Consider the following 57,671-nt stretch of genomic DNA (forward strand, 5'->3'; position numbering starts at 1 on the left):
CTTGTTCCCAGTAGGTTTCCCCGGATTTCTTGCGGTTGCGGAATTCGCCTTCCCATATTTGTTCCCTCTGCAGGGTGGTCATCAGATGACGCTGACCCGTGTCTTCAACGGGATGTTGCGCCAGGGACTGGACATTGGCCCCCAGCATTTCCTCCGGGGCGAAGCCGGTCACGTCGCAGAAACGATGATTGACGTACTGGATGGCGCCGTCGGGATCGGTGATGACGACAATGCTGGGACTCTGGTCCACGGCAAAGGCCAGCCGCTGCAAATGGCTCTCGGTGCGGCGGCGGTCGGTGATGTCCAGATGTGAGCCCACCATGCGTGCCGGCCGGCCGTCGGCGCCATGGATGACTGAGCCCTGGGCCAGCATCCAGCGGTAGGAGCCGTCCTTGTGGCGCATGCGAAATTCCATGATATAGCGCCCATCGGGTCTTTCCAGGTACGTGGTCACCTGTTTTTGCGTTGCCTCCCGGTCCTCGGGGTGCAGCAATGCCTGCCAGGCGGTGTAGTCATGGCCGATCTCTTCTTCAGCGTAGCCCAGTTGTGTTTTCCATTCCGGGGAGTAGTACACCTCGCCGGTCTGCAGATCCCAGTCAAACAGGCCGATGCGCCCACCCTTGATGGCCTCCTGAAGCCGCATTTGATCCCGAAGTTTTTCCTTGCGTTCTGTGATATCGCGAAGGTAGACCACGGATACTTCCCAACCTTCCATGCGCATGGGAACCGCCCGCAGATCGGCGGACAGAATGCCGCGGGAGGCATGGGCAATCTCGATTTCCATGGGTTCGTCGGGGCTTACCACGAAGCCGAAAATTTCTCCGCGGAGCTGCTCAACCGGAGTGCCGAACAGGTGGGCGGCCGCCTGATTGGCATATTGAATGATGCCCTGGGCGTTCAGCAGCAGGATGGCGTCGGAAGCCTGCTCGACCATCTGTTCAAAGTGACGGGCACAAGGTGTGTGGATAGTCATCACCGTACGCTCAGGCTTCTGGTCGGGGAGTGCCTTGTCAGGTGGCGGCTTGATGGGCTTGATCATGGAAGGAGGGGATGACTCTGAATAATCCGGTGTGGCTCGGGTCCTGAGTCAGGTCCTTTTCAGGCGGCCAAGGGTATGTTGGGAAGCGGAAGCTGTCGTTGGATGATCATAGCATGGGTCCGGGCTTGGTTCGTGGCGGGGCCGCGTCTGCGTCACTGCGGCTGGAAAATACTGTAGAATCCCGGCTGGTCGATTCATTCAGGACAAGGCGTTGTCTTGGGCGATATTTGCCGATCGTACCTCCTCTATCCCCCGGGGCTCAGGCCGCCGAGCCACTTTAAATAATCCGTTCCCGCCCGATGACTCATAACTCCTCGACCCTCATTCGCAATCGAAAGCGTCAGGCCGGCATTTTCAACGCGTTGAAACAGAGTCGCTCTCTGCTCATGATGTATGCCCCGGAGCGCAGGCAGCAAGGGCTCACCCAGATCATTGAACCGGATCTTGATGGTGAGGAAGTGCTGTTTGATATTCCCAACGATGAAGCTCTGGTGAAGGTGCTTGAAGAGGGGGTACGTCTGACGGTGAGCGGTTTGCTTCAGGGTGTGCCGGTGCGTTTTGATACCTGCGTCATTCGTCGTGATCAATACGATGGTGAAGAAGTGTTGGCCTGCCGGTGGCCCGACGCGCTGGATTATCAGCAACGTCGCAACGCTTTCAGGGTGCAGATTCCCCGCGGCATGGACGGCCATGTCCTGTGGTTTCGGGAGCGACGCAGGCATCACCCGCCTGCCGGGGAGGCTCAGGTAGACGTGGATGAGGACCTGCTCCATGAGAGTCGCCCTTCGGATCTTTCCATTCAGGGCATGTGTCTGGAATACGAGGCGGTGGAAGGTGATGATCCGCAGATCGGCGATGCCGTGTTGATCCGGGAGCTTCGCATCGGCAACCAGCTGTGGTCGGATCTTCGTGCCGAGGTGCGAAGCATCCAGGTGCTGGAGAGTCGGTCCCTGCTGAGACTGGGGGTGCTGTTTCTGGAACTCAGTCCCAGTACGGATCGCTCATTGAACCGCTTGTTGATGGAGCTTCAGCATGATGCCGCCCGGCGGCTATGAAGGCCTTGAGGCGATCGGCAGGCCCACCAGTTCTCCCCAGCTCATGGGCCGTCCGAACAGATAGCCCTGAAAGGCGCGGTAACCCAGGTCCTCCAGAAAGGCTTTTTGCTCCGGCGTTTCCACGCCTTCGGCCAGTACTTCCAGACCCAGCCCCTCGCCCAGAGACAGGGCTGCCCGCATCAGGGAAGCATCATCTTCGTGGTCCAGGGCCCGGTGCAGGAAGCTTTCATGGACCTTGATCTGATCCAGGGGTAGCCGTCGCAGATCTCCGACAGACAGTTTCCCGATTCCGAAATCATCCAGGGAAAAGCGCAGGCCGCAAGCCCTGAGTCGTTGCATCCTGGCAATGGCTTCTCCCATATCCCCATCAAGGCTCTCTTCATTGACTTCCAGGCGGATGCGATGAGGATCGACGCCGGTTTTTTCAATCGCTTCCGTCATCATCGCTTCCAGTCCCGGCTGGCGGAACTGCCTGGGGCTCAGGTTGATGGCCAGTACCACATTTGACCAGTCGCGATGCTCACACCAGCGTTTCATATCCTGAAACCCCTGTTCCATGATCCACTGCCCGATGGAGAGCATCAGCCCGGACTCCTCCGCCACCGAAATCACCTGAGCGGCACTGATGAGGCCTTGCCGGGGGTGTCGCCAGCGCAGCAAGGCTTCCGCCGCCCGGATGCGGCCATGGTGATCATATTGTGGCTGGTAATACAGGGTCAGATGTCGATTGATCATGGCCTGGTGCAGTTCATGGACCATGATGGAGCGGGTTTCCAGTGACGATTGCATGGAGGGTTCGAAGACGCGTATGCCGTTGCGCCCCTGACGTTTGATCTCATACATGGCCATGTCGGCCTGTTGCAGCACCTCTTCGGCACTGACGGCATGGCCGCTGAAGAGGCTGATGCCGATGCTGGGGGTTGCGACATGTTCCAGCGTGTTGAGGATGTAGGGCCTGCCCATGGCATTGAAGATCTTGTCGCCGATATCCCGCGCCATCTTCAGGGCCTCTTCTTCCTGCGAACCCAGGTTTTCCACCATTACGATGAATTCATCCCCGCCCAGCCGGGCCACCGTGTCCATCTCTCTGACGCAAGTCTTGAGCCGCTGCCCCACCTGTTGCAGCAGCAGGTCTCCAGTGCTGTGTCCGTAGGTATCGTTCAGGGCCTTGAATCGATCCAGATCCATGAACAGCAGGGCCCCGTACTGACCACTGCGCTTGCCGGAGACCACCGCCTTGTCGAGTCGGTCCAGCAGCATGCGTCGGTTGGGGAGCTGGGTCAGTGCGTCATAGAAGGCCATTTGTGCGATGCGCTCATTGGCCTGTTTCTGCTCGGTCACATCCCGGATGACCGACATGACCTCCCAGTCATTGAGCTTCACCAGCCGGGCCTCGAAGGTGCGCCGGTCGCCGGATACGTCCAGCGTGTATTCCACGAAATGCATGCGGTCCTCCGCCAGGACTCGCCGAATGGCGTCCAGAAGGCGAACGGCGATCTCCAGGGGCAGCACGTCGGACACGTTCTTGTGCAGGAAGGATTCGGGGGATTTGTAAAGGAGGCTTTTCTGACCGGCATGCCAGTCCAGATAACGCCCGTCATGGCTCATGCGGAACATCAGGTCGGGCATGGCCTCCAGCAGGGCGCGGTTATAGCGTTCGCTTTTTGCCAGCGCCGCCTCCACCTCCTTGATGCGGGTCTGGTCGAACAGATAGCCGCGCAGACGCCCCGTGGGTCCCGTGTCATTGCGTTCCGGGCGGGTGAAGTCGTAAAACCATCGGTAGTGCCCGGACTTGTGGCGCAGGCGGTAGGATTGCTCGAATTGAGTCGTGTCGGCTTCCATGTGCTCCCGGTGCTCTTTGAGTATCCGCGCACGATCCTCCGGATGGATCAGGTCATCAAAGCAGAATCCCGGGGTACGCAGCTCATCCGGTGCATATCCCAGCAGGTCAAGGGCATTGTCCGAGGCATAGAGGATGCGTCCGGTCTCGACCGACTCCCAGATGATGAGCATCACCGGGCCGGTGGCAAACAGCCGCCGCTCTTCCCGGAGCTGGCGCTCTGCTTCCTTGCGGCGATGGATGTCTTTGTTCACCCCGATCACCCGCGTGGGCCTGCCCTGCGAGTCCCGGCTGATCACCTGCCCCTGGTCCAGGATCCATAGATAACGGCCATCCTTGCAACGCAGTCGGTATTCCGACTCGTAGATCGGGGCAAGGCCGTCCAGGTGCCGTTGGAGATCCTTCAGTACCCTGTCCCGGTCGTCGGGATGCAGGCGCGCCTCCCAGGCATCAAGCGACGGGGATATCTCTTCGGGCGCATAACCCAGCATCAGTGCCCAGCGGGGAGAGTGATAGGTCTGCCCGGTGACGATATTCCAGTCCCACAGACCCTGATTGCTGCCCTCCAGGGCAAAGCGCCAGCGCAGCTCATTGTCCTGAATCGTGGTGTGCTGTGCCTCGGCCTGAACCCGTAGACGGATGTTCTCGTTGAAACTGGCCTGAATGCGCGAGGCGCTGACGAAGACGAACAACAGGAAGAGGCAGACGATCAATCCGGCCATCACGGACAGGGCCCCATCCTGTAGCAGCAGGGCAATGGCCAGCGGCACGAGCATCGGGGCGACCAGAAACAGGGTGGACAGCCGGTCGGTGGCCAGGGCGATGATGGCCCCGGCGGTGATGCCGGCGATGGCAAAGGCCAGGAAGGCCTGGAAGCTCAAGTCACCGGACTGGGTGAGCAAGGTGCAGCCGATGCCCCAGCCGATGCCGGCGGCCAGGGTGCTGGCCCTGAAACGCCACAGCCAGACAGGGTGCTCGGGGGTGTCGGTGCGCCGAAAGGCCAGCCACAGTCTGCCCCGGAGCAGAGCGACCAGCAGGACGAGGCAGAACCAGCCCAGCAGCGGGAGGGCCGGCAGCACGGGCAAATGAATCAGGCCCAGGATGGCGGCCGCGCCGATAGACACCGCCGTGGTGGCGGGCAACCCCTCGTAGAGGTAGCGTGTCTTTTCGGTTTCCATTTCCAACATCCCGTGACCTCCAGGCCCAGGTCGGGCCGCAACCCGAGCATGTCATCTCCGGCCGCAAACTTGCCGGACTCCTGTCGTACGCTGGTCCCGCCCGAGGCTCCCCCGGCCCTTACGTGGAGGCCGGGGACGGGACTTTGTCCTTGAAATCACAAAGATCGGCGATCAGGCATTGCCCGCACTTGGGGGCGCGAGCGGTACAAGTATAGCGGCCATGCAGGATCATCCAGTGATGGGCGTCCTGTCTGAATTCGGCGGGCACCACGCGCAGCAGTCGTGTTTCCACCGCCGACGGGGTCTTGCCCGGCGCGATCCCGGTGCGGTTGGCGACGCGGAAGATATGGGTATCGACGGCGATGGTGGGTTCGCCGAAGGCGGTGTTCAGCACCACGTTGGCGGTCTTGCGCCCGACCCCGGGCAGGGCTTCCAGGGCGGCCCGCTCACGGGGCACTTCACCTTGCCACTGATCCACCAGGATACGGCAGGTCCGGATGATGTTTTCCGCCTTGCTGTTGTACAGGCCGATGGTACGGATGTAGCCCTTGAGCCCTTCCAGCCCCAGGTCGAGGATGGCCTGGGGGGTGTCGGCCACGGGGAACAGCAGGGCCGTGGCCTTGTTGACACCCTTGTCGGTGGCCTGAGCCGAGAGGATCACGGCGATCAGCAGTTCAAACGGGGTGCGGTAGTTCAATTCCGTGGCGGGGTGGGGGTTGGCCGCCCGCCAGCGGGTGAATATCTCCCGGCGCTTGTCATTGTTCATCCGTCCGCCTCAGGCCCGGGCCTCCCTGAGGGCTTCGGCGCGACGGGCTGCTCGTTTCTCCAGTCGGTCATCCACCAGGTTCTTCATGGCCAGCAAGAGGCCCAGGCCGATGAAGGCCCCCGGTGGCAGGATGGCCAGCAAAAAGCCCCGGTAGTCTTCGATCAGGGTCACGGTGAGTCCCCGTGCCGCCTCGCCGAACATCAGGTGCGCCTGATCGAACAGGGTGCCCTGGCCGATGGCCTCGCGCATGGCACCCAGGGCCACCAGCACCAGGGTGAAGCCGATACCCATGATCAGCCCGTCGACAAAGGCCTTGGGGATGGTGTGCTTGGAGGCAAAGGCCTCGGCCCGACCGATGATGGCGCAGTTGGTCACGATCAGCGGGATGAAGATCCCCAGCACCAGGTAGAGTTCATGGAAGTAGGCATTCATGGCCAGTTCGATGGCGGTGACCACCGAGGCGATGATGAGCACATAGATGGGGATGCGGATCTCCGGTCGCACCCAGTTGCGGATGAAGGAGACGCTGACGTTGGAGGCGATCAGGGTCAGGGTGGTGGCCAGTCCCAGCCCCAGGGCATTGACCACCGTGCCGGAGATGGCCAGCAGGGGGCACAGGCCCAACAGCTGCACCAGGGCGGCGTTGTTGTACCAGAGGCCATCGGCGACGATCTTGCCGTAGGGGGTGTCATTCATCAGTGTGCGCCTCTTCATCCGTGTCATCGACGGGCATCGGCTCGAATACCTGTTCCCGATGGGTGTCGAAGTAGATCAGGGTATCGCGTACCGCACGCACCACCGCCCGAGGGGTGATGGTGGCCCCGGTGAACTGGTCGAAGATGCCGCCGTCCCGTTGCACCGCCCAGCGTTCCACCGGCGGATTGCCCAGTTCCAGGTCGTCAAAGCCCAGGATCCAGTCGGAGCGGTCGGCCTCGATGTCATCGCCCAGGCCCGGGGTCTCTCGGTGGCTGACCACCCGCACCCCGGCCACCCGGCCGTCTGCGCGCACGCCCACCAGCAGATGGATATCACCGGAGTAGCCGCCGCGGGCGGTCACGGAGAATACCGCAGCCACCGGTTCATCGGCCAGGCGCGCCCGGTAGACCAGATGGTTGCCGCCACCGAGCAGGGCGTGGCTGAGCACGGTGGTGTCGTTGATGATCTCGTTGTCGTATTCGCCGTCGGGGAGGATGTCATGCAGGCGCGCCAGGGTGGCCGCTTCCCGGTTGGCTTCGATGCGTTCCGCCGTGCCCATGTGGACCAGGGCCACCAGTCCGGCCCCCACCAGTCCGAAGGCGGCCAGCAGGGCCGTGGTGAGATAGATTTCCCGCAACACGTTCCTAGCCCTCCTTGCCGGCGGCAGTCTTGCCGAAGACCCGGGGCTGGGTGTAGTGATCGATCAGGGGCACCATCATGTTCATGAGCAGGACCGCGAAGGCCACTCCTTCCGCATAGCCCCCCCAGGTACGGATGACGAACACCAGCGCCCCCACCCCGGCACCGAAGATCAGGCGTCCCCGGGGCGTGGTGCTGGCGGAGACCGGGTCGGTGGCGATGAAGAAGGCACCGAGAATGGCGGCGCCGCTGAAGACATGGAACAGAGGGGAGGCGTAGATCTCCGGGTTGATGAGCCAGAACAGGCCGGAGAGCAGGGTGAGGGCGCCCAGCATGGCCACCGGGATCTGCCAGCCGATGACCCGGCGCTTGAGCAGCCACAGGCCGCCCACCAAGAACCACAGGCCGATCCACTCCCAGCCCACGCCGCCCAGATAGCCGAAGAAGGGCGAGGTCTGGATCTCGCTGATGGGGTGTGCCAGTCCCACCCCCGTCTGCATCCGGTCCAGCGGCGTGGCGGCGGTGATCATGTCCCAGGTCAGTCCGTCCGGCAGGCGCCCGGCAAAGATGGCGGTGAAGGCCTGGGGCAGGCTCAGGTTCAGCTCGGCGATGACGGAAGGACTCAGCCACAGGGTCATTTCCCGGGGGAAGGAGATCAGCACCACCACATAGCCCACCATGGCCGGATTGAAGGGGTTGTATCCCAGGCCGCCGTAGAGGTGTTTGGCCATCACCATGGCAAAGCCCACTCCCACCAGGGTGACCCACCAGGGGGTCAGCGGCGGCACGGCCAGGGCAAACAGCCAGCCGGCCAGTACCGCGCTCAGGTCGGTGATGTGGGGCGTCAGTGCGCGGCCGCGTACCAGCAGCATCAGGGCCTCGCAGGCCAGGGCGACGGTGACGGCCAGAGAGACGTTGATCAGCACGCCCCAGCCGAAATACCAGGTCATGGCCGCGGTGCCGGGGATGAGGGCCAGCAGTACCTGTCCCATGACCCGGTTGACACTGCGGGCGGGCGCCATGTGTGGCGAACTGAAGGTCTTGAAGCGCATCAGCGGGTTTCGTCGTCGTTATCGGAGACCGGAGCGGCGGCATTCGTGCCCTGTGCTTCCCGGTCGGCCTTGCGGGCCTGGGCCCGTGCCAGGGCGGCACGGATCACCGCCTGCTTGGGATCTTCCGCCCCATCGGTGGCGGTCGTCTGCTGGGTAGTGGCCTGCTTGCGCTTCATGCGCTCGGCCTTTTCCCGTTCTTCCCGTTCCAGGCGTTCCCGTCGCAGTTCATGGCGCTGCTTGGCGGCCTCGGCCTGGCGACGTTCCCGTTCCTGGGACCAGATTTCGTTCTTGGCAAAGCGGTAGTACTGCACCAGCGGGATGTTGCTGGGGCAGACGTGAGCGCAGCAGCCGCATTCGATGCAGTCGAACAGGCTGTATTCCTGGGCCTTTTCAAAGTCACGGGCACGGCTGAACCAGTACAGCTGTTGGGGCAGCAGGCCGGCAGGGCAGGCCTTGACGCATTCCCCGCAGCGGATGCAGGGCATCACCGGGCCTGGGCGCTCCACGTCGGCGGTGCGAGCGGCGATGACGCAGTTGCCGCCCTTGATGATGGGCACTGCGTCGCTGGCCAGGGCAAAGCCCATCATGGGGCCGCCCATGATGAGTCGTTCCACGTCGTCGGTGTAGCCCCCGGCCAGGGCAATCAGGTCTGCCACCGGGGTGCCCAGGTAGACCTGCAGGTTGCGGGGGCGGTTGACGCCGCTGCCGGTGACCGTCACCAGGCGGGAGATCAGGGGTTCACCCAGGACCACGGCCCGGTAGATGGCGGCGAGGGTACCCACGTTGTGGCAGACCACGCCCACGTCGGCGGGCAGGCCTTCGCTGGGCACTTCGCGACCGGTGAGTACGCGTACGAGCTGGCGTTCGCCGCCGGTGGGGTAGATGCTGGGGATGGCGACGATGCGGATATTGTCCCGTTCTTCGCCGCCCAGGGCCTCGGTCATGGCGCGGATGGCCTCGGGCTTGTTGTCCTCAATGCCGAACAGGCAGCGCTCCGGCTTCAAGGCGCGGCGTACCAGGTGCATGCCGGCGATCACTGCTTCCGCCTGGGTGCGCATGAGCATGTCGTCGCAGGTGATGTAAGGCTCGCACTCGGCGCCGTTGATCACCAGTGTGTCGATCTTCTGCTGGGGCCGGGGGTTGAGCTTCACCGCCGCGGGAAAGGCGGCCCCGCCCAGGCCCACGATCCCCGCATCACGTACCCGGTTGCGTAGCTTGACGGGGTCGATGTTGCGGTAGTCTTCGATGGGCGGCATCCGGCTGTCGCCCCAGTCATCTTCGCCGTCGGCTTCGATGACGATGCAGGGGGCGGACAGGCCGGAGGGGTGGGGCACCGGCTGATCACCAATGAGGACGATGCGGCCGGAGGTGGGGGCATGGATGTGGGCGCCCACGTAGGTGTCCGAACGGGCGATGAGTTGTCCCTTCCTGACCTGTTCACCGCGTTTGACCACCGGCACGGCGGCCTCGCCGATGTGCTGTCGCAACGGCAGGATCAGTCGCGGCGGCAGGGGGGCGACGGCCACCGGCTCGGTGGTGCTTTCCGCCTTGTGATCGGGCAGCTTGACGCCGCCGTGGAATCGCCAGAGTTTGTGGGAACTTGCAGTCATGGGGTGTCGTGGTCAGCGGGGGCTTTGGCGCCTCAGGCGCCGGAGCCCGCGGATGCCGGTCGGGCCAGATCCACCAGACAGAGGCGGTCAGCGGCGGTGTCCATGGGGAAAGGCCATTTCCAGGTATTGAGATCCTGGGCGATGGGTATCATGCGGATGCAGTCCACCGGGCAGGGCATCAGGCACAGTTCGCAGCCGGTGCACTGGGCTTCGACGACGGTGTGCAGCTGCTTGGCCGCGCCGATGATGGCATCCACCGGACAGGCCTGCACGCACAGGGTGCAGCCGATGCAGCTGTTTTCGTCGATGTGAGCCAGGGCCTTTTCCTTGACCTTGCCGGCGATGGGCTTGGCGTCGCGGCCCAGAAGATCGGCGAGGGCCGTGAGCAGGCCACTGCCCCCCGGAGGGCAGAGGTTGATGTCCGCCTTGCCCTCGGCGATGGCGGCGGCATAGGGGCGACAGCCCGCGAAGCCGCACTGACCGCATTGGGTCTGGGGCAGCATGTTGTCGATCCTTTCCACCACTGGATCGCTTTCCACGCGAAAACGGATGGCGGAATAGCCCAGGATCATGCCGAACAGGGCAGACAGGGAACTGATGACTAGAACGGCGGCAAGCATGGGCGGTTACATCTCCTGGCTCGTCGGTTACGGCATCCGGTTCAGGGGGCCAGCCCCAAAAAACCCATGAACGCCAGTGACATGAGGCCTGCGGTGACCAGCGCGATGGCACTGCCGCGGAACGGCGCCGGCACATCCGCAGCGGCGACCCGCTCGCGCATGGCGGCAAACAGGATCATGACCAGGGAGAAGCCGGCGGCGGCACCCAGGCCGTACATCACCGACTCCAGGAAGCCATGGCTTTCCTGCACGTTCAGCAGGGCCACTCCGAGCACCGCACAGTTAGTGGTGATCAGGGGCAAAAAGATCCCCAGTACGTTATAAAGCAGCGGGCTGGTCTTGTGTACCACCATCTCGGTGAACTGCACCACGGCGGCAATCACCAGGATGAAGGCGATGGTACGCAGATATTCCAGGCCGAAGGGGGCCAGCAGGTACTCGTTGACCAGATAACTGCAGACCGAGGACAGGGTCAGCACGAAGGTGGTGGCCAGGCTCATGCCGATGGCCGTCTCCACCTTCTTTGAAACCCCCATGAACGGGCACAGGCCCAGGAATTTCACCAGGACGAAGTTGTTGACCAGGACAGTGCTGACCAGGATCAGTGCGTACTCGGACATGGGACTCCCGCTCTCAGATGAGTATCCGCTACCCGGTGTGACGCCTGCAACCGGGCGGACATTGGGGAAATGACATGGTGCTCAATGCTCCAGCCGGATCTGGTGAAAATCCGTTACCACCGGATGGAGGCCATTGCAGTCGGCCGCGCCCTGTCGCTGTACCAGGGTGGTCCGCAGGCCAGCCGCGGCCGCGGCATCCAGCTCCCGCGTATCGTCGCAAAGGAACAGGGCTTCGCCGGGGGCGCACCGGATGCGTTCGGTGATGAGCTTGTAGGCCGCGATGTGGGTCTTGCCGCCGATACGGGTGTCGAAGTTGCCGCTGAACAGGGGGCGCAGATCGCCGGCCTCGCTGTGGGCCAGGAAGTCCTCCTGGGCACGCACCGAGCCGGAAGAGAATATGTGCAGCGTGATGCCCCGGTCATGCCAGGCCCGCAGGCAGGCCACGGCATCCGGGTAGATCTGTCCCTTGAAATCCCCCCGGCGGTAGCCTTCCTCCCAGATCAGGCCCTGCAGGGCCTTGAGGGGCGTGATCTTCTGATCCGCCGACATCCAGGCCACCATGCGTTGCATCAGGGCCTCGTCATCGAGAGAACCGCCGGCATAGGCTCGGATATCGGCCAGCAGGCGTTTCACCTCCGGCACATTGCGGTGGGTATGCACAAACTCAGGCAGGTGCTCCACCGCGTGGGGCAGCAGGACTTCCCGGGTGAAGGAGACCCCGGACAGGGTGCCTTCGATGTCGGTGATGATGGCCCTGATCATGGCCGCGGTTTCCGGGTCTGGATGGGTGTCATCATGGCTTGAGTCTGCGCAGCTGCAGTTCACAGTCAAAGAGGAATTCAAAGGCTTCCACATGATGTCGGGCTTCGGCCACATCATGACCCCAGGTATAGAAGCCGTGACCCTCGATGAGGTAGCCGGGGGTGTCCGGATGCCGGTTCATGTGATCATCCACCTGGGCCGCCAGCTGGGGGATCTCCTGGTCGTTGCCGAAGATGGGGAGCGTGATTGAGGCCTCATGGGCGGGGATGCCCGGCAGGGCCTTGAGGACTTCGCAGTCGGTGAGGGTCAGCTCAGCGCCTTCCACGATGCGGGACAGGACTGTGGCGCTGACGGAATGGGTATGCATCACGGCGCCGATTCGCGGGGAACGGCGATAGAGGATGATGTGCAGAAAAGTTTCTGCGGAGGGCTGCTTGCCGGGGGAAAGGACGTTGCCGTCCAGGTCCACCATCATCAGGCCGTCGCGTCCGAGTTCACCCTTGTGGCGGCCGGATTCGGTGATCACCATGCGGTGATCGTCCAGGCGCGCCGAGAGGTTGCCGGCAGCGGCCGGCATCCAGCCCCGATGATAGAAGAAGCTTCCTGCCGAAATGAGTTGGGCGGCACGTGCCTCAAGGTGCTCGTGTGTCTCTTCCATACCTGCCTGATCAAAGGGAAAAACAGCGGGTTAATGTACGCGACCCATGCGGCCGCGTCCATCCCGCCGCCCCCATCCGTTCAGGCGCAGTGAGAGATGCCCTCGGGGACCTTCATGTTGCGGCACAGGGCTTCCAGGTTTTCCGGATCCGGATTCTGGGCGGCCCGAGCCACATGCTCATGGGTGAGGTGGGGAGCCAGCAGAGTAATGAAATCATACATGTAGCCGCGCAGCCAGGCGCCCCGACGAAACCCGATGCGGGTGATGTTTTCCGACAGCCCGGGTTCAGTGTCCAGGGCTACCAGATCGTCATCATGACCCTTCTCCAGGGCGATACGGGCGATGATGCCCACCCCCATGCCGTGCCGTACGTAGGTCTTGATGACGTCCGCGTCCGCTGCCGTCAGCACCACGTCCGGGGTGAGTCCGGCACGTCGGAAGTCCGCATCCAGCTTGGTGCGACCGCTGAAACCGTCCAGATAGGTGACGATGGGGTAATCCGCCAGCCGTTCCAGGGGAATGGCGTCGGCTCCGGCCAGTTCATGCCCCTTGGGCACCACCACGCAGTGGGACCAGCGGTAGGCGGGCAACACGATCACCTGGCCGGAGGCCAGCATGGGCTCGGTGGCGACGATGAAGTCCACCTCGTCATGGGAGAGCATGTCGGCAATCTGCCGCGGCGTCCCCTGGTGAATCTGTACCCTGACCCGGGGAAACCGATGGCGGAAGGCGTCCACGATGGGGGGCAGGATGTAGCGGGCCTGGGCATGGGTGGTGGCAATGCGCAGATCGCCGGCCTGCTCGTCCCGGGCTTCTTCCGCCGCCGCACGGATGTTTTCCACCTCCCTGAGGATGACTTCGCTGTATTCCAGCACCCGGCGTCCGACGGCGGTCATGCCGGACAGATGCTTGCCGTTGCGCTGGAACAGGGGGACACCCAGTTCTTCCTCCAGCAGTCGGATCTGCTTGCTGATCCCCGGCTGCGAGGTGGCCAGGCGGTCCGCGGCTTCGGAGATGTTGAGGTTGTAGCGTGCAATGGCCTGCAGATAGCGGAGTTGCTGGAGTTTCATGTCGAGATTATCCTGTGATCAAGGCGGTCGAGCCCCGGATCAATCGGCCCCAAGATGGAGCGTTGCCTGTATCAGGTCAAGTATACATATATAATCTTGCGTTATGTATCCACTCCCTTGGGAAACAGCGAACAAGTCCTTTGCCGTCACTCCGAGCAAGCCCTTTGCCGCTATTCCGGACGAGGCCTCAGCCATTGTCCCGAACAAGCCCGTTGCCGTCACTCCCGCGAGTCCTTTGCCGTCACTCCCGCGAAAGTGGGAGTCCAGAATTCCCAGCCCGTGACCGGATTCCCGCCGGCGCGGCAATGGCCTGTACGCATCTCCCTCCCCGGGGGAGTCGGCCTGTCGGCAAATTCTAATGCTCGGGCAGGGTCATCCCCTCGAAGATCCGGTCCACGCTCTCCTGGGTCCGGGCATTCAAGGCCTCATGGATCGTGTCTTCTCCCGCATGGGGGGCGATCAGTTCCATGAAGTGGCACATGAAGCGGCGCAGGTAGACCCCTTTGCGGAAGCCTACCCGGGTGACATTGCCGGTGAACAGTGCCTTGGCATCCAGATAGGCCAGATCCGTATCCTGACCGGGCTCGTAGGCCATATGGGCAATGATGCCGATCCCCAGTCCCAGCCTGACGTAGGTCTTGATGACGTCCGAGTCCGCCGCGCTCAGCACGATCTCCGGCGCGACGCCTGCGTTGGCAAAATCCTGTTCCAGCCGGCCACGGCCGGAAAAACCGTGCACATAGGTGACGATGGGGTAGCCGGCCACGTCTTCCAGGGCGAGGGGTTTGACCCGGGTGAGCGGATGTCCCTTGTCAACCACCACGCAATGGTGCCAGCGATAGGCGGGAATCATGAGCAATTCCCGGTTCACGGCGATGGCCTCGGTGGCAATGGCAAAGTCCACTTCGCCGGAGGCGGCCATCTGGGAGATCTGTACCGGTGTGCCTTGATGGATGAGCAGGTGCACCCGGGGATAGCGGCGTCGGAATTGGGTGATCAGGGGCGGCAGGAAGTAGCGGGCCTGGGTATGGGTGGTGGCGATGCGCAGGGTGCCCCGTTCTTCATCCCTGAAGTCTTCCGCCAGGGCGCGGATGTTCTGCACTTCCCCAAGGATGTTTTCGGCCCGGGCCATGATCTGGCGGCCGGCCGGGGTGACGTGGGTGAAGTGCTTGCCGCTGCGGTGGAAGATCTCCAGCCCCAGTTCTTCTTCCAGCAGCTTCACCTGCTTGCTGACCCCGGGTTGGGAGGTGAACAGGCGCTCGGCAGCCTCCGTCACGTTGAGGTTGTTTTCGACGATGGCCTTCAGGTAGCGCAGCTGCTGGAGCTTCATAGGGGCTCGGGGTGTGTTGCTAATTCTCTTGAGTGATTACAACACAAATTTATATTCTTTCAACCCGTCAGTGGGGATTGCTAGATTTGATTTCAATCAAATGAGGAGATCCCGTCATGGCCCAGTCCAGCATTCATACCCCGGCCCAGGCCCATTATCGGGAAGTTGTGCTCAGACGCCGCATGGTGGCGCTGGAGCGTGAACTGCGTCACCTGGAAGAAGAATTGAATACGGTGCATCAGGGCGCCGGGCAGCGAGGCCTGCCAAGCCGGCAGGCCCACGCACCCGGTTTCAGTCACCACATCCCGGTCGCCGCCGGCTAGAGGCCGGCTATTTCACCCGCATGCCCGGCTGGGCGCCAGTATCCGGTGACAGGATGAACAGATCCTTGCCGCCGGGACCGGCGGCAAGCACCATGCCTTCGGACAGGCCGAACTTCATCTTGCGCGGTGCCAGGTTGGCCACCATCACCGTCAGGCGTCCTTCCAGGTCTGCCGGGTCATAGGCCGACTTGATCCCGGCGAAGACCTGTCGGGTCTCGCCACCCAGGTCCAGGGTCAGGCGCAGCAGCTTGTCGGCGCCTTCCACATGCTCGGCCCGACTGATGCGGGCGATGCGCAGATCCACTTTGGCGAAGTCGTCATAGGTGATCTCCTCCCGGATCGGATCCTGGGCCAGCGGCCCCTTGGGCTGGATCGGCGTGGGTGCCAGGCTTTCCTTCGAGGCCTCCAGCATGGTCTGCACTGCCTGTGGATCCACCCGGGTCATCAGGGGTTCGTAAGTGTTGATGCGGGTGCCCACCAGGGGCTGTTGCACCGCCGTCCAGGTGAGCGCGGGAACGCCCAGGAACCCTTCCGCTTTCTCCGCCATGGACGGCAGTACCGGCCGCAGATAGGTGAGAATGGCCCGGAACAGGTTGATGCCCTGGGTGCAGACGGCCTGGACATGGGCCTGACCGTCTTCCTGCTTGGCCAGGACCCAGGGTTTCTGTTCGTCCACGTACTGATTGGCCACGTCCGCCAAGGCCATGATCTCCCGCATGGCCTGGCCGAATTCCCGCCGTTCATAGAGTCCGGCAATCTCTTCCCCGGCCCGCACGTAGCGGTCATACAGATCCGGGTCCGGCAGGCTGTCGGCCAGGCGGCCGGCAAAGCCCTTGTGGATGAACCCGGCGCAACGGGAGGCGATGTTCACCGCCTTGCCCACCAGGTCGCTGTTCACCCGGGCGATGAAATCGTCCAGGGACAGGTCGATGTCGTCCACGCCGGGGCCGAGCTTGGCGGCAAAGTAGTAGCGCAGGTATTCCGGTTGCAGGTGGTCCAGATAGGTGCGGGCCTTGATGAAGGTGCCCCGGGACTTGGACATCTTCTGGCCGTTGACGGTGAGAAAGCCGTGGCAGTGCACCGCCGTGGGGGTACGAAAGCCCGCGCCGCTGAGCATGGCGGGCCAGAACAGGGTGTGGAAGTAGGCGATGTCCTTGCCGATGAAATGATGCAGCTCCGCCGTGCTGTCGGCGCGCCACCAAGCGTCGAAATCCAGGCCATGCTGCTCGCAGTAGTGCTTGAAGCTGGCCATGTAGCCGATGGGGGCATCCAGCCAGACGTAGAAGTATTTGCCCGGCGCATCGGGGATCTCGAAACCCCAGTAGGGGGCGTCGCGGGAGATGTCCCAATCGTTCAGGCCCGCCTCGAACCATTCCCGCAGCTTGTTGCGGATCTCCCCCTGCAGGCTGCCGGAGCCGGTCCATTCCCGCAGCATGGCGTGGAAGTCGCCCAACTTGAAGAAATAGTGCTCGGACTCCTTTTCCACCGGTGTGGCACCGGAGATGGCGGAGACCGGATTCTTCAGATCCGTGGGGGCGTAGGTGGCGCCGCAGGCCTCGCAGGAGTCTCCGTATTGGTCCGCCGCGCCGCAACGGGGGCATTCCCCCTTGATGAAGCGATCCGGCAGGAACATCTTCGCTTCCGGGTCATAGGCCTGGCGGATGGTGCGCCGGGCGATGTGTCCGGCATCCCGCAGTCGGGTGTAAATCAGTTCGGCAAAATGGCGGTTTTCTTCCGAATGGGTGCTGTGGTAGTGGTCGAAGTCCACCAGGAAGCCGGCAAAATCCGCCCGGTGCTCCCGGCCGATGCGTTCGATCAGGGCCTCCGGGGTGATGCCCTCGCTGCGGGCCTTGAGCATGATGGGGGTGCCGTGGGCATCATCGGCGCAGACATAGAGGCACGTGTTGCCGCGCATCTTCTGGAAACGCACCCAGATGTCAGTCTGGATGTATTCCACCAGATGACCCAAGTGGATGGGACCGTTGGCATAGGGCAGGGCGCTGGTGACCAGAATGTTGCGAGTGTCGGATGTCATGATCTTGGCGGGGGCAGGGAAAATGATTAAAGGTAGCAGGTCGGGCCGGTCGGGGCCAGTTTGTTGGCCCTCCATGAAGTTCTGAGCAAGTCATCTCCCTCCATCCCAGCTATTCCCGCATTTCCGTCATTTCCGCGCAAGCGGGAATCCAGTCGGTGCCGGCGCTCCTGGGGATTCCCCCATCGTCATTCCCGCGCAAGCGGGAATCCAGTCGGTGCCGGCGCTCCTGAGGATTTCCCCCATCGTCATTCCCGCGCAGGCGGGAATCCAGTCGGTGCCGGTGCTCCTGAGGATTTCCCCCATCGTCATTTCCGCGCAAGCGGGAATCCAGTCACGGGCTGAAAAACATGGGCTCCCGCTTTCGCGGGAGTGACGGAAGGTGGTGCAGGGGCGACGGAGGAATGCGCGGGAGTGACGAAGGTGGTGCAGGCGTGGTGGAAGAATGCGCAGGAATGACGGCAAACTGCTCGGGAAGTGACAAAAGAGCCTTTTTCAGCCTTCCCCTGTAGGGTTTTGATGTTTTTTCAGGTTAGATTGGACGCCGAACCGTTTGCTGTTCGCGGATGTCAACGAACCCAAGGATGCATTGCCATGACACGCCACTTCACTGCATTACCCCGACACCTGGCCTGGTTCGGCACCGTGCTGCTCCTGACCGCCTGTGTCACCATCAACATCTATTTCCCCGCGGCGGCCGCCGAGGATGCCGCCCGCACCATCGTGCGGGACGTGCTGGGTGAGACGGCCCAACCCGCCGAGGACAGCCCGTCGGCCGCGCCGACGGCGCCGGATGCCCGCCTGGAGGGCGGCGTTCAGCGTGTCCTGGCATTGATCCTGGATGCGATCATCCCCCCAGCTCAGGCTCAGCAGGCCAACATCAACATCCGTACCGCCGGCATCGATGCCCTGCGGGCCTCCATGCGGTCACGGACGCCGGCACTGCAGCCCCATTTTGCCTCCGGGGCCATCGGCTTCACCCGGGACGGACTGGTGACCCTGCGTGACCTCAATGCCGTGCCCCTGCGGGACCGGGCTGCGGTGCAACGCCTGGTGACGGAGGAAAACGCCGATCGCAACGCCCTGTACCGGGAGATTGCCCGGGCCAATGACCGGCCCGAGTGGGAGTCGGATATCCGCAGCACCTTCGCCCGCGTCTGGGTGCAGGAAGCCCCGCGAGGGTACTGGTACCAGGATGAGCGGGGGCAGTGGCGGCAGAAGTAGCCGGCCGGGTTGAATGGCTTCATCGGCTACAATCCCTACCATGTCGGTCCGATGCCAACCCTCAGCCCCACCCCCCTGGCGCCGTTTCCTGGTCACCCTGTCGGCCTGTCTGGCCCTGTGGTGGATCCTGACCGACGGTGATCCGGGTGGCTGGGTCATCGGCGTCCCCGTGGCCTTACTGGCTGCCGCCTCGGTCTTTACCCTGCCGCCGGGGCGGCGCTACCGTCTGTCCTTGCGCGGTCTGGTGGTGTTCATGGGGTTCTTCCTCTGGCAGTCCTTCGTCGGCGGGCTGGATGTCTCCCGCCGGGCCTTGTCGCCGCGCATGCCGCTGGCCCCCGGGTTCATCGACTACCCGGTCCGGCTACCGCCGGGACCGGCACTGACCTTTTTCATGAATGTGATCGGTCTGCTCCCGGGTACCTTGAGTGTGGGGCTGCATCAGCGCCGTATTCAGCTCCATGTGCTGGACGTGGGCATGCCCCTGCATCCCTCACTGCGCCGGCTGGAAAACCGGGTGGCGGCCCTTTTTAGTCTGCAGCTGGAGGCCTCGTGACATGACCGCATTCTGGCTTTTCGGCGCCCTGTTCCTGCTTCTCACCGTCGCCGTGGGCATGGTGCGGGTGCTGTCCGGTCCCACTCCGGGGGACCGGATGCTGGCAGCCCAACTCTTCGGCACCGCCGGGGTGGCCATCCTGTTGCTGCTGTCCCTGGCCATGGAACAGCCGGCCCTCGTGGACGTGGCCCTGGTCTTCGCCCTGCTGGCGGCGGTGGCCACGGTGGCCTTTGTCAGACAGAGGGGCTTGCCCCGGGAGGGGGGCGATCAGTCATGATGAATCTGGTCATGGATGTCATCAGCATGGGACTGGTCGTGATGGGGCTTGTGTTCTTTGCCGCCGGCAGTGTCGGCATGCTGCGATTCCCGGATGTGTACACCCGGCTGCACGCCTTGACCAAGGCCGATAATCTGGGGCTGGGGCTGGTGGCGGCAGGGGTGGCCCTGCAGGCGGGCAGCCTGCCTCAGGTGTTCAAACTGATCCTGATCTGGGCCCTGGTGCTGGCCGGCGGCGCGGCCGGCTGCCACCTGGTGGCCCAACGGGCGCGCCGCCGAGAATCCCACCGAGCCTGAGGCCCACTTTCATCCATCATGCAAAACCACGCGATGCCTGACGAGATCACCACCTGGCTTTTGATCGGTTTTGATGTCCTGCTGGCCCTCACCCTGCTGGGGGTGGCCTGGCGTCTGCTGGCGGGCCGGGATCTGTTCCGGTCCGTGGTCCTGTTCATCGCCTTCGGATTGCTGCTTTCCCTGGCCTGGGTGCGCCTTGCCGCCCCCGATGTGGCCTTGGCCGAGGCCGCTATCGGCGCCGGTGTCACCGGTGCCCTGCTGCTGGTGGCCCTGGGTCGTTTGCGACGGTTGGAAAACCGATCCCGTCGGGAAGGGAAGAACACTTGATCCGGCGGCGATTTGCTCTCTCCCCGGCGCTGCTGATGAGCCTGGCCCTGGCCGGCCTGCTCATCGTCGTCGTGCTGGATCTGCCGCCACAGCCGGGGCTGGCCGGACCGGTGGCTCAGGCCATGGATCAGGCCGGCGTCGGACATCCGGTCACGGCGGTACTGCTCAACTTTCGCGGCTATGACACCTTTCTGGAACTGGCGGTGCTGATGCTGGCGGTGCTGTCGATCTGGTCCCTGGGGCGCCGTGATCCGATTCCGGCCCGGCCGGTGCAGGGGCCGGTGATGCACGGCACCCTGCGTCACCTGATCCCGGTGGCGGTGGTCACCGGTGGCTACCTGGTCTGGGTGGGCAGCAGCGACAGCGGCGGTGCCTTTCAAGGCGGCGCCGTGCTGGGGGCCGCCGGGGTGATGCTGATGCTGTCTCTTCCTCGTGAAATGCCCATGCCGCCCGCGCTGCTGCAGCGCCTGGGGCTGTCCCTGGGGGTGTTTGCCTTCCTGGCGGTGGGTACCGCAGGTCTGCTGGCCGGCCATGGTTTCATGGGCTATCCCCCGGCCTGGGCCTATCACCTGATCCTGGGCATCGAATTGGCCGCCGCCGTGTCCATTGCCCTGACCCTGGTGCTGCTGTTTCTGGGGGGGCGGTCCCGCAAGGTGCGGCATGACCGTTGACGTCATCAGCCCCCAGATCTATCTGCTCTGCGGCGTGCTGCTGTTCGTGCTCGGGCTGCATGCCCTGGTGGTGCGCCGTCACCTGCTGTTGAAGATCCTCGCCGTCAACATCATGGGTTCCGGGGTCTTCATGCTCCTGCTGGGTGTGGCCGCCCGGGGGGAGGGGGGCATTGATCCGGTGCCCCACGCCCTGGTCATCACCGGCATCGTGGTGGCGGTCAGTGCCACCGCCGTGGCCCTGGTGCTCATGCTCAAGGTGAAAGCGGCCACCGGTCTGGCACGGCTACCCCTGTCCGGGCCGGAGGACTGAGATGCCCTGGATGGATGTCATGGCGGACATGGCCCTGGCGCCCTGGTTGGTGATCCTGCCCCTGGCGGGGGCTTTGCTGGCGGGACTGTGGCCCGCCGCGGCACGGTGGTGGGGCCTGCTGACGGGGCTGCTCACCCTGCCGATGGCCCTGTTGCTGGCGCTGCAGGTCCATGCCCATGGCCCCATGGTCCTTTATCTGGGGGGATGGGTGCCGCCGCTGGGTATCGCCCTGGTGGCGGACGGCCTGGCGAGTCTGATGCTGTTGATGACCGCGGGGGTGGGCCTGGCCATCAGTCTCTACGCCCTGGGCTACCTGACCGGGGAGACAGGGGGGCGCTGGTTCTGGATCCTCTGGCTGTGGCTGTGGGCGGCCATGAATGCCCTCTATCTGTCCGGGGATGTGTTCAACCTCTATGTCACCCTGGAGTTGGTGGTGCTGGCTTCGGTGGCCCTGGTGGCCCTGGCCGGTGGCGCCGCCCCCCTGGTGGCGGCCATGCGTTACCTGCTGGTGAGTCTGCTCGGCTCCATGGCCTATCTGATGGGGGTGGCCCTGCTCTACGGGTCTTACGGGGTGCTGGATCTGCAGGGGCTGGGCGCGCAGGTGGCCCTGTCGGCGGCCCCCATGCTGGCGGCGGCCCTGATGACCGTGGGTCTGATGGCCAAATCGGCCCTGTTTCCGCTGCATGTCTGGCTGCCCCCCGCCCACGGCAGTGCCCCGGCGCCGGTCAGCGCAGCCCTCTCGGCCCTGGTGGTCAAAGTGTCCTTCTACCTCATGCTGCGCCTGTGGCTGACGGTCTTCCCGGCGTTGCCCCTGCCGGGGCTGGACATGCTGATGGGAGCCCTGGCCATGGGTGCGGTGCTCTGGGGTGGCCTCATGGCCCTGCGGGCATCCCGGCTCAAGCAGGTGGTGGCCTATTCTACGGTGGCCCAGGTGGGCTATCTGTTTCTACTGTTTCCGTTTCTCCGGGCGTTCCCGGACGGCTGGAAGGCGGTGGTTTTCTTTGCGGTCGCTCATGGGGTGGCCAAGGCCGCCGTGTTCCTGGCCGCCGGGACCCTGCAACGGGCGGCTGGACATGACCGGTTGGCGGATCTGGGCGCTGTGATGCGCGGCCGCCTCAAAACCAGCTTTGCACTGGGGATCGCCGGGGCCAGCCTGGTGGGACTGCCTTTCACCGGTGGTTTCATCGCTAAATGGCTGCTGGTACAGACCGCCCTTGAAGCCGGTCTTTGGATCTGGGTCCTGATGGTCCTGGGCGGAGGCCTCCTGGCCGGTGCCTACGTGTTCCGGTTGCTGGGACCGGCCTTCCAGCCGGGTCCTGCGGACCCGGGGCAGCCCCTGCCCGCGGTGATGGAATGGGTGCCCCTGGCCCTGGCCCTGTTGACTATCGGCCTGGGCTTTGCCGGCACCCCGGTCCTGTCGTTGCTGACCCGGACCCTGACCGGGGGAGGGGGCTGAGATGGAGACGGGGGGACACATGCTGCTGCTGATTCTCCTGAGCTCCCTGCTGCCCGGGGTGGCCATCTTCTTCCTGAAGGAGCAGCAGTTCGCCCTGCGCACGGCCCTTAACCTGGGGGGCGCCAGCCTCAAATTCCTGCTGATCATCGCGTTGCTGGTGGGGGTATACCGGGACGGCAAGACCTACAGCCTGAGTGTGAATCTGTTGCCGGGAATCGACCTGGTGCTGGCGGCGGATGCCCTGTCCCTGCTGTTTGCCACCCTCTCGGCGGTGCTCTGGCTGGTCACCACCATCTATGCCATCGGCTACCTGGAGGACTCGCCCAACCGCAGCCGATTCTTCGGCTTCTTCAGTCTGTGCGTGAGTGCCACGGTGGGGATCGCCTTCTCCGGCAACCTCATCACCCTGCTGATTTTCTATGAAATCCTGACTTTGGCCACCTGGCCCCTGGTGGTACACCGGGGTACGGCGGAGTCCTTCCGGGCCGGGCGCGTCTATCTGGCCTACACCCTCCTCGGGGGGGCGGTGCTGCTGGGGGCCGTGGTCTGGCTGACCCTGCTGGCCGGTTCCGAGCCCTTTGCCGCCGGCGGTTACCTGCGGGACCTGAGTGCCGACCATGGTCCGGTCCTGATCATGATCTTTGCCATGCTGATGGCCGGGTTCGGAGTCAAGGCGGCCCTGCTGCCCCTGCATAGCTGGTTGCCCCGTGCCATGGTGGCGCCGGCGCCGGTGAGTGCCCTGCTGCACGCGGTGGCCGTGGTCAAGGCCGGGGCTTTCGGTATCGTGCGGGTACTCAACGACGTCTACGGGGTAGACCTGGCGGCGGATCTGGGGGTGACGTTGCCGTTGCTGCTGCTGGCCGTCCTGACCATCATTTACGGCTCGGTACGGGCGGTGTTCGCCGAGGATCTCAAGCAGCGACTGGCCTTTTCCACCATCAGCCAGGTGTCCTACATCATCCTCGGGGTAGCCCTGGCCGGACCCATCGGGGCCGTGGGCGGACTGGTGCATCTGGTCCATCAGGGGGTGATGAAGATCACCCTGTTCTTCTGCGCCGGTAATTTTGCCGAGACCCTGGGTATCCACCGAGTGGACGAGATGCGCGGGGTGGGTCGGCGCATGCCCTGGACCATGACCGCCTTCACCCTGGCGGCCCTGGGCATGATCGGCATTCCGCCGCTGGCTGGGTTCATCAGTAAATGGTACCTGGGCCTGGGTGCCCTGGAGGCGGGGCTGGCCTGGGTGACCGTCGTGCTGGTGGTCAGCAGTCTGCTCAATGCCCTGTATTTCCTGCCGCCGATCCTGCGGGGCTGGTTCAGTCGCCGGGAGGGTCCCTGGCCCGATGAGCGCCATGGGGGCGGGCGACTTGAGACGCACTGGATGTTGCTGCTGCCCACGGTGGCGGTGGCCACCATGGCGCTGGGTATGGGACTGCTGGCCTCCCTGACCATCAGCCCCCTGTACTGGGTGACCTTTATCGTGGAATTCGAGTACGGCTACGACCACATCTGGAGCGCCATCTTCGAATGGGAGACGCCATGACCCCGCAACTGTGGCTGATCCTGATCCCTGCAACCCCGCTGCTGCTGGTGCTGGCGATGGCCCTGCCGGGCCTGGGGCGGCATCTCTGGCGCCTGACCCCGCTGGCGGTGTTGCCGGCCCTGGCAGGCCTGGTATGGTTGCCGGATGGTGCCTGGGCCTTCTATCCCTGGCTGCTGGTGGGTACGGAGCTGGCCCTGGACCCGGTGGGGCGGGGCTTTTTGCTGCTCACCGCCCTGCTGTGGGGGGCGGCTGCCGTCTACGCCCAGGGGTATCTCGGGGCGGGTCCGGCCAGGGTGCGTTTCCATGCCTTCTTCCTGTTGGCCATGGCGGGCAACCTGGGGCTGGTGGTGGCGGCGGACGTGGTCTTTTTCTATACCAGCTTTGCCCTCATGAGCCTGGCCGCCATGGGGCTGGTGGTGCATGACCAGCGCTTCGAGTCCTGGCGGGCGGGTTGGGTCTATCTGGGCATGGCCGTGGCCGGCGAGGTGGCCCTGTTCACAGGACTGATCCTGTTGGTACACGATGCCGGCGGACATGGCATGGTGCGGGTCTGGGAGCAGCCGCCGGATGCGATGGCCGTGGCCCTGCTGGTGATCGGTCTGGGGGTGAAGGCCGGGCTGGTCCCCCTGCATGTCTGGCTGCCCCTGGCCCATCCGGCTGCGCCCACCCCCGCCAGTGCGGTACTTTCCGGGGCCATGATCAAGGCGGGCCTGCTGGGTTGGATGCGCCTGCTACCGCCGGGCAGTGCGCCGGAAGCCCTGGGTACGATCCTGGTAGTGTTGGGCCTGGTGGGGGCCGGCTACGGGGTAGCGGCGGGGGTTTTCCAGTATCGGGCGAAGACCGTGCTGGCTTATTCCAGTATCAGTCAGATGGGGCTGATGACGGCGGGACTGGGGGTGGCGATAGCCCACCCGGCTCTGGCGCCCGCGCTGATATCGGCACTGGTGATCTACGCCCTGCACCATGGCATCGCCAAGGCCGCTCTGTTCCTGGGGGTGGGTATTGCCCAGCGGGTGGGGCGACCGGCGGCACTGGCCTGGTTGCTGCTGCCGGGACTGGCGCTGGCGGGGATGCCCCTGACCAGTGGCGCCGTGGCCAAGATTCTGCTCAAGGCGCCCCTGTACGATGCGCCCGTGGATCTGTCCCTGGTGACCCTGTTGCTGTCCACGGCGGCGGCCGGCACCCTGCTGCTGATGCTGCGGTTCTGGGTGCTGGCCGCCGGTGGCGCGCGCGAGCCTCGTCCGGTGTCGGTATTCCTCTGGCTGCCCTGTCTGGTGCTGGTACTGGGCACGGTACTCCTGCCCTGGGCTCTGGCACCGGAAGGCGCGTTCAAGGCCCTGACCCCCGATCATGTGCTGGCGGTGGCCTGGCCCATGGGTTTGGGACTGTTGATCGGCGGCAGCGGTGTGCTGCTGGCTCGTCTCTGGGGCGGGACCATGCCCCGCTTGATACCCGAGGGGGATCTGTGGGTGCCGCTGGAGTGGGGCGGTCAGGCGGTGCTGCAGTGGATTCGCCGCACCTCGGTGTTCTGGCGGATGCCGGGCGGGAGACTGTCCCGCTGCCTGGTGGATGGATTGCCGCGGCTCTGGGCCGCCTGGCTGGACCGGGTGGCCCATGGGGAGCGGTTGCTGCTGCGCTGGGAGACCCTGGGGCTGATGTTTGTCGGATTGGTGCTGGCGGTGCTGGCGGTGCTCTATCTGGGGGCCGTCATGGTCTCGTCATGAATGGCCTTTAATCTGTCGGGGTTTTTGACAGTTTCCTCCGTCATGCTCAAGCCCCGTTCCTGGTGATCCATGAAAATCACGATCCGATTGATGGTCGGAGCCACCGTGCTCACCGGCCTGGCCGTGCTGTTGTCCGCCGTCACCACGAGCCATGTGGCCGACCGTAGTGCCACCGAGGTGATCGAGCATGCCATTGGTCAACAATTCCAGGCGGTGGCCGATGGCCGTCAGTCTCGGTTGCTGGACGAGATGCGGGGGCTGGAAAACTTACTGCAGACCCTGGCCCACGGGCGGCTGGTTCAGGATGCGGTCTATGGTTTTATCCGTCCCTTTGTCTCCTATCGATATGAGGTCGAGGGCGGATCCACGGACCAGCTACGACAGCAGGTGAATCAGTGGTATGAGACCCGGTATGCCCCCCTGTACGCGGCCCGCACCGGGGGGCATACCGCACCGCTGGGAGATTGGCTGGAGGCGATGCCCCACGAGGCCCTGCTGATTCAGCGTTACTATGTGGCGGACAATCCTCACGATCCGGAAGACCTGAAGGCCTTGGTGGATCGCCGTGACGGCAGCATCTATGGGCAGCAGCACATGCGCTACCACCAGACCCTGCGGGACACCCTCGAACGTCTGGGCTTTAATGATCTCATGCTCATCGACGCCCAGTCCTTGGCGGTGATCTATTCGGTGACCAAGGGACCCGTCTTCGGCACCTCTCTGCGGCAGGGGCCTTTTGCGGACAGCGCCCTGGGCGCGTTGGCCCGGGAGATGATGGAGAACCGGGGCGCGGACGGTTTTCGCATGAGCCCCTTCGAAGATTTCACGGGCCGCTTTAACGAACCGGTGGTCTTCATCGGCGTGCCGGTCTTCCATGCCATCTACAGTCCCGAGCGTCCCCTGGGCATGCTGGTGGCCGAGATCCCCGCGGAGCGCTTCACCCAGATCATGACCAATGCCGGCGGCTGGGTGCAGGCCGGGCTGGGGGCTACGGGGGAGTCCTATCTGGTGGATGACCGGCATCGCCTGGTGACCGAACTGCGGCCCATGCTGGAGGATCAATCAGGCTTCCTGCACCGGCTAAGTGCCGTTCGCCCCGCCGCACTGCCCGATTTCCAGCGGACGGCCGGACTGGGTCGCATCGCCGGTCATCTGACCCTCGACAATCAGTCGATCCGCGCCGCGCTTGCGGGGCAGAGCGGCATGGGCCTTGATAAGGATTATCTGGGACGGGACATGTTCATGGCCTGGACACCCCTGGAGATCGCGGGCCATCGCTTTGCCCTGGTGACCCAGCAGGCCCCCCTGGAAATCATGGCGCCACTGGCGCAAATGCGGCGGGACCTGACAGTCGGTGCGGTCACCGGGGTGATCCTTTTGTCCCTGTTGGCGGCATTGGCTTCCTGGTGGTTCGCCCGTCTCATCAGCCGCCCGCTGGGGGAACTGGCTCGCAACATCGGCGAAGCCGCCTCTCACCAGGATCTGACCCGGCGTTTCGCCAATGGTCGCCGGGATGAGATCGGCATGATCGCCACCGCCCTGGATGGTCTGTTCCGCGAATTGGAGTCATTCGTGGGCGGTATCGTCACCCGATCCGGGCGTACCGCCGCCCTGGCGGATGGCAATGCCGCCACCAGCGAGCAGTGTCTGTCCTCCGTGCACGATCAGCGGGGCGCCCTGGATGCGCTGGACGCGGAGGCCACCGCCATGGAATCCGCCACGGATCGCATCGTCGAGCAGATGCAACAGGTTGCCGAATCGGCCTCGTCGGCCACATGGCTGGCGGATGGTGGCCAGGCCCAGGTACGGGACGTGGCCGGACTGATGGATGAACTGGCCCGGCAGGTCACCGAGTCCAGCGCGCATCTTCAGTCACTGCAGGTGGCTGCCGGGGATATCGATTCCGTGCTTACCACCATCCGCAAGATTGCCGAACAGACCAATCTGCTGGCCCTGAACGCGGCCATCGAAGCGGCCCGGGCAGGAGATCAGGGGCGTGGCTTTGCCGTGGTGGCGGAACAGGTGCGCGGTCTGGCCGCCGATACCCGTGAGGCCACGGGGCGCATCCAGGGCATGGTGGAGCGTTTGCATGGCAACATGCGGGAAGTGGTGGATGCCATGGAAAACGAGCGGCAGACCGCCGAGCGCTGTGTGACCGAGACCGGCGAGGCGGTGACGGCGCTGGTATCCATCGGGCAGGCGGTGGAGGCCATCCGGCATGTGACCGAACAGGTATCCGGGGATACCGACGTCCAGCGCGGCAAGACCTTGAGCATGCGTCGGCGTCTGGAGGTTTTGCTGCGGGAGGCCAACCAGACCGAGCGGGCCATGGCGGAACAGGCTGTGGCGGCCCGGGAGCAGAAACAGGTGGCGGCGGAGCTGGATCAGGCGGCGGGATGCTTCAGAATTTCATCGCCCCACGGGGCGTCGCCCCAGGCATCGTCCGCCCCGCCGGTGGCGGCGCCGATCCATCAGTCCCGGCCGAGGGCCTTGAGGACGGCATCGGCGGCACTTTCCACCACCTGACGGGGCTTGTCCACGCCGATCCATTCCACCCGGCCGTTGTCCACGATCATGGCATAGCGTCGGGAGCGGACCCCCATCTGACTGCCGGTGGCATCGGATTCCAGCCCCACCGCCCGGGTGAAGTCCGCATTGCCGTCGGAGACCATCATGATCCGGTCGCCCACCGCATGAATATCGGCCCAGGCATCAAGGACAAAGATGTCGTTCACCGCCAGGCACAGCAGGCGCTCGATGCCGGCGGCACGCAGCTGCTCCGCCTTGTGGATGAATCCGGGCAGATGGACACCGGAGCAGGCGGGGGTGAAGGCGCCGGGGACGGCGAACAGGGCGCTACGGTAGCCGCTGAAGAGTTCCGTCGTGGTGATGGGATGATCGCCTGCCGGCGTCATCACGCGCAGGGTGATCTCGGGGATCTGATCGCCGACCTGGATGGGCATGACGGGGGCTCCTTGAATCGATCCGGGTGGGGCAGTGTAGCGGCTCGTTGCGCAAATGGATAAGTATTCATTGGATTGTGCTACAACCTGATCATGTCCAACGTATGTAAAGTTGTTCGGAATGGGCCGTTCCCTTGCCGGTGGAAATTCGGTTCCAGGCTGAAAGGTTCTTGACTCCCGCATTCGCGGGCGTGATGTCTGCTGCGGCTTACCGGCAAGATCCGCCAAATCTTGACTCCCGCGTTCGCGGGAGTGACGGTGGCGGTGTGTCGATGTCGCTCCGCATGAGTCATTCCAGTACGGGTGGGACCCCGGTTAGCACCTCCCGGCGTCTGTACCGGGAAAATGCCGTCATTCCCGCGCAGGCGGGAATCCAGGCCCGGATTTATACGCTTTTGACTCCCGCGCTCGCGAGAGTGACGCTGGACGACTTGTCGAGTATTTCCTTGAGGTCTGCAATGGCCCCTGTTGTTCCATGATCATGCGTGAGCGAGATGGTTTATGTCGGTAATGCGGCAGCAGATTGTCAGCCCGGTGGAACCGACCCTGTTCGGGCTCTGGGTGCTGATCACCTTTCTGCTCGGCCTGGCCGCATGGTTGCTTGAAGGCGGCGCCAGGGTAGTGATTCTGGACATACTCCATTGGACTTCCGCCTTTGCCCTGTCTCTGGCCCTGGCATGGCGGGGCATGCAACTGGCACCCGCAAACGATGCCGGTGTGCTGTTCTGGATCGTACTGGGGGCAGGACTGCTGCTGATCGGTCAGCTGGTCTGGAATCTGCAGGTGCTTGCCGGCTGGAATCCTTTCCCCTCCCCGGCCGATGCCCTGTTTCTGGCGGTAGGTCCCCTCTGGATGATCGGACTGATGCGCGCATTGAAACTGCATTTGCCCGCGGACCGTTTCCATTCCGCGATGCTGGACATCTGCGGAATGGTATTTGCCCTGCTGGCGCTGGTGCTTACGCTCTATGTCCCCCATGGAGAGGAAATTTCCCTGATTGCCCTGCTGGTGCTGGTCTTCTATCCGGTCAGCTTTCTCAGTGCCGCCTTCTTTGCCCTGTTGATGATCCCCGGCATGGCCCTACGCATGGCGCCGGCACATCTGCTGTTGATGGTCGGTATCACCGCCTATGGGATAACCTGGATGCAGTGGAATCTGATGGTTCTGGACGGTGAGCTGCAGGCAGGCATGATGTTCAACATTGCCTTTGGAGTCAGCGCCCTGTTGCTGGGCCTGGGTGCCCGTTTCTGGCGAATCGAGGTTCGACGGGAGCCGGGATATCTGAATGCCTGTGAAAGGGTCATGAATCATGTGCCCCTGCTTGCCATGTTGCTGGCCCTGGCGCTGCTGTTCCACTTCTTTTATGCCTTGACTGAGGCGGGATTTGAGCGAGGCATCATTTTCGTCTGCTGTTTGCTGACGCTGCTGCTGGTGGGGGTGCGCCAGACCCACATGCTGGAGGTGCTGGAGCGCCTGCGGCAGGCGGAAAAGGCCGTTTTGCAGAATCAGGAGCAGATGTTCCGGCTGGCTCATTATGATGCCCTGACCCATCTGCCCAACCGGCTGTTCTTCGAGAACCAGATGGAACACGCCTTGCAGATGGCGGCTCGACGCCATGATCGGATGGCCTTCATGTTGGTGGATCTGGATCATTTCAAGCAGATCAACGACATCTACGGTCACCGCACCGGGGACGCGCTATTGTGCGAGGCATCCGCCAGAATCTGTGGCGCGTTGGATAGTCGCTGTACCCTGGCCCGCATGGGGGGAGACGAGTTCATGATCCTGGTGGAACAGTGTCGCTCCAGAACGGAGGCCGCCCGACTGGCGGAGAAGATTCTGCAATCCTTTTCCCAACCATGGCTGGAAAGCGAGATTGATCCGCATTTTGCCACTGCAAGCATCGGCATCAGTCTGTATCCGGATGATGCGGCCACGGTGGTGGAACTGATTCGTAACGCGGATCTGGCGCTGAATCAGGTGAAGTCCAGCGGTCGCAACAGCTATCGTTTCTACCTGGAAGAGTACACGCTCATTGCCCGCAAGCGGCTGGAATTGGGTAGCCTGCTGCATCGTGCCCTGCCGGAAGGGCAGTTCCATGTCCTGTATCAGCCGCAGATGGACGCGTCCGGACGGCTTGTGGGCGCAGAGGCGTTGTTGCGCTGGACTGTGGATGATCAATCTGTCTCCCCGGAGGATTTCATTCCCTTGGCGGAATCCAATGGACTGATCGTGCCCATCGGGGAATGGGTGTTCCGTTCCGTCTGCCGTCAACTGGGGTGCTGGCGGCGGGGTGGCGTGGCAGTCAATGCCGTGTCCATCAATATTTCGGCAATACAGCTGCGAGGGCAGGATTTTACCCGGCAACTGGTGGCCATCGCCCGGGAGGAAGGTGTATCCCCGGATGTCATCATGCTGGAGGTGACTGAATCGGAAATGCTTGATGACGAGGTCATCCCCACCGTGGTGGCCTTGCGGGCGGCCGGCTTTGGTCTGTCCATTGATGATTTCGGCACCGGGCAGTCATCCCTGGTCAAGCTCAAGAAATTGCCGGTGAGCGAATTGAAGATTGACAAGGCCTTTGTGCGCGACATTGCCCAAAACGAGGGGGATCGTCAGATCTGCGCCATGATTCTGGCCCTGTCCCGCGCGCTGGGGTTGACGGTGGTGGCGGAAGGCGTGGAGACGTCGGAGCAGTTTCGCCTGCTCCGGGACATGGGCTGTCATCGTTTTCAGGGATGGCTGTTTTCACCCGCGGTCGAGGCCGATGAGCTGGTGATGGAAATGCTAGACCTGGTGGCCGGACTCCCCGCAAATGATGCTCGAAATACCCGGATCACCGACGGGTCGGCGCCTTGTGAGACGGTTTAAGGCTTATGGGACCTTATCGCGAATGTGACAGCCTGTTTCCGCAGGGCCTATCATGGCACCATGCGTACTCTGCAAAGGAGCCGATAGTTGAGAATCGCGGAATATCCCGAGCACCTGAGAAAACTGGTGGAACATGGCGATCTGCGGCGCATGCCCCGGCGCCAGGCCCGGGCAGTGGGTGCGGCGCGGGCGGCCATGAGTATCGGTCGGGAGGTCTCCGCCGGACAGCTCAACCTGCATGCCATGAGCCTGGTCTACACCAGCCTGCTGTCGGTGGTACCGTTGCTGGCCCTTTCATTTTCCGTGCTCAAGGCCTTCGGGGCTCACAACGCAGTGGAGCCGTTCCTGCTGACGGTCCTGGAGCCCCTGGGTGAGCAGGGGGAAGAAATCGTCACCAACATCGTGGTCTTTGTCGAGAACATGCGAGTGGGGGTGCTGGGATTCATCGGCCTGATCTTCCTCTTCTTTACCGTGATCGGTCTGGTCCAGAAGGTGGAGACGGCCTTCAACTACATCTGGCATGTGACCAGTCCACGCAATTTTACCCAGCGCTTTTCCAATTACCTGAGCGTGATCCTGGTGGGGCCGGTGCTGATCTTCTCTGCCCTAGGTATCACGGCCTCGGTGATGGCCGCCGATACGGTGCAGAAGGCCATGGACTATGGCCTGGTGGGGGAGTCGGTGGCGTTGTTCAGCCACTTGGTGCCTTACCTGCTGGTGACGATGGCCTTCGCCTTCATCTATGTCTTCGTGCCCAATACCCGCGTGAAACCGGTGCCGGCCCTGGTGGGGGCATTTGTGGCCGCGTTGCTGTGGCAGACCACCGGGTGGGGCTTTGCGGCCATGATGACCGGCTCCACCAACTACGATGCCATCTATTCCGGGTTTGCCATCGTCATCATGGCGCTGTTCTGGCTGTATCTGAACTGGCTGATCCTGTTGGTGGGTTCTCATGTGGCTTTCTACGTGCAGAATCCCGGGTATCTGCATCTGGCTCATGGTGCGTCGGTGAGGCTATCGGGAGATTTTCAGGAACGCCTGGCGCTACGGGTGATGCGTCTGACCGCAGAGCGGTTCTATCAGGGGGAGGGGCCGACGCCCACGACGGCGATGGCCCGGGCGTTCAACCTGCCGGAAGAGGGGCTGGAGCCGGTACTGGAGGCCTTGAAGCAGGGGGGGCTGCTGGTGGCGGCGGGGAGGGGAGCCGCCGCCTATGTGCCTGGACGGGATCTGGAACGCATCAATCTGAAGGAGATCCTGGATTCGGTGCGGGGCTACGGCAGCTCATTGCTGGACGAGGGGTCGCCCGGCGAGGACCGGCGTGTGGATCAGGTGCTGAGCCAGCGTGACGAAACGCTGCAGGCGCTTATGGGTGGGATGACCCTGAAGGCGCTGGTGACCGATGAGATGCCGGCCCCGGGAGAGACGCAGACCGGTTCAGGGCATTCGAAGCAGTAGAGGACCACGGGCCGCGAAGGGGGTGTCACCAAATTGTCACAATCCCTTCACAAGCCTGACACTGCAGGTTCCCATACTCACCCGTGTCAAGACTGCTTCTCCTTGTGGGATGCAGGACACACGCACACCCCTGTCCAGAGGAAATCAATGATGAACCTGAAGAAGGCCCTTGTCGCCGGCGTGGCCGCGGCCCTGATGGTTTCTGCGCCCGCCATGGCGGATCGCGTCGACCCCAACCTGCCCGACTACCAGCGCGTCTCCGGCATCTCGGGCAATCTGTCCTCCATCGGCTCCGATACCTTGAACAACCTCATGACCCTTTGGGCCGAGGAGTTCAGCCGCTTCTATCCCAACGTCAACATCCAGATCCAGGGCGCCGGCTCCGGCACCGCCCCGCCGGCCGTCACCCAGGGTACCGCCAACTTCGGTCCCATGAGCCGCGCCATGCGTTCCTCTGAGATCCAGGCCTTCGAACAGGCCCATGGCTATCCGCCCACGGAAGTGGGTGTGGCCATCGACATGGTGGCGGTGTTCGTGAACAAGGATAACCCCATTCAGGGCATGTCCATTCCCCAGGTGGATGCCGTGTTCTCCGCCACGCGCCGCTGCGGCCATCCCGAAGACATCACCCGCTGGGGCCAGCTGGGTCTGACCGGCGCCTGGGCCAACCGTGACTTTACCCTCTACAGCCGCAACGCCGTCTCCGGCACCTACGGTTTCTTCCGTGAGTTCGCCCTCTGTGGCGGTGACTTCAAGCCCAGCATCAACGAGCAACCCGGTTCCGCTTCCGTGGTCCAGGGCGTGACCGAGTCCATCAATGGCATCGGCTACTCCGGCATCGGTTATCAGACCGCCGGCGTGCGTGCCATTGCCATCGGCAAGGATGAAAGCGGGTTCTTCGAGCCCACCGCTGAAAATGCCGCTACCGGGGACTACCCGCTGGCCCGTCAGCTACTGGTCTATGTGAATTCCCACCCCAACCGTGGCATGGCCCCGCTGGAAAACGAGTTTGTGAAGCTTGTCCTGTCCAAGCAGGGCCAGGAAGTGGTGGTACGGGACGGCTTCATTCCCCTGCCGGCCACCGTGGCCGCCCAGGTGCGTGAGCGCGTCGGCGTGAAATAAGCAGTCCTTATGTCATGAGTTCAGCCGGCCCTGTCGACATATCGCCAGGGCCGGTTTTTTTTTGTGCCTCTCTGCCGTCACCCCCGCGCGCGGGAGTCCAGGCCTTTCAGTCCATGACTGGATTCCCGCTTTCGCGGGAATGACGACATGTGCTTCGCGGGAATGACGGCACGTGTTTCGCGGGGATGACGACATGCGCGCCTTTCATGAAATATGACAATCCGTAACCGTAATGTCACTTTCATGGGTTACCGTGCGCGCATCGAGCAATCCGGATCGGACCAGTCCATCCGCTCCCCAGAATCTCTTCGGACGGCGATTACCCCATGACTGACGCATTTATCACAGCCCCGGGCAAGGACGGCAGGTCGTCAGACTTGACCACGCTGCTCCCCAGCGGTGAAAAACGTGCACGCCTGCGCAAGTGGCGCTACTTCAAGGACGGTGTGTCCCGCTACGGCGTGGGTGCCGGCGGGATCGGGGTGGTGTTTGCCCTGGGCCTGATCTTCGTCTATCTCTTCTACGAGGTCTTTCCGTTGCTGGTGCCGGCGGATGTCTCCGTCGAGAGCTCCTACCAGCTTCCCGGCGATGCCGACGCCAACACCTTGTTTCTGACCTTGGAACGCTATCAGGAACTGGGGGTGCGCTTTTCCGACCGCGGTATTGCTACCTTCTTTGAAACCGGCGATGGCCGCATCCGCAATCAGGTGGCCATGCCCATCCCCGAAGGGGTGGCCGTCACCAGCTTTGCTCATGGCGAGGCCCGTCAGCGGCTGATCGCTTACGGCCTGTCCGACGGCAGCGCCATCGTCGGTCGCCATGCCTATGACCTGAGCTATCCGGATGATATGCGTTACATCGCTCCCAAGGTGGAGTTTCCCCTGGGGGATGAGCCTGTCATGGTGGACCCGCAGGGTCGAGCCCTGACCCAGATCGCCCTCCAGGATGGACCGCAGGGTTATGTGATTGCGGCCCTCACCGAAGATAACCGCCTGCTGATGAGCCGGGTACGTTCCACCACCAACCTCTTCACCGGCGCGGTGGATGTGCGTCGGGATTCCTTCCAGCTGCCATCGCCGCCCGGCAACACCCGGCAGATCCTGGTCTCCGGCGATCACCGCAGTGTGTTCGTGGCCGATGACCTGGGGCAGCTCCATTACTACGACATCTCCGTGCCGGCCAATGCCCGTTTGGCCGATTCCGGCCGGGTGGTTCCCGAAGGCCACCAGATCACCGCCATGGACTTCCTGGTGGGTACGCTGTCCATCATCGTCGGTGGCTCCGATGGTTCCGTCTCCCAGTGGTTCCTGGTGCGCGATGAACAGAACCGCCACCACCTGACCCTGGTGCGGGAGTTCGAGCCCCATGCCGCCCCCATTACTGCCATTGCCACCGAATTGGCTCGCAAGGGGTTCTACGTGGGGGATGCCTCCGGCGTGTTGGGCATCCACTACGCCACTTCCCACCGGACCCTGCTCAAGCGTCATTTGACCGATGGCCCCATCCGGGGCATCGGCCTGTCGCCGGTGAATCGGGCCATGCTCATTGAGGACGACAGCGGCCGGCTGTTGCACATGAACCTGCGCAACCCCCATCCCCAGGCTTCCCTGCAGGCCCTGTGGGGCAGGGTGTGGTACGAGGGACGCAGCGAAAAGGACTATATCTGGCAGTCTTCCGGCGCCACCGACGACTTCGAGCCCAAGTTCAGCCTCATCCCGGTGACCCTGGGCACCCTGAAGGCCGCCTTCTTCGCCATGTTGTTTGCCACCCCCCTGGCCATCATGGGCGCCATCTATACCGCCTACTTCATGCAGCGGCACCTGCGCACCGTGGTCAAGCCCACGGTGGAGATCATGGAGGCGCTGCCCACCGTGATCCTGGGTTTCCTGGCGGGCTTGTGGCTGGCGCCGTTCATCGAGTCCCATCTGCCGGCAGTGTTCAGCATCCTGATACTCATGCCCTTGGCCATGCTGGTGGCGGGATTTGCCTGGACCCGAATGCCCATGGTGGTACGCCAGTACGTGCCCCTGGGCATGGAGATCCTGGTGTTGGTGCCGGTGATCCTGCTGGTGGCTTGGCTGTCCATCGCCGCCAGCCCGCTGGTGGAGGTGATGTTCTTTGACGGCAGCATGCGCCAGTGGCTCACCGAGGTAGGCATTACCTACGACCAGCGCAATGCCTTGGTGGTGGGGATCGCCATGGGCTTTGCCGTCATCCCCACCATCTTCTCCATCGCCGAGGATGCGGTGTTCAACGTGCCCAAGCATCTGACCCAGGGTTCCCTGGCTCTGGGGGCCACCCCCTGGCAGACGGTGGTGGGCGTGGTCCTGCCCACCGCCAGCCCCGGTATCTTTGCTGCGGTGATGATGGGCTTCGGCCGGGCCGTGGGCGAGACCATGATCGTGCTGATGGCCACCGGCAACAGCCCGGTGATCAACTTCAACATCTTTGAAGGTATGCGCACCCTGTCGGCCAACATTGCCGTGGAGTTGACCGAGACAGCGGTGGGCAGCACCCACTACCGCATCCTGTTCTTCTCCGCCTTGGTGCTGCTGATCCTCACCTTCGTGGTGAACACGGCCGCCGAGATCATTCGTCAGCGCCTGCGGCAGCGCTACAGCAACCTGTAGGCCGGGGAGGGCATGACACGATGATTTTTCTGGAATTGGACCGGAACGTGCCGGGAACAAGCAAATGACTCTGAAGAACTGGTTCAAGAGCGGCAGCCCCTGGATCTGGCTCAATGCCGGCGCCATCGCCATCAGCATGATCATGGTGGTGGGCCTTTTGGCCCTCATCCTGGTGCGTGGCTTCTCTCACTTCTGGCCCTCGCCGATCCTGATGACGGATCTGACCACCCATGACGGTCGCCAGGTGCATATCGTCGGTGAACTGTCCCGCTCCCAAGTGCTGCCGGCCCAGGTGCTGCGGGATGCGGGAGTGCCCATCGACGACGACATCCAGTTGGTTACCCGCCACCTGATCAAGCAGGGCAACCGGGACGTCTGGGGTCGGGACTTTGTCTGGTATCCGGAAGTCGGCATGACCGAGTGGTCTTATCCCAGGGACGCCATGCGCCTGGAGCGGCGTGAATGGGGCGATTTCTACGGCTTCCCGGTGCGTATTCTGGAACAGGGCCGCACCGTGGCGGAGGGCGATCAGCTGTGGCCGGAACTGCAGCAGCGCATTCGCCGGGCCAATGAGATCTTCGATGAGATCCGCCGCATCGAGCGCGGGGAGATCGGCAACGTCAATCATCGCATGGAGCGGGTGCGCCTGAGCGAGCGACGCATGGATCTGCAATGGCGCGAAGGCCGCATCACCGTGGCCGAACGAGACCAGGGCATGGCGGCGCTGGCGGCCCAGCGGTTGGAACTGGATCAGGAGTATGCCGTGCTGCAGGAGCGCCTGGACGCCCTCTATCAGGATGTGCGCCGTGACACCCTGGTGGCCCGGGTGATGGATGGTCGGGAATGGCAGATCCCCATGGCCCAGATCATCCGCGCCGTGAAACCCAACGACATGTCCGTGTTCGGCAAGACCGGGCTGTATCTCAAGCAGTTCTGGGAGTTCATGAGCGGCTATCCCCGTGAGGCCAACACCGAGGGCGGGATCTTCCCGGCCATCTTCGGTACCGTGACCATGGTGTTCGTGATGTCCATCATCGTCACCCCCTTTGGTGTGCTGGCGGCCATTTACCTGCGGGAATACGCCCGCCAGGGACCCTTGCTGCGGGTGATCCGCATCTCCGTGTACAACCTGGCGGGGGTGCCGTCCATCGTCTTCGGGGTGTTCGGCCTGGGCTTTTTCGTCTATTTCATGGGGGGGGCGATTGATCGCAACTTCTACCCCGAAGCCTTGCCGTCGCCCACTTTCGGCACGCCGGGCCTGATGTGGGCCTCGTTCACCCTGGCCCTGCTGACCCTGCCGGTGGTGATCGTGGCCACGGAGGAAGGGCTGTCACGGATTCCCAGCACCATCCGTCACGGCAGTCTGGCCCTGGGGGCCACCAAGGCGGAGACTCTGTGGAAGGTGGTGGTGCCCCTGGCGACGCCGGCCATGATGACCGGTCTGATCCTGGCCATTGCCCGCGCCGCCGGGGAGGTGGCGCCGCTGATGCTGGTGGGGGTGGTGAAGCTGGCTCCCACCTTGCCCATCGACGGCAACTTCCCCTTCATCCACCTGGAGCGCAAGATCATGCACCTGGGCTTCCATATCTATGACGTGGGCTTTCAGAGCCCCAACGTGGAGGCGGCCCAGCCGCTGGTCTACGCCACGGCCCTGACCCTGGTGGCCCTGATCGTGATGCTCAACCTGACCGCCATCAGTATCCGTAACCACCTGCGTGAGAAATATCGGGGCGAGTCGGATTGATACCTGACCGAAGAGATTCAAGAGTATGGACGGTATGACAACCATGACAGAGCAGAACACCATGACCCACGGCGTCACCGCCGGTCTCTTCGAGAACAGCGAGCGCAAGCGTCTGCGCCTGGCCGACGAGACCATTGCCCTGGAAGTGCAGAACCTGAACCTCTACTACGGCGATGCTCAGGCCCTGAAGAGCATCTCCATGAAGGTGGCCGCGAAGCGGGTCACCGCCTTCATCGGCCCCAGCGGCTGCGGCAAGTCCACCCTGCTGCGCTGCTTCAACCGCATGAACGATCTGGTGGATGCCTGCCGCATTGACGGACGGATCCTGCTGGAGGGGGCGGACATCTACGAACGCAAGGTGGATGTAGCCGAACTGCGTCGCCGGGTGGGCATGGTGTTCCAGAAACCCAACCCCTTCCCTAAATCCATCTACGAGAACGTGGCCTATGGCCTGCGCCTGCAGGGTGTGCGTGACCGCAAGGTCCTGGACGAGGTGGTGGAGCGCTCCCTGCGCAGCGCCGCCCTCTGGGATGAGGTCAAGGACCGGCTCCATCAGAATGCCTTTGGCCTCTCCGGTGGTCAGCAGCAGCGTCTGGTCATCGCCCGGGCGATTGCCATCGAACCGGAGGTGATCCTGCTGGACGAACCCGCTTCGGCGCTGGATCCGATTTCCACGGCCAAGATCGAAGAGCTGATCTATGAACTGAAGGAGGATTACACCATCCTCATCGTCACCCATAACATGCAGCAGGCGGCCCGTGTATCCGATTACACCGCCTACATGTATCTTGGCGAGATGATCGAATACGGCGATACCATGACCCTCTTCACCAACCCCAAGAAGAAGGCCACGGAAGACTACATCACGGGTCGTTACGGTTAATCGGCCGGCAACATGTCTTGCGGGAGTGAGCCGTTGGGAGGGCACGCCTTGGGATGTTCCTGGCCGTCACTCCCGCGAAGGCGGGAGTCTAGGCTTTTCAGTCTGTGACTGGATTCCCGCTTTCGCGGGAATGACTTACTCAGATGCGCGAATGGCCTGCTCGGACGCCCACATGGCTTGCTCAGATGCGCGAATGGCTTGCTCAGAAGACCCCTCGTGGGAGCGGCCCTGGCCGCGAACAGCGGTGCGGATTCTTGCCGGCGGGGTTGTCAGCGGGCAGGTCCGCTCCCCCGGCAAGGCAGATGGTTCAATCATGAGTTCGGTTTCCGGGGCGCTGCTCTTCACCGACATTTTTCGAGGCAATAGCGATGGATCAGAATAAACTGGGTGGTCACTACCTGGAAAAATACAACGAGGAGTTGGAGACCCTGCGTAACCGCGTCCTGGCCATGGGCGGCCTGGTGGAATCCCAGGTGACCGATGCGGTGAGCGCACTGGTGACCGCCGATGTGCGCCTGGCCGATCAGGTCATCAAGAACGATGCCCGGGTCAACAGCCTGGAAGTCATCATCGACGAGCAGTGCGCCGAGATCCTGGCCCGCCATCAGCCGGCGGCCAGCGACCTGCGCTTCATCATCTCCATCGTCAAGACCATCACCGATCTGGAGCGCATCGGCGACCAGGCGGAGAAGGTGGCCCGCATGGCGGTCCATCTGGCAGAAAAGGACCGCCCCAAGAACCAGTACGCCGATGTGCAGTCCCTGGGTGACCGGGTGGCCCGTCTGGTTCACGATGCCCTGGATGCCTTTGCGCGCATGGATGTGGAGGCGGCCCTGGCCGTGGCCCGCGAGGATGCCCACGTGGACCGGGAATACGAGTCGGTGATGCGTCAGCACATCACCTACATGATGGAAGACCCGCGCACCATCACCCGCGCCCTGGATGTGATCTGGGCCCTGCGTGCCCTGGAGCGCATCGGTGATCATGCCCGCAACATGTGTGAATACGTCATCTACCTGGTAAAGGGCAAGGACGTGCGCCATGTGAGCCTGGAAGAGATGGAAAGGGCTGCCCGCGGCGAAACCCCCGGGGAAGAATAGGCCGCTCTGGAGGGCGTTCTTCCACATCGGCAGGTCCGGTTGCCTGTGTCGGACCTGCCGGAGACACCACCGGTATCGGTATCCGGTGCTTAACGTGAAAGAAACCAGGTTCAGGCACAGACACTCCCTTCTCCCCTCGGGGGAGAAGGGTCGGGGATGAGGGGTGAGTCTGGGAGAGGGGCTTGGTACAGCCCCCCCCCTCTTGTATCAAGGGTGCATCGCCATCAAGATGCATGAGAGTCAGATGCATGGGAGTCAGTAGAGCCGGCCGCCGGCCGCCAGATACTGATTGAGCACGGCCACGGCCTCTTCCCGCAGTACCCCGCCCGTCACCCGGATACCCCGCCGTTCCAGGGCCTGCTGCCAGGCTGCGGGCTTGTCCCCTTCGTCAAACCCGATGGCCCGCACATCCTCGTCCTGGGCCGCATAGACCAGTTCACGGATACCGGACCAGGGCAGGGCGCCCATGCACATGGCGCAGGGTTCCGCCGATACCGCCAGCCGGTAACGCCGTTGCCCGCCGTCGCTCAGGTCGTGACGTCCCAGCACCTGCTGGGCCATGGCCAGGGCCACCATCTCTCCATGCAGGATGGAACAGCCTCGGCTCACCACCATGTTCACCCCCGGGGCCAGCAAGGTGCCGACTTCGTCGAAGACGGCGGCTCCGAAAGGACCACCGGTACCGTGGATCACGTTCTGCCGGGACAGATCAATGGCGAAACGGGCTTGTTCCTCCAGTGTCTTCAGCACCGGAACCGGCCCCTGCAGTTGCGCTTGCAGCCAGTCGGGCAGGCGTAGGGTCAACGCGGGTAGCTCCATGATGTCTCCTGATGGTCATGCAACCGTGGGAGTCGGCCTGTCCCACCGCTTCATTGTAGGCCCTGCCAGCCATTCATGAGTCTGCCCATCAGCGTCCTTGATCTGCCTCATATTCTCCAAAAGAATCAATAGATGAATACAAATTCTTTTTTGATTGTTATCAATTGGAGTAACCTCCTGCAAAGCTCAAGCATGCGGGAGACGGCAGACAATGTACCAACAGGATGAATGGGATCAGGCCCTGCTGCGGGAGCGGGTGGCGGAGTTCCGCGACCAGACCCGGCGCTTTCTGGCCGGGCAGCTTTCAGAGGACGCCTACCGCCCTCTGCGCCTGATGAACGGCCTCTATGTGCAGCGTCACGCCCCCATGCTGCGCGTGGCCATTCCCTATGGCGCCCTGTCCTCGCATCAGTTGCGCGGTCTGGCCCATGTGGCCGAGCACCATGACCGCGGCTATGGACACTTCACCACCCGGCAGAATATCCAGTTCAACTGGCTCAAGCTGGAGTCGGTGCCCGATGTGCTGGCCGAGTTGGCCGAGGTGGGGCTGCACGCCATCCAGACCAGCGGCAACTGCATTCGCAACGTCACCACCGATCCGCTGGCGGGCCTGCTACCGGGCGAGGTGGATGATCCTCGTCCCTGGTGCGAGCTGATCCGGCAATGGGCCACGCTGAACCCCGAGTTCAGCTTCCTGCCTCGCAAGTTCAAGATCGCCGTCAGCGGTCGGCTGCATGACCGAGCCGCTTGCCGGATTCATGACCTGGGGCTGGAACTCAAGCAGGATGACCGGGGCCGCCCGGGTTTCCGGGTATGGATCGGCGGCGGCCTGGGTCGTGAACCCCATTTGGCCCAGTGCCTGCGGGAGTTCCTGCCCGCCGATGACCTCATCGACTATCTGACCGCGGTGCTGCGGGTCTATAACCAGGCCGGGCGCAGGGATCATCTCTATAAGTCCCGCATCAAGATCCTGGTCAAGAGTCTGGGTATCGAGGCCTTCTCGGCTCTGGTGGATGCGGCCTGGAAAGACATCATCGAGACCCGTTCGATCTCCGCACTGGCGGCCCTGGAGCGAATCAAGGCACGATTCGTCGAGCCGGCGCATGATCCCGCGCTGGCCGATGATCGGATCGAACCCGCGCCCACGGGGGCTTTTGCCCGCTGGCTCCGGTACAACACCCGTGAACACCGGGTGCCCGGGTACCGGGTGGTCTTCATCCTGCTCAAGGGGCTGGAGCGGGCGCCAGGTGATCTGACGGCAGTGGAAATGAGGGTGCTGGCCGACCTGGCCGATCAGCAGGGCTTCGGCCTGCTGCAGACCACCTACGATCAGAACCTGCTGCTGCCCCATATCCCGGTGCGGGCCTTGCGTGAAGTCTGGCAGACCCTGGACATCCTGGGCCTGGCCAACCCCGGCATCGGTACGGTGAATGACCTGATCGCCTGTCCGGGGCTGGATTACTGCAACCTGGCCAATGCCGCCACCCTGCCATTGGCGCAGCAGGTCCAGCAACGTTTTCAGGACCTGGACTATCTCCATGATCTGGGAGAAGTCCATCTGAGGATCTCCGGCTGCATGAATGGATGTGCCCATCACCATCTGGCGGACATTGGTCTGCTGGGCGTGGAAAAGCAGAACGGTTCCTGGTTTCAGTTGCTGCTGGGGGGCTGCGCCGGGTCGGAGAGCCGCCTGGGGCGCGTGCTCGGACCTGCCCTGCAGGCAGACCAGGTCCCGGACGCCATCGAAACAATACTTGCCCTCTATGCCGCCCGGCGGCTGCCGGGGGAGCCTTTTGCTGAGGCGGTGCAGCGCATCGGCCTCAAGACTTTCAAGGAAACGGTTTATGAACAACATGATCATTCTCGACGGGCAACTCACTACGGATCACTGGCGCACAGTGCAGGGTGACCAATCCCTGCCGCCGGAAGGCGACCTGCTGTTCGGCCACGATCGCTTCGTCGCCAACGCCCTGTTCTATTCCCAGCGCCCCGGTGGGCTGGGCGTGATCCTACAACCGGAAGACAGCCTGGAGCCGATCCTGCCGTGGCTCGATCGATTGGACCTGATCAGCCTGCACTTTCCCCGGGTGGCGGACGGCCGGCATTACAGCACGGCCCGGTTGCTGCGTACCCGGCACGGCTATCAGGGAGAGCTCAGGGCGACCGGCGAGGTCTATCGGGATCAGCTGGACTTCATGCGTCGGGTGGGTTTCAACGCCTTTCTCCTGCCCGAGACTGAAGATCTTCAGACCGTGTTGAACGGTGCGACGCCTCCGCGGGCCTATCCGGATCTGCAATACGACCTGCTCAGAACGGCGTAGGCCGGTTCCGTACTCCACAGGGTAATGCTGCGGCCGTGGACAGTCCTCCCGAGCCTGTATTTCAGGAACCTGGTGGGACAAGGATGTTCCAACGTGTATCGAGCCCTGGTCAGGTATCGTTCAGGTCATCTGGTCTATCCTCCTGCGGGAGCCTGAACCTATCTGGACAAGATCCCTGGAGCATCATCATGTCAACTCTGAGCAAGATCAGTATTGCCGCGATCATGGGCGCGGCTGTCCTCGTCAGCGGCTGCGCGACGGGACCGACCCAGGAGCAGACCGGTACCGTCGTGGGTGGTGCCCTGGGCGGTATTCTGGGCAGTCAGATCGGTGCCGGTAGCGGTCGTACTGCTGCCATCATCGCCGGTACGCTGGCGGGTGCGGTTATCGGTGGTTCCGTGGGGCGGACCATGGATGACGTGGACCGCATGAATGTTTCCCGAGCCCTGGAGAGCTCCCCTGACCATCGTCCGGTGGCCTGGCGAAACCCGAACACCGGCCATAGTTTCCAGGCCACCCCCACGCGCACCTACCAGGCCTCGGGCCAGGACTGCCGGGAATATACCGTCGTCGGCAATATCGAAGGTTCACGGGAAACCATTACCGGCGTGGCCTGCCGGGATGCCCAAGGGCGCTGGATCAATCAGTAATCCATTCAATCGATGACCGCGGCCGGTCTGGAGTTCAACCATGTATTCTGTCAGGGGTGTTCTGTCTGTCAGGGGTGTTCTGAATGAGTCATTCCCGCGCAGGCGGGAATCCAGTCGCGGATCGCAAACCCGGGACTCCCGCCTGCGTCGGCGCGGGAATGAACTAAGGGGACATGTTCCGTATTTTCTGAAGCGCGTTCTGACGTTGTCCCTGTTGACTGCCACCCTTGCCCTGGGTTGGGCCCAGGCGGAAGGGGTGGCCATTACCGTCTACAAGGACCCCGACTGCGGTTGCTGTACCCTGTGGGAACGGCACCTGGAGGCCAACGGCTTCAGAGTGGACAGCCGGGAGACCCGCGCCATGGGGCTGGTCAAGGCCCAGGTGGGGCTGCCGCGAGACATGGCCTCCTGCCACACCGCCATCGTGGATGGCGTGATCGTGGAGGGGCACGTCCCGGCCGAGGTGGTGCATCGTTTTCTGGCCGAGCGTCCGGCAGGGGCGGTGGGCATCGCCGCGCCGGGCATGCCGCTGGGCTCTCCGGGGATGGAAATGCCCGATGGCCGGACCCAGCCCTATGACGTCATGGCCTTCGACGCCTCGGGGCGCAGCTGGGTCTACAGTTCCCATAACGACGATCAGTAGTCGCCCCCCCCCCCAACTCATACATGCTCATGCAACCCGCACTCGCGCTTCAGGCCGAAGAACCGCATCTGTGACGGGTCATCGATCTCATGTACCGAGCGCGTGGTATGGACATCACCGATGGACAGATAGCCCTCGTGCCACAGCGGGTGATAGGGCAGTTCATGCCGGGTCAGATAGCGGTGCACATCCCGGTCGGTCCATTCGATGATGGGATGGATCTTCAGGCGTCCATTCTGTGATGCCGCCACGTCGAGCTGTGCCCGGGATGCCGACTGCTGCCGACGCAGCCCGGCGAACCAAGCCTGTGCCCCCAGTTCATTGAGCGCTCGCTGCATGGGCTCCACCTTGTTAATCCGGTTGTAGCGTTCAATCCCCTCCACACCCTGCTCCCACAGCTTGCCGTAGCGCGCCTCCTGCCAGTGCGGGGAAAGTGGGGAACGGTACACATGCAGGTTCAGGTTAAGGCGCGAAGACAACTCGTCCACAAACCGGTAGGTTTCCGGAAAGAGATGGCCGGTATCCACCAGGATCACCGGGATATCAGGTTGTTCACGGGTGACCAGATGCAGCATCACCGCAGCCTGTGCACCGAAACTGGAACTGAGCACGACCTGCTCTCCAAAGTGCTCCAGTCCCCAGCGTACCCGGGCCTGGGCATCCTGGGATGCCAGCTTGCGGTTGATGCTAGCCAGGGTTTCGTGGTCGTGCCGTTCAATGGCCTGTGGTGACATGCCGTATTCCTCCATTCGTCGTTGGAGGTACCTTAGCAAGGATTGCGGATGGTCAAAAAAGAATAAAATGTAACTTATCGATTCGTTTTTGATATTTATGGCGGTCTAGCCGGCCAGCCGCAGGGCCCGGAGTTGGGCTGTCTTCTTGTGTTGATGGGCCTGCATCCGCACCAGGATGCTGTCCAAGGTCTGAAGGGCGTCCAGGATATAGGGACCCTTGTTGAGCATGACGCATTCGGCCCGTCCCGCCATGGCGGCATCCGTCAGTTCCGGCCGCGAGATCAGGCCTTCCTTGGCCAAGCTCTCCAGTACCTGGGTGGCCCAGATCACCGGTACATGGGCCGCCTCACAGAGCCACAGGATCTCTTCTTGTATCTCCGCCAGGCGTTCACCACCGATCTCCACCGCCAGATCTCCCCGCGCGATCATGACCCCCAAGCGGTGACGCCCCAGGGTGGCCAGGATGATCTCCGGCAGGTTCTCCACCGCCCGGCAGGTCTCGATCTTGGCCACGATCCCCAGGTCCGAGCCTCCTCGCCGAGCCAGTTCATCCATGAGCAGGACCATGTCCTCCCGGGATTCGACGAAGGAATAGCCTACCAGGTCCGCGTGGGCCACCACGAAATCGAGATGTTCGAGATCCTGCGGACTCAAACCGGGCAGGTTCAGTGAGGCGCTGGGGAAATTGATGCCTCTGTCCGGCCGTAGACGGTGCCCCTGAGGACGGCAGTGGGTAATGCGGATCATGACACCATCGTCAGTGAGATGATCCACCGTGCCGCCGATCTTGCCGTCATCGATCCAGACTTTTTGCCCCGGCGCCAGGGCCGCCAGTGCCTTGGGCGTGGTACAGGCAATGTGTGCGGGCAGCAGGCATTGCCCGCTGTCGTCCACCGTTGCCGGTTGCCCCGGGGTCTGGCTGCGGGTCAGATACAACAGATCATCTTTGAACAGGCGGATCGTGACGGGTTCCAACTCAGGCCAGACCAGTTGCAGTGTCTGTATCTCCTGCCAATGTCCCATCTCATCCGGCCGTTCATGGATGAATCGGGTGCTGTTGGTGAAATAGGCGCTGCGGTCCAGGGTGGCCAGCCGGCCGCCGTGGTCCAGTGTTTCCATGATGTTCAGCCTGCGTCTCTTGCCCCGGGTATCCTCGAAGACCAGCCGATCGCCGACCTGCATGCGTTCCAGGCATGGGCTCGGTAGCAGATATTGGTAGACCCCCTCACCGGCAGCAGTCATGGGTGTCGCATTCGCGGGCGTCAGGATGACCTGCGCCGGCTGTACCATCCTGCCGAGCAGGTTGCGTCGTGGTTTGACATGGGAAACCGGCGGGCGGTGGGCCAGAGGGCCGGTGCGCAGTTTGTGGCCCGCCAGATCCATCAGGATCGTACAGCGGGTATTCAGCCTTTGCTCTGCGGACCGCAGGTGTCGAATCATGGCGGACCATGCCTCCGGATCATCATGGGCGCAGTTGATGCGAGCACAGTCCATGCCGGTTTCCATCAGCTTGAGTACCAGATCCTCATGCAAGGCAGCTTCCCTGGGCAATGTGACCATGATGCGCACATTCCTTCCGGTAGGTGGGGTCCCGAACAAATGGTCCGCATTCTCCTTCAGGGTGTATAGACCACGGTCGAAATCGATACCGGTGGGTTCCGGATCGGCTTCATGGCTGCGATGGGTAAGCCGGGTCAGTACCCGCAGCACCTGATTGATGCTGGCCATGACATGGGCCTCGGTGCGTCCCAGGGAAGAGAGTCCCTGTCTTGTCAGGCTCATCTGCAGGGGCCTCAGATCCATGGCCCTCAATGCCAGATACTGGGCCAGATTGCGGGCGGAAAATGGAATGATGTCCGGGCAGTCGGGATGAGATTTTTTCAGCCGCCGTTCGGCGCCGGAAACCACCTCGTTCCTGAGCTTGAGCATGGCATCCGTCAACGTATTCAGATCTGCCGGTGATGTATCCGGGGTTACCGGGGCAGGGTGCTGAGTCATGGGCAGGGAACCTGTATCGCACGCGGCCATTTCCACGCATCTCACCATGAATACCACGTAAGAGTGACAGGCCTGTGAACTTCCTCGGGACTGTTGCCCTGTCAGCAAATTGTCATCATGGATGCTTAGCATAAACGCGTTTTGCTCATTGAATTCCATGTAGACAACGGCTGATTTTGAGGAACGATTGCAATGAAACAAAAATTTCCCCTCCTGCTGGCGGGCCTTGTACTGGTGATGGGCGTTGCCGGTTGCCAGACCGCACCGGAAAAGTCTCCGACTGCTCAGGTCACGCTGCAACAGGCTGAAATGAATGGCCCGTTTGATCGTGCCGGATTCCGGGTTGAAGAGTCGGATGGCCGTCTGTGGGTGCTCAAGCCGGGTCAGGAAAAGAGCAGCAACCATGTGGCCTTGATCGGCGCAGGTCCTCAGGGGATGACGGTGCGTGCCGTGGACCGGGACACCGCATTGGAATATTTGGCCGCCAGGCCCGGATTCAATGTGGAAGTGCAGGATGGTCGTCTGTGGGTGCTCAAGCCGGGTCAGGAGAAGAGTGGCAATCATGTGGCCTTGATCGGTGCCGGCCCTCATGGGATGACTTTGCGCGCTCTGGACCGGGACACCGCGTTGGAATATCTGGGAACCAAGCCGGGTTTCCAGGCGAAGGCGAAGGATGGTCGTCTATGGGTGCTCAAGCCGGGTCAGGAGAAGAGTGGTAATCATGTAGCCCGTATTGGCGTTGGTCCATTGAGCAGTACTGTCCGTGCAGTTGATGCAGAAACCATGGAAGAGTACCTGTCCGTCCAGAATTGACTCAGAAGTTCAAGCAGGTAACGAGAAGCACTCTGAAATGAATTTCAGAGTGCTTCTTTTTTTGTGCTCCATTTCAGCTTTGTCGTTTTATGTGGAAGCCGGCCTGTCTGCTGAAGAAATTGATAAGGCATGCTCTGAATGCGTCCCGTCCATTCATAGACTGGAAATTCCGGACTCCCACTTGTGTGGGCGTGACGGCAGGGGAATTTCTTGATGTTTTATGCTTAGTGATAGTTTTATCCATTTCCTTTGCTCTTTGGTAGGCCATCAAAAAGGGTTTTCCGGATAACAGTTCCGGGGACAGTTCGCTCCCATCTGCCGTTTGGGTGGCGTATCCAGTTGGGTTTTTTGGGTAGTTTTGTAGTATCGAGCAGCAGAGGTAATCTATCTGTGGACCCGAATTGACTGTCCCCGTCTTCGCTTCGGTTCATGAAGCGTACTATATATCTATATATAGCCTCGGCTTCAGCTGATTCATAATGATGGATGGATGGTTCTGATAGCTGTTTGAGTTTTCTTCTTCCATACGGAGATGGTATTCGCTCACTGGCAGCATCGAACGGTGGAGGCATTATGGTGATTCTTGTGTGAGAGTACTCGTGTGGTCTGTAAACATAGTTTTCGTCATATATATAAAATGATGTGTCAGCCCACTTTATTGTGTCACATTTATTTCCAAGGCCTGCTGGGATATGTGTTATTTGGTTTTTTCTGTCAAAAATAATAAATCTATTTGCGGGGATTCTCCTTGATGTGATGAACAGGGCGATTGCAAGTGGCGTTAGCAGAATCCACTCGATATCTATGTTTGAGAAGCTCGATGCGATAAATCTGGCTGTATCTGCAATTGCCAGCACAATTATTGTAAATCCTATTGCTGCTGGTATTGTTGACAAGTTGAAGTAGCCATATATCAGCAGATCTTCAGTCTGTATTGCTGTTCCTTTCCAGTGTGTGATATGCGTGCCGCATGTGGTTTTTGTATTTCCAGTTAAGACGCTTTCATCATGATTTCTTGATATTTTTATGTGTGATGGTGTTTTTAATTCTACCACTGGTGATTTGATAAGGGTTCTTATTACGGGCATCGGAATACTTGGGAGCTAAGCCTGAAACCCAGGTTTGCTGAAGTCTGGGCAGGAGAATAGTGGTAACCACGTCGCGTGGATCAGTATCGATTTATTGAGTAGCGCCGTCGGTGCAGTGGATATACAAATCATGGGAGGCGGAAGTTAAAGTGGCTCGATGAGAAACACTCTTAAAAGAATTTCAGAGTGTTTCTTTTTTCTCTATTTTAACGCCATAATTTTATGTGGAAGCTGGCCTGACTGCTGAAAACATTGATCAGGTTTGTTCTGGATGCATCCCGTCCGTCATTCCCGCGGAAGCGGGAATCCATTCATGGACTGGAAATTCCGGACTCCCGCTTGTGTGGGCGTGACGGCAGGAGAATTTATTGGTGTTTTATGTTTGGTGATGGCTTTATCCATGCCCTTTGCTCTTTCGGAAGCCATCAAGAAGGGTTTTCCGGATAACAGTTCCAGGGCCAGTCCTCTCCCATCTGCCGTCTGGGTGCCGTATCCAGTTGGGTTTTTTCGGTAGTTTTTCAGTTTTTAGTAGTGACCATTGCCAGTCTTCAGAGTCGATGTTTTTAGGTGGGTTTTTGTTTTTTGTATGTGCCTCTTCCCGGAGGGTTGGGCTTTTTTTTTCCATGAACCTTAATATGTAGCAGTAAATTTCTTCTGCGTCTTCGTCTGTGTATTTATTTTCTAGGCAGTCTGATACATTTATTAATTTGTACCTCAAGTAGGCGCTTGGTGCCCCGTTAACAATTAGGTCATCTGGCGGCCTTATGATGCTCAGATGTGTTTCTTCGTATTTTGTTGGTTTTACTGGGTTATGGTGATCGTGAATTAAGAATGATGTGTCGCCCCAATTTATAGTGTCTTGCCTTTTTGATAGTAGTTTTGGGATGTGGACGACTTGGTTTTCTTTGTCGAATATGACAAATCTGTTATGTTTTGTTTTATCAGTTATTTTAAATAAAAGAATGCCTGTAGGTACTAGTAGGATAAGCCATATCATCCATAGATTTATATTGTAAAAAATGGCTGATATTGGCATAACTAATCCAGCTAGTAACATCGTCGTGGCGATCGTGTCAACAGTCGGGCTCCAGTAGTTGTCTCCATATATTAATAAATTTTTATCATGTCTTGCCGGGGCTGGGCTTTGTATTTCGTTGCTCCTTATTTTTTCGATAATTTTTTCTGAAAGTAGCGAGGTATTTTTTTCTTTTGATATCCTTATATCCGATCTTTTGAAGGTTTCAATTAGTGGAGATTTTACGGTTGATCTTGCGACGCCCATGTTTTCTTTTTCCTTGCTAGTGTTGTTTATTTATTCGCTTCTATTTTTTCGTGATGACTTTTTATGAAAATGGTGCTGTTCGGCCATTTTTGCTCAAATTTTTTAATGATATCATCTTCTATTCCGGGTAGTTTTATCTCTATTTTTGTTCTAATCCCATGTGTTATTTCCTTTCTTTTTGCCTCTAAATAGAAGTGAGTTTTTTGGTTTTTTTCTGATTTCTTTGTCTTTGACTTGGTTTCTTCTGTAATTTTTCTATTAATTTTTTGGTGATTGAATTCTATGCTTCCATTTATGTTTTTACTTCCGATTAGGTTGGGTGGGGTGGATATTATTATTTCAATGATGACCGGATCTTCAGGTCCTAGCTCATTTATTTTTCTATGAATTTTAAGTAGGTCTTCTTGGGTTTTGTTGGCTTTTCTTTTGTAGCTTTTTATTCGGTTTGATTTTATGTCGTGAATTATTGTTTTTAGTTCTATTTTGACTGTAGAGATTATGATCTTTTCTATTTCTTTCTTTATGTCTTTTGGGTTTTCTGTTTTTGGTGTTTTTCCAAAGTAGCTATTTATTATTTCTTTTTGTGTTTTGCTCCTTGTGTTAGCCATTGTTGCTGTCTGGCCTAATGCGCCAATGGCTAACGCTGTTAGTATTACTAGCCCTGGTCCTGCTGGGATAAGAAAAGTTATCGCTCCCGAAATGAATATTAGTGAGCCTCCAAAGACTTGACCCATGTTTTTATGTTTTATCCCATTTTTTATGGCTATTATGCCAGTGGCAGACTCTATTAGTCCGACCCCACGATTCAGTAATCTACTTGTTTTACGTAGCAGACCTTCATAAAAGGCTCTTCTATTAGTGTTCTTTATTGCTTTTTCTATTTGCAATTCATTTATTGAGAATATTGCAAGCGCCGATAGTGCTGAGACTAGGTCTAGCTGCTCTTCGAGTGTGGCATTTTTTGGGTTTTTTGCGGCGCTGAAGATGTTTGCTGTAATTATTGGTATTTTTACGCAGTTTAAGCTTGCTCTATAGTTTGGGTTGGACGTGATTTTTTGGCTGATCTGGATGTAATGTATTGGGCTTATTATTTTTGGTAATTCAATGTGTTTTATTTTTGTATTTTCGGTATTATTTCTTGTCTTTCCGCTTATGTTTGTTCTATTTATTTCTTCTGAATATATTTTTATTCTATCCAGTTTTACTTTTGTTATCCGCTCGAGTAGTTCTGCCGTTTTTTGTATTCCTGTCTCTGGGGTTTCTAGGTTTTTACTTAGTGTTGCTTCTGTCAGTGCTTGTAATATTGCTTCAATGGCGTCCGCAGAAAATGTGATTAGCTTTAAACGGTCGCTTTCTTTGATGCTAGCTAGATTAATGTTTGTTGTTTTTAATTTCTCTACGCTCTCAAACCAGGCGAATAGTATTTTTCTTGCTTCGCTGTCCCTGCCGTTAATGACCGGGATTTTTACTATTTCTCCCAGTGCTATTTTATATAAGTAATCCAGGGATTCTTGAGATTCGTTTTCAAATATTGCATATCCCCAATGCAGTATTCCGATGCCTCTTGTCTCTGGGTTTTCGCTACTGGTGAAGTCTTCTATTGATCTGTCGAAATCCTTTGAATTTATTATCTTTGCCAATTTTCTTTCTGTTAAGTTTTTTATCTTATTGGATTTGAGGGTTATTTTATCCCATTTATCAAGCCTTCTTTTTATTCTTATGGTGTCTGCTACTTTAGTTAGTTCTGGGTTTTGCTCTATCATTTTCTGAATCAGTCTTCCAAGTGCTATTTCTCCTTTTGTGGCGGATTCTTCAATTTTTTCTAGTGTGGTTAGTTGCTCGTCTAGTTGATTTTTTAAATCTCTTGTCATCTGCAAGGGGTCTTGAAATATTGCTATAAGACAGCTGGAGACGTCTCGTAATGTGAGCATGTCATTTCTGTCGTCTTGCAGCTGAAAATGTTTACGTGGTTGCCCTCCATGTTCTGCGTTATATCCAAGGCGCCCCGACCTTGCGCTATCTCTGCCTAAACATAGAGGTTGAAACCTTTCTGCCACAATCGAATCATTACGGTTAGGCTTATTTGTGTTCATTGATATTGATGAGGATTGATTCCTCAAATCCCCCCACGCCATCCCCCCAAAACCCTCAATCCGCTCCCAATGCCAGGGAATCTCGCTCATGGCCAGGTGATATTCATGGAGATGTCCTGCCACGTAGTGGGGCAGGAGTAGTTTTGCGCCCAGAGGGCAATGTGCCGGGCGCTCGTCCTGGCCCTGCCATTGAGCCAGGTTGACTTCAAACCAACAGCCTTCGGGGCCGGCTTCCAGTTCGCGCCACAGATGTCCGTCACGAAAGATGTAAACCCGGCACCCAGGGCGTATTGGGGCAGTTTCCCGCTGGTCCAGATCCAGCGCCCGGTGCAGGACGACGGCGACGAACTGATGGCGGTGGCGATGCACCCTGAGTTCCGGGTCACCTGCAAAGTTCCTTTTCTGCGGCATGACTCCACTGGCCAGCGGGACCCGATAGATACCGTAAAAGGGATCTTCCAGCCGCAATGCAAGGTCGACAGGTGCTTCTTCGAGCCCTGTGAAGATCATCCGATGGTGGCCCCGGTGACCTGGCTCCGGTTCGGGATAGGCTTCCACGGGTTGCTGGGTAGTGCCATGAGTCGTCAGCTCGATCAGCAGTCCTTTCCCTTCGGCGCGATCCAGATCAATGTCCAGGCGCAGGGCATAAGGAGGCTCTGCGAGAGGCGGCGCCTCCAGCATCTCGGGATCGATTTCAGGCGGAGGTGTGCAGCCTGGCTGCATCAAGGGTGCCGGTGGCGTGTTGCGACAGTTGGAAACCATCTGGTCGAATTGCCTGACCGCCGGTCGTCCCTCGAAGAAGACATTGCCGGAGGCGGTCAGAAACTCCGCATGACCCTGTCGGGTACCGGAGCGAAGGCCACCGCAGTTGCCGGCTTCGTCTCCTCGACTTCTGGAGAATCGTGAATCCAGGTGACAGGCGGGGTGGCCGTTGATGCGGATGCTGTCGGCGGTGCCGACGGCATCCATGCTCTCCGCCACGTTCATGTACGGGATGGGCTTGCACTTTTTGCCGATGCGGGTACGGCAGACGTCGATGGTGGTGAGGATGCCTTCCGAGCCGGCATGGACCGCGCTGCGACCGTTGATGGCGATGTTTCGGTTGCCGGAAGTCCGGGGTGAGTTGCCTCCCACGTGACCGGACTCAGGTTCTCCCGAAGTGAGTGGGCGGGTGAGGATGGTGCCGGGAATCAGGCCGATGCGTGCCTCGATCGTGTCGGCGATCGCCCGAATGTCCCCCGGGTTGAGTCTGCCCAGCAGGACATCACCATCCAGGCCGGTCCGGGGGCAGCGGCTTATCCGTCTTCCATCCGGCGCGGATGTTTCCGGTAGCGTCCAGTCGGGATCAATGCGGCGATAGAGACCGGCCAGCGTCTGATGCGCTGTCTCCTGACCGCCGAGCCAGGCCCTGAGTGCTCGCCGGCCCTGGTCCGGGGAAGGGAAAACGGGCAGGCCCTGGGCAATGCCGATACTGCCATTGTCCAGGGCCGCCATGCCCAGGCCCAGGAGCCCCGGGTTCTGGGTGCGCCAGGAAAGGCTGCCACCCCGAAAGATGGTGAGAACATCCGTGTCATCAAAGTAGTGGACCTCCTGATCGGAGGCGCCGCCGGCAGCCGTGAACATGGGGGGCGTCCTTGCCTCTGGGATTCGCTGGAATCATTTCCCGGCGCTGTTCAAGGATCAAGTCTTTAGCCTGATTTTTTGGGGGGAGTTCTCATTTTTTCGGTTTGGTATGGAAACTTCAGGTTGTTGCAGCCGTCGGTCAGCCCCGGGTCACCCAGGCATTACACCATCCACCAGCCGCGACCAGCTTGCCCGGGAATACGGCGCAAGGCCCCCATTCCGCCTGGGACGGATCACTGAACATCAGACAGTTGGCGCAGTTATGGCCTGCCTGATAGGCGCTGTGGGTGGAGTCCGACGCATTTTCCACATAGCTCATGGCCCTTGCCTGGGCACTGCTCGGGTCCAGGCGTTCCGCTGCCAGGGCCGCGTGCCACGACACGGGCAGGATGGTGATCGCGGCACCGGCCGCGCCCATTTTCAGGAATCGGCGACGCTGCATGGAAGCGTTCTTGTCACTCATGGTGCTGTTCTCCTCTATCTCATTTTGTAATGTGCTGACAGCGCCGAGATCTTTGCAGAGAGCGTGCCATCCTGGCCGGAGCACTGCATGGATAACGCTGCTCGAAATCCCGTTGTTGGTTTATGTGTACATAAAAGCTTGTGATCTCAATGGCTTTTAGTGATCGGACCTAGGGATTGTCGAGGTCCCAGGCGCTGATTCCCGTTGTGCAACTCCGGGCAAATACCGGGTTTGCAACCGCACCGGCGCTGTTCATTCTCTGCGCAAGATGGTCATAACCTGCTCACGCCTCATCCACGAATATCCCCGGTGATGGTTTGAGCCCGCTGGGCTTAACGGGACGGCGTGCTGGAAGATTTTTTACCAGCCCACCGCCGATCGGTCTGTTTTTAACCACCGGTCATGGTTGTTCCTGCCCCCGGGTCGACATAAGAATCAACGATTTACATATGGTTTTTTGTTGGCCCGCATCCTGCATCAGCAGGCTGGCGAACCTTGCCCCACCATCCAGCGGTCGATGTTGACCACCAGGCCTGTTGCAGGGCCTGCGCAATAACAAACAGGGGCAAACCAGAGGGGGTTGTGATGAGGCATTGGTTACTCGTATTCGGCATTGCACTGGCGATGGTGCTGGTGCCCGTGGCGCCCGCCTGGGCGGTGGGCGGTGATCCGGAACGGCCCATACGTGGGGTGGACAAGGTACCCAAGCTGGAGGTGGACCGCTCCGCCCGTATCCAGGAACACGTGCAGCGCATCTTCAGGACACCCCATGCCAATTTCGCCGATGAGCGCACGCCGTTTGCCCAGGGCATGTGCAATCGCTGTCACGGACCCGGGATGGAGATCTTCTTCAACCCCGAGAAGGAATCCGCCGAGCGCATGAACCAGCCCTGTCTGAGCTGTCACGAGGAGGGCGCGCGCCGCCACTGGCATGGCAGCACCCATGAATTCTCCGGCCTGGCCTGCGTCAACTGCCATGCTATGCACAATGAGCGCCCGAGACTGCTCAAGGCCGATACCCAGTTGGAAGTGTGCGGTGCCTGCCACCTGGATCGTCGCGCCGATTTCGGCAAGCCCTCTCATCACCCGGTCCCGGAAGGCCTCATGCAGTGCACCGACTGCCATAACCCCCATGGCACCCCCGGTCCCAAGAAGCTGATCGGTCATACGGTGAATGAGACCTGCTACAACTGCCACGCCGAAAAGCGAGGACCCTTCCTGTGGGAGCACAACCCGGCTCGCGAGGCCTGCACCACCTGTCACGATCCCCACGGTTCCATCCATCGGCCGATGCTGGTCAGCCGCCCCCCCATGCTGTGTCAGCAGTGTCACCTGGGTTCCCACTCCGACGTGCCACTCACCGGCGCACGTATGGATTTCCGGGTGCAGGGTCGCAGCTGCCTGAACTGCCATAGCCAGGTCCACGGTTCCAACCATCCCCGTGGCTTCGTCTTCAAGGAATGAGGCCAACCGTCACCGGTATCTCCCGGTGGACAGGTGCGAGGAGAGAATCATGAGCAGAATGTCGAAATCACTCTTGACGACCACCACGGTCTGCGCCGTGGGACTGGCCACGCCCTTGACCCTGGCCGCGCAGGAGGGATCAAGCCAGATTGTCAGAAAGGAGATCCGGGCCGGGGTCGGTTATCTGAGCGAGGACTCCTTCCGGCTGGGACGCTTTACCGGCGTCGACCAGGCCGGGGTGTTTCTGGATCTGGGATTCCTGCTGCGCGGCCTGGATCCCCATGACGGAGATACCACCCGCTACTGGCGACTGGAAGGCCGCAACCTCGGACTGGATTCCCGCAGCCTGAAATTGGATGCCGGTGAGCGGGGGCATTACAGCACCTTCCTGTATTACCAGGAAATGCCCAGCTACCAGTACCGGGACGTGGGTACGCCCTACCGTGGGACCGGCTCGGGAAATCTGAGCCTGCCAGCGGCGGGCGGGGCGGCGACTGCCGATGAGTTTCTGCGCGAAGTGGATCTGGGTGTGAAGCGCGAGCGCCTGAGCGCGGGCGGGCGGGTCAACCTGGATACCCGCTGGCGGGCCAGTACGGCGGTGCATTACGACCGCAAGGATGGCCTCATGGCCCGAGGCGTGAACAACGACTACTTCTGGGCCTTGCAACGTTCCGCCGTGGTGCCGGTGCCGGTGGATTACGAGACCACCCGTTTCGAGGCCGATGTCACCTACGACGGTGACCAGCTGCAGGGACGGCTGGGCTATCACGTGTCTGTCTTCTCCCAGCGGGATGGCCAGAGTCTGGATGTTCCCGATGCCACGGTGGCCAATTGGGACAATGCCCCGAGCCGTACGGTGGCCCTGGAGCCGGACAATCAGTTTCATCAGCTCACGGGTTCCATCGGTTACAGCTTTACCGAAAGCACCGCCCGGATAGGCGCCGATGTGGCCTTGGGCCGGATGACCCAGGATGAACGGTTCGTGGAGCAGTTCGACGGGCTGCCTTCATCTTTGGACGGGCAGATCAACACCACGCTGGTAAATCTTCGGGCCAGCGGCCGCCCCCACGAGCGGCTGAACCTGCGTGCGGGTTACCGCTACGACGATCGTGACAACCGCACTTCCGCCTATGACGTGGAACACAATGGACGGACATGGTCTTCACGTCCGGTCAGTTCCACCCAGAACCGCTACCACGTGGATGCCAGCTACCGACTGCAGGATCGGACCTACCTGA

At 61.1% G+C, this 57,671-nt stretch carries 46 protein-coding genes and 2 pseudogenes (2 of these 48 cut by a window edge); 26 read left to right on the top strand and 22 right to left on the bottom strand.

Features of this window, described 5'->3' with window-relative positions; all coding sequences use genetic code 11:
- Positions 1-1,039, bottom strand: the 5' end (the start) of a protein-coding gene (locus LQ956_RS04605) for a sensor domain-containing protein (RefSeq protein WP_238629618.1). The gene continues 1,397 nt to the left of window position 1, outside the view; the window shows 1,039 of its 2,436 coding nt (coding positions 1-1,039); its start codon is at positions 1,037-1,039; the stop codon falls past the left edge of the window.
- Positions 1,040-1,338: 299 nt separating this feature from the next.
- On the opposite strand from LQ956_RS04605, the gene LQ956_RS04610 reads away from it, so the two are divergent.
- Complete coding sequence (locus LQ956_RS04610; RefSeq protein ID WP_238629617.1) at positions 1,339-2,094, top strand: flagellar brake protein; 756 nt, start codon at positions 1,339-1,341, stop codon at positions 2,092-2,094.
- Here LQ956_RS04610 and LQ956_RS04615 read toward each other — a convergent pair.
- The 12 genes from LQ956_RS04615 to cysB form a co-directional block, all read right to left on the bottom strand.
- Positions 2,089-5,112 carry a sensor domain-containing protein gene (locus LQ956_RS04615; protein WP_238630365.1) on the bottom strand — a complete coding sequence of 1,008 codons (3,024 nt, stop codon included), beginning with the start codon at positions 5,110-5,112 and terminating at the stop codon, positions 2,089-2,091. The two genes, LQ956_RS04610 and LQ956_RS04615, sit on opposite strands and share 6 nt — an antisense overlap.
- Before the next feature lie 118 nt (positions 5,113-5,230).
- Positions 5,231-5,878 carry an endonuclease III gene (nth, locus tag LQ956_RS04620; protein ID WP_238629615.1) on the bottom strand — a complete coding sequence of 216 codons (648 nt, stop codon included), beginning with the start codon at positions 5,876-5,878 and terminating at the stop codon, positions 5,231-5,233.
- Between the two features lie 9 nt (positions 5,879-5,887).
- Positions 5,888-6,574 carry an electron transport complex subunit E gene (locus LQ956_RS04625; protein ID WP_238622532.1) on the bottom strand — a complete coding sequence of 229 codons (687 nt, stop codon included), beginning with the start codon at positions 6,572-6,574 and terminating at the stop codon, positions 5,888-5,890.
- Positions 6,567-7,214, bottom strand: coding sequence for an electron transport complex subunit RsxG (gene rsxG, locus LQ956_RS04630; protein ID WP_238629614.1), 648 nt, complete (start codon positions 7,212-7,214; stop codon positions 6,567-6,569). Before rsxG ends, LQ956_RS04625 begins: the two co-directional genes overlap by 8 nt.
- Positions 7,215-7,218: 4 nt before the next feature.
- Positions 7,219-8,265, bottom strand: coding sequence for an electron transport complex subunit RsxD (rsxD, locus tag LQ956_RS04635; protein WP_238622534.1), 1,047 nt, complete (start codon positions 8,263-8,265; stop codon positions 7,219-7,221).
- On the bottom strand, positions 8,265-9,875 hold the full coding sequence (gene rsxC, locus LQ956_RS04640) for an electron transport complex subunit RsxC (RefSeq protein ID WP_238622535.1): 1,611 nt from the start codon (positions 9,873-9,875) through the stop codon (positions 8,265-8,267). Before rsxC ends, rsxD begins: the two co-directional genes overlap by 1 nt.
- Before the next feature lie 32 nt (positions 9,876-9,907).
- Positions 9,908-10,495 (bottom strand): electron transport complex subunit RsxB, encoded by a 588-nt coding sequence (gene rsxB / locus LQ956_RS04645; RefSeq protein ID WP_238622536.1) that lies wholly within the window; start codon positions 10,493-10,495, stop codon positions 9,908-9,910.
- A 41-nt stretch (positions 10,496-10,536) separates the two neighbouring features.
- Positions 10,537-11,115: an electron transport complex subunit RsxA gene (gene rsxA, locus LQ956_RS04650; protein WP_238629613.1), complete on the bottom strand. Its 579-nt coding sequence runs from the start codon at positions 11,113-11,115 to the stop codon at positions 10,537-10,539.
- 81 nt (positions 11,116-11,196) lie between these two features.
- Positions 11,197-11,877: an acireductone synthase gene (mtnC, locus tag LQ956_RS04655; RefSeq protein ID WP_238621621.1), complete on the bottom strand. Its 681-nt coding sequence runs from the start codon at positions 11,875-11,877 to the stop codon at positions 11,197-11,199.
- Positions 11,878-11,908: 31 nt separating this feature from the next.
- The gene (locus tag LQ956_RS04660; protein WP_238621620.1) at positions 11,909-12,535 is read right to left on the bottom strand and encodes a methylthioribulose 1-phosphate dehydratase; all 627 of its coding nucleotides are present in this window, start codon (positions 12,533-12,535) and stop codon (positions 11,909-11,911) included.
- An 80-nt stretch (positions 12,536-12,615) separates the two neighbouring features.
- Positions 12,616-13,605, bottom strand: a complete 990-nt coding sequence (locus LQ956_RS04665) for a LysR substrate-binding domain-containing protein (RefSeq protein WP_238621619.1) — start codon at positions 13,603-13,605, stop codon at positions 12,616-12,618.
- Between the two features lie 355 nt (positions 13,606-13,960).
- Positions 13,961-14,935, bottom strand: coding sequence for an HTH-type transcriptional regulator CysB (gene cysB / locus LQ956_RS04670; RefSeq protein WP_238621618.1), 975 nt, complete (start codon positions 14,933-14,935; stop codon positions 13,961-13,963).
- Between the two features lie 116 nt (positions 14,936-15,051).
- Between cysB and LQ956_RS04675 the strand changes: the two genes are divergently transcribed.
- Complete coding sequence (locus tag LQ956_RS04675) at positions 15,052-15,258, top strand: hypothetical protein (RefSeq protein WP_238629612.1); 207 nt, start codon at positions 15,052-15,054, stop codon at positions 15,256-15,258.
- Positions 15,259-15,265: 7 nt separating this feature from the next.
- On the opposite strand, the gene metG is transcribed toward LQ956_RS04675, so the two are convergent.
- Positions 15,266-17,293, bottom strand: coding sequence for a methionine--tRNA ligase (gene metG / locus LQ956_RS04680; protein WP_238621616.1), 2,028 nt, complete (start codon positions 17,291-17,293; stop codon positions 15,266-15,268).
- Between the two features lie 591 nt (positions 17,294-17,884).
- Here metG and LQ956_RS04685 point away from each other — a divergent pair.
- The 10 genes and pseudogenes from LQ956_RS04685 (at position 17,885) to LQ956_RS04730 (ending at position 28,197) form a co-directional block, all read left to right on the top strand.
- Positions 17,885-18,514: a YdbL family probable chaperone protein gene (locus LQ956_RS04685; protein WP_238621615.1), complete on the top strand. Its 630-nt coding sequence runs from the start codon at positions 17,885-17,887 to the stop codon at positions 18,512-18,514.
- 40 nt (positions 18,515-18,554) lie between these two features.
- A complete protein-coding gene (locus LQ956_RS04690) occupies positions 18,555-19,067 on the top strand; it encodes a Na+/H+ antiporter subunit E (protein WP_238621614.1) in 513 nt (170 codons plus the stop codon).
- 1 nt (position 19,068) lies between these two features.
- Positions 19,069-19,344 carry an MrpF/PhaF family protein gene (locus LQ956_RS04695; RefSeq protein WP_238621613.1) on the top strand — a complete coding sequence of 92 codons (276 nt, stop codon included), beginning with the start codon at positions 19,069-19,071 and terminating at the stop codon, positions 19,342-19,344.
- Positions 19,345-19,349: 5 nt separating this feature from the next.
- The gene (locus tag LQ956_RS04700) at positions 19,350-19,640 is read left to right on the top strand and encodes a cation:proton antiporter (protein WP_238621623.1); all 291 of its coding nucleotides are present in this window, start codon (positions 19,350-19,352) and stop codon (positions 19,638-19,640) included.
- Between the two features lie 33 nt (positions 19,641-19,673).
- Positions 19,674-20,638: pseudogene (gene mbhE / locus LQ956_RS04705) on the top strand (hydrogen gas-evolving membrane-bound hydrogenase subunit E).
- Positions 20,628-20,945: pseudogene (locus LQ956_RS04710) on the top strand (NADH-quinone oxidoreductase subunit K); the annotation flags it as partial. The pseudogenes mbhE and LQ956_RS04710, both read left to right, overlap by 11 nt.
- Before the next feature lie 4 nt (positions 20,946-20,949).
- Positions 20,950-22,404, top strand: a complete 1,455-nt coding sequence (locus LQ956_RS04715; RefSeq protein ID WP_238629611.1) for a complex I subunit 5 family protein — start codon at positions 20,950-20,952, stop codon at positions 22,402-22,404.
- A 1-nt stretch (position 22,405) separates the two neighbouring features.
- A complete protein-coding gene (locus LQ956_RS04720; RefSeq protein ID WP_238621611.1) occupies positions 22,406-23,947 on the top strand; it encodes a complex I subunit 5 family protein in 1,542 nt (513 codons plus the stop codon).
- Positions 23,944-25,671, top strand: coding sequence for a complex I subunit 5 family protein (locus LQ956_RS04725; RefSeq protein ID WP_238621610.1), 1,728 nt, complete (start codon positions 23,944-23,946; stop codon positions 25,669-25,671). Before LQ956_RS04720 ends, LQ956_RS04725 begins: the two co-directional genes overlap by 4 nt.
- 69 nt (positions 25,672-25,740) lie before the next feature.
- Positions 25,741-28,197, top strand: a complete 2,457-nt coding sequence (locus LQ956_RS04730; protein ID WP_238629610.1) for a methyl-accepting chemotaxis protein — start codon at positions 25,741-25,743, stop codon at positions 28,195-28,197.
- On the opposite strand, the gene LQ956_RS04735 is transcribed toward LQ956_RS04730, so the two are convergent.
- Positions 28,143-28,634 carry a peroxiredoxin gene (locus LQ956_RS04735; protein ID WP_238621608.1) on the bottom strand — a complete coding sequence of 164 codons (492 nt, stop codon included), beginning with the start codon at positions 28,632-28,634 and terminating at the stop codon, positions 28,143-28,145. The genes LQ956_RS04730 and LQ956_RS04735 overlap by 55 nt on opposite strands.
- 510 nt (positions 28,635-29,144) lie before the next feature.
- Between LQ956_RS04735 and LQ956_RS04740 the strand changes: the two genes are divergently transcribed.
- From LQ956_RS04740 to phoU, 7 genes are all read left to right on the top strand, one after another.
- Complete coding sequence (locus LQ956_RS04740) at positions 29,145-31,505, top strand: putative bifunctional diguanylate cyclase/phosphodiesterase (protein ID WP_238629609.1); 2,361 nt, start codon at positions 29,145-29,147, stop codon at positions 31,503-31,505.
- Positions 31,506-31,592: 87 nt separating this feature from the next.
- Entirely contained in the window at positions 31,593-32,963 is a 1,371-nt protein-coding gene (locus LQ956_RS04745; RefSeq protein ID WP_238621606.1) for a YhjD/YihY/BrkB family envelope integrity protein, read from the top strand.
- 150 nt (positions 32,964-33,113) lie between these two features.
- The gene (locus tag LQ956_RS04750; RefSeq protein ID WP_238621605.1) at positions 33,114-34,085 is read left to right on the top strand and encodes a PstS family phosphate ABC transporter substrate-binding protein; all 972 of its coding nucleotides are present in this window, start codon (positions 33,114-33,116) and stop codon (positions 34,083-34,085) included.
- A 326-nt stretch (positions 34,086-34,411) separates the two neighbouring features.
- The gene (locus tag LQ956_RS04755) at positions 34,412-36,715 is read left to right on the top strand and encodes an ABC transporter permease subunit (RefSeq protein ID WP_238629608.1); all 2,304 of its coding nucleotides are present in this window, start codon (positions 34,412-34,414) and stop codon (positions 36,713-36,715) included.
- A 70-nt stretch (positions 36,716-36,785) separates the two neighbouring features.
- The gene (gene pstA / locus LQ956_RS04760; protein WP_238621622.1) at positions 36,786-38,459 is read left to right on the top strand and encodes a phosphate ABC transporter permease PstA; all 1,674 of its coding nucleotides are present in this window, start codon (positions 36,786-36,788) and stop codon (positions 38,457-38,459) included.
- A gap of 25 nt (positions 38,460-38,484) precedes the next feature.
- A complete protein-coding gene (gene pstB / locus LQ956_RS04765) occupies positions 38,485-39,342 on the top strand; it encodes a phosphate ABC transporter ATP-binding protein PstB (protein WP_238621603.1) in 858 nt (285 codons plus the stop codon).
- Positions 39,343-39,710: 368 nt separating this feature from the next.
- Positions 39,711-40,442, top strand: a complete 732-nt coding sequence (phoU, locus tag LQ956_RS04770; RefSeq protein ID WP_238621602.1) for a phosphate signaling complex protein PhoU — start codon at positions 39,711-39,713, stop codon at positions 40,440-40,442.
- Between the two features lie 255 nt (positions 40,443-40,697).
- Here phoU and LQ956_RS04775 read toward each other — a convergent pair whose 3' ends face one another.
- Complete coding sequence (locus LQ956_RS04775) at positions 40,698-41,261, bottom strand: nucleoside deaminase (RefSeq protein WP_238621601.1); 564 nt, start codon at positions 41,259-41,261, stop codon at positions 40,698-40,700.
- Between the two features lie 211 nt (positions 41,262-41,472).
- Between LQ956_RS04775 and LQ956_RS04780 the strand changes: the two genes are divergently transcribed.
- The 4 genes from LQ956_RS04780 to LQ956_RS04795 all read left to right on the top strand — a co-directional run bounded on the left by LQ956_RS04780 (position 41,473) and on the right by LQ956_RS04795 (position 44,875).
- On the top strand, positions 41,473-43,170 hold the full coding sequence (locus tag LQ956_RS04780; RefSeq protein ID WP_238621600.1) for a nitrite/sulfite reductase: 1,698 nt from the start codon (positions 41,473-41,475) through the stop codon (positions 43,168-43,170).
- The gene (locus tag LQ956_RS04785; RefSeq protein ID WP_238621599.1) at positions 43,106-43,582 is read left to right on the top strand and encodes a DUF934 domain-containing protein; all 477 of its coding nucleotides are present in this window, start codon (positions 43,106-43,108) and stop codon (positions 43,580-43,582) included. Before LQ956_RS04780 ends, LQ956_RS04785 begins: the two co-directional genes overlap by 65 nt.
- A 188-nt stretch (positions 43,583-43,770) precedes the next feature.
- Positions 43,771-44,232, top strand: a complete 462-nt coding sequence (locus LQ956_RS04790; protein ID WP_238621598.1) for an RT0821/Lpp0805 family surface protein — start codon at positions 43,771-43,773, stop codon at positions 44,230-44,232.
- A gap of 214 nt (positions 44,233-44,446) precedes the next feature.
- A complete protein-coding gene (locus LQ956_RS04795; RefSeq protein WP_238621597.1) occupies positions 44,447-44,875 on the top strand; it encodes a DUF411 domain-containing protein in 429 nt (142 codons plus the stop codon).
- A gap of 17 nt (positions 44,876-44,892) precedes the next feature.
- Here LQ956_RS04795 and LQ956_RS04800 read toward each other — a convergent pair whose 3' ends face one another.
- Together LQ956_RS04800 and LQ956_RS04805 are read right to left on the bottom strand one after the other, a co-directional pair.
- Positions 44,893-45,609, bottom strand: a complete 717-nt coding sequence (locus LQ956_RS04800; RefSeq protein WP_238621596.1) for a phosphoadenylyl-sulfate reductase — start codon at positions 45,607-45,609, stop codon at positions 44,893-44,895.
- Between the two features lie 105 nt (positions 45,610-45,714).
- Positions 45,715-47,607 carry a pyruvate kinase gene (locus LQ956_RS04805; RefSeq protein WP_238629607.1) on the bottom strand — a complete coding sequence of 631 codons (1,893 nt, stop codon included), beginning with the start codon at positions 47,605-47,607 and terminating at the stop codon, positions 45,715-45,717.
- A 237-nt stretch (positions 47,608-47,844) separates the two neighbouring features.
- Between LQ956_RS04805 and LQ956_RS04810 the strand changes: the two genes are divergently transcribed.
- Positions 47,845-48,420 carry a hypothetical protein gene (locus LQ956_RS04810; RefSeq protein WP_238630366.1) on the top strand — a complete coding sequence of 192 codons (576 nt, stop codon included), beginning with the start codon at positions 47,845-47,847 and terminating at the stop codon, positions 48,418-48,420.
- A 236-nt stretch (positions 48,421-48,656) separates the two neighbouring features.
- On the opposite strand, the gene LQ956_RS04815 is transcribed toward LQ956_RS04810, so the two are convergent.
- The 4 genes from LQ956_RS04815 to LQ956_RS04830 form a co-directional block, all read right to left on the bottom strand.
- Positions 48,657-49,508 carry a hypothetical protein gene (locus LQ956_RS04815; RefSeq protein ID WP_238629605.1) on the bottom strand — a complete coding sequence of 284 codons (852 nt, stop codon included), beginning with the start codon at positions 49,506-49,508 and terminating at the stop codon, positions 48,657-48,659.
- 394 nt (positions 49,509-49,902) lie between these two features.
- On the bottom strand, positions 49,903-50,790 hold the full coding sequence (locus LQ956_RS04820; protein WP_238629604.1) for a hypothetical protein: 888 nt from the start codon (positions 50,788-50,790) through the stop codon (positions 49,903-49,905).
- A 26-nt stretch (positions 50,791-50,816) separates the two neighbouring features.
- Positions 50,817-54,506 (bottom strand): PAAR-like domain-containing protein, encoded by a 3,690-nt coding sequence (locus tag LQ956_RS04825; protein WP_238629603.1) that lies wholly within the window; start codon positions 54,504-54,506, stop codon positions 50,817-50,819.
- A gap of 139 nt (positions 54,507-54,645) precedes the next feature.
- Complete coding sequence (locus tag LQ956_RS04830) at positions 54,646-54,969, bottom strand: high-potential iron-sulfur protein (RefSeq protein WP_238621591.1); 324 nt, start codon at positions 54,967-54,969, stop codon at positions 54,646-54,648.
- 585 nt (positions 54,970-55,554) lie between these two features.
- Between LQ956_RS04830 and LQ956_RS04835 the strand changes: the two genes are divergently transcribed.
- Together LQ956_RS04835 and LQ956_RS04840 are read left to right on the top strand one after the other, a co-directional pair.
- Complete coding sequence (locus LQ956_RS04835) at positions 55,555-56,433, top strand: DmsE family decaheme c-type cytochrome (protein WP_238621590.1); 879 nt, start codon at positions 55,555-55,557, stop codon at positions 56,431-56,433.
- A gap of 58 nt (positions 56,434-56,491) precedes the next feature.
- Positions 56,492-57,671, top strand: the 5' portion of a protein-coding gene (locus LQ956_RS04840; RefSeq protein WP_238629602.1) for an MtrB/PioB family decaheme-associated outer membrane protein. 845 nt of this gene lie beyond the right edge of the window; the window shows 1,180 of its 2,025 coding nt (coding positions 1-1,180); the start codon lies at positions 56,492-56,494; its stop codon lies beyond the right edge, outside the window.

This window comes from Ectothiorhodospira lacustris, assembly GCF_022227845.1.
Classification (GTDB): domain Bacteria; phylum Pseudomonadota; class Gammaproteobacteria; order Ectothiorhodospirales; family Ectothiorhodospiraceae; genus Ectothiorhodospira; species Ectothiorhodospira lacustris.

Bases quoted from the DNA above. Each gene is read 5' to 3' on its own strand.
- LQ956_RS04835 (WP_238621590.1), top strand. From the start codon at position 55,555: ATGAGGCATTGGTTACTCGTATTCGGCATTGCACTGGCGATGGTGCTG.
- LQ956_RS04825 (WP_238629603.1), bottom strand. From the start codon at position 54,506: ATGTTCACGGCTGCCGGCGGCGCCTCCGATCAGGAGGTCCACTACTTT.
- LQ956_RS04725 (WP_238621610.1), top strand. From the start codon at position 23,944: ATGACCCCGCAACTGTGGCTGATCCTGATCCCTGCAACCCCGCTGCTG.
- LQ956_RS04750 (WP_238621605.1), top strand. From the start codon at position 33,114: ATGAACCTGAAGAAGGCCCTTGTCGCCGGCGTGGCCGCGGCCCTGATG.
- LQ956_RS04690 (WP_238621614.1), top strand. From the start codon at position 18,555: ATGTCGGTCCGATGCCAACCCTCAGCCCCACCCCCCTGGCGCCGTTTC.
- mtnC (WP_238621621.1), bottom strand. From the start codon at position 11,877: ATGATCAGGGCCATCATCACCGACATCGAAGGCACCCTGTCCGGGGTC.
- nth (WP_238629615.1), bottom strand. From the start codon at position 5,878: ATGAACAATGACAAGCGCCGGGAGATATTCACCCGCTGGCGGGCGGCC.
- rsxC (WP_238622535.1), bottom strand. From the start codon at position 9,875: ATGACTGCAAGTTCCCACAAACTCTGGCGATTCCACGGCGGCGTCAAG.
- pstB (WP_238621603.1), top strand. From the start codon at position 38,485: ATGGACGGTATGACAACCATGACAGAGCAGAACACCATGACCCACGGC.
- rsxA (WP_238629613.1), bottom strand. From the start codon at position 11,115: ATGTCCGAGTACGCACTGATCCTGGTCAGCACTGTCCTGGTCAACAAC.
- LQ956_RS04735 (WP_238621608.1), bottom strand. From the start codon at position 28,634: ATGCCCATCCAGGTCGGCGATCAGATCCCCGAGATCACCCTGCGCGTG.
- rsxD (WP_238622534.1), bottom strand. From the start codon at position 8,265: ATGCGCTTCAAGACCTTCAGTTCGCCACACATGGCGCCCGCCCGCAGT.
- LQ956_RS04815 (WP_238629605.1), bottom strand. From the start codon at position 49,508: ATGCCCGTAATAAGAACCCTTATCAAATCACCAGTGGTAGAATTAAAA.
- phoU (WP_238621602.1), top strand. From the start codon at position 39,711: ATGGATCAGAATAAACTGGGTGGTCACTACCTGGAAAAATACAACGAG.
- LQ956_RS04695 (WP_238621613.1), top strand. From the start codon at position 19,069: ATGACCGCATTCTGGCTTTTCGGCGCCCTGTTCCTGCTTCTCACCGTC.
- LQ956_RS04790 (WP_238621598.1), top strand. From the start codon at position 43,771: ATGTCAACTCTGAGCAAGATCAGTATTGCCGCGATCATGGGCGCGGCT.
- LQ956_RS04800 (WP_238621596.1), bottom strand. From the start codon at position 45,609: ATGTCACCACAGGCCATTGAACGGCACGACCACGAAACCCTGGCTAGC.
- LQ956_RS04775 (WP_238621601.1), bottom strand. From the start codon at position 41,261: ATGGAGCTACCCGCGTTGACCCTACGCCTGCCCGACTGGCTGCAAGCG.
- LQ956_RS04785 (WP_238621599.1), top strand. From the start codon at position 43,106: ATGAACAACATGATCATTCTCGACGGGCAACTCACTACGGATCACTGG.
- LQ956_RS04715 (WP_238629611.1), top strand. From the start codon at position 20,950: ATGCCCTGGATGGATGTCATGGCGGACATGGCCCTGGCGCCCTGGTTG.
- LQ956_RS04780 (WP_238621600.1), top strand. From the start codon at position 41,473: ATGTACCAACAGGATGAATGGGATCAGGCCCTGCTGCGGGAGCGGGTG.
- LQ956_RS04755 (WP_238629608.1), top strand. From the start codon at position 34,412: ATGACTGACGCATTTATCACAGCCCCGGGCAAGGACGGCAGGTCGTCA.
- LQ956_RS04660 (WP_238621620.1), bottom strand. From the start codon at position 12,535: ATGGAAGAGACACACGAGCACCTTGAGGCACGTGCCGCCCAACTCATT.
- LQ956_RS04720 (WP_238621611.1), top strand. From the start codon at position 22,406: ATGGAGACGGGGGGACACATGCTGCTGCTGATTCTCCTGAGCTCCCTG.
- LQ956_RS04810 (WP_238630366.1), top strand. From the start codon at position 47,845: ATGGGCGTTGCCGGTTGCCAGACCGCACCGGAAAAGTCTCCGACTGCT.
- metG (WP_238621616.1), bottom strand. From the start codon at position 17,293: ATGACATCCGACACTCGCAACATTCTGGTCACCAGCGCCCTGCCCTAT.
- LQ956_RS04740 (WP_238629609.1), top strand. From the start codon at position 29,145: ATGCGGCAGCAGATTGTCAGCCCGGTGGAACCGACCCTGTTCGGGCTC.
- LQ956_RS04820 (WP_238629604.1), bottom strand. From the start codon at position 50,790: ATGGGCGTCGCAAGATCAACCGTAAAATCTCCACTAATTGAAACCTTC.
- LQ956_RS04665 (WP_238621619.1), bottom strand. From the start codon at position 13,605: ATGAAACTCCAGCAACTCCGCTATCTGCAGGCCATTGCACGCTACAAC.
- cysB (WP_238621618.1), bottom strand. From the start codon at position 14,935: ATGAAGCTCCAGCAGCTGCGCTACCTGAAGGCCATCGTCGAAAACAAC.
- LQ956_RS04830 (WP_238621591.1), bottom strand. From the start codon at position 54,969: ATGAGTGACAAGAACGCTTCCATGCAGCGTCGCCGATTCCTGAAAATG.
- LQ956_RS04685 (WP_238621615.1), top strand. From the start codon at position 17,885: ATGACACGCCACTTCACTGCATTACCCCGACACCTGGCCTGGTTCGGC.
- LQ956_RS04610 (WP_238629617.1), top strand. From the start codon at position 1,339: ATGACTCATAACTCCTCGACCCTCATTCGCAATCGAAAGCGTCAGGCC.
- rsxB (WP_238622536.1), bottom strand. From the start codon at position 10,495: ATGCTTGCCGCCGTTCTAGTCATCAGTTCCCTGTCTGCCCTGTTCGGC.
- LQ956_RS04615 (WP_238630365.1), bottom strand. From the start codon at position 5,112: ATGGAAACCGAAAAGACACGCTACCTCTACGAGGGGTTGCCCGCCACC.
- LQ956_RS04730 (WP_238629610.1), top strand. From the start codon at position 25,741: ATGAAAATCACGATCCGATTGATGGTCGGAGCCACCGTGCTCACCGGC.
- LQ956_RS04625 (WP_238622532.1), bottom strand. From the start codon at position 6,574: ATGAATGACACCCCCTACGGCAAGATCGTCGCCGATGGCCTCTGGTAC.
- LQ956_RS04805 (WP_238629607.1), bottom strand. From the start codon at position 47,607: ATGACTCAGCACCCTGCCCCGGTAACCCCGGATACATCACCGGCAGAT.
- LQ956_RS04675 (WP_238629612.1), top strand. From the start codon at position 15,052: ATGGCCCAGTCCAGCATTCATACCCCGGCCCAGGCCCATTATCGGGAA.